At 68.4% G+C, this 57671-nt stretch carries 52 protein-coding genes (2 of these 52 running past the window's edge); 15 read left to right on the top strand and 37 right to left on the bottom strand.

From position 1 onward, the window contains the following. A protein-coding gene (locus OG474_RS27405) for a homogentisate 1,2-dioxygenase (protein ID WP_405056451.1) crosses the window boundary here: on the bottom strand, window positions 1–190 show its 5' end (the start). Its footprint begins 1007 nt before the window's first position; the window shows 190 of its 1197 coding nt (coding positions 1–190); the start codon lies at window positions 188–190; its stop codon lies beyond the left edge, outside the window. Between the two features lie 72 nt (window positions 191–262). Between OG474_RS27405 and OG474_RS27400 the strand changes: the two genes are divergently transcribed. Both OG474_RS27400 and fahA read left to right on the top strand, forming a co-directional pair. Beyond that, complete coding sequence (locus tag OG474_RS27400) at window positions 263–1117, top strand: hypothetical protein (protein WP_405056450.1); 855 nt, start codon at window positions 263–265, stop codon at window positions 1115–1117. After that, entirely contained in the window at window positions 1114–2250 is a 1137-nt protein-coding gene (gene fahA, locus OG474_RS27395) for a fumarylacetoacetase (protein WP_405056449.1), read from the top strand. Before OG474_RS27400 ends, fahA begins: the two co-directional genes overlap by 4 nt. On the opposite strand, the gene OG474_RS27390 is transcribed toward fahA, so the two are convergent. From OG474_RS27390 to OG474_RS27380, 3 genes are read right to left on the bottom strand one after another with little or no spacing between them, the layout of a single operon-like run. Beyond that, window positions 2243–3526 carry a lanthionine synthetase C family protein gene (locus OG474_RS27390; protein WP_405056448.1) on the bottom strand — a complete coding sequence of 428 codons (1284 nt, stop codon included), beginning with the start codon at window positions 3524–3526 and terminating at the stop codon, window positions 2243–2245. The genes fahA and OG474_RS27390 overlap by 8 nt on opposite strands. Continuing rightward, on the bottom strand, window positions 3523–6297 hold the full coding sequence (locus OG474_RS27385) for a lantibiotic dehydratase (protein WP_405056447.1): 2775 nt from the start codon (window positions 6295–6297) through the stop codon (window positions 3523–3525). The genes OG474_RS27390 and OG474_RS27385 overlap by 4 nt, the downstream gene beginning before the upstream one ends. Window positions 6298–6315: 18 nt before the next feature. Beyond that, window positions 6316–6489 (bottom strand): hypothetical protein, encoded by a 174-nt coding sequence (locus OG474_RS27380; protein WP_405056446.1) that lies wholly within the window; start codon window positions 6487–6489, stop codon window positions 6316–6318. Between the two features lie 194 nt (window positions 6490–6683). Between OG474_RS27380 and OG474_RS27375 the strand changes: the two genes are divergently transcribed. Next, complete coding sequence (locus tag OG474_RS27375) at window positions 6684–10436, top strand: endo-alpha-N-acetylgalactosaminidase family protein (RefSeq protein WP_405056445.1); 3753 nt, start codon at window positions 6684–6686, stop codon at window positions 10434–10436. 68 nt (window positions 10437–10504) lie between these two features. Here the strand turns inward: OG474_RS27375 and OG474_RS27370 are convergent, their stop codons facing one another. The 7 genes from OG474_RS27370 to hppD all read right to left on the bottom strand — a co-directional run bounded on the left by OG474_RS27370 (window position 10505) and on the right by hppD (window position 17190). Continuing rightward, window positions 10505–10921: a hypothetical protein gene (locus OG474_RS27370; RefSeq protein WP_405056444.1), complete on the bottom strand. Its 417-nt coding sequence runs from the start codon at window positions 10919–10921 to the stop codon at window positions 10505–10507. Between the two features lie 153 nt (window positions 10922–11074). Continuing rightward, window positions 11075–12316: an ATP-binding protein gene (locus tag OG474_RS27365; protein WP_405056443.1), complete on the bottom strand. Its 1242-nt coding sequence runs from the start codon at window positions 12314–12316 to the stop codon at window positions 11075–11077. Window position 12317: 1 nt separating this feature from the next. Next, window positions 12318–13016: a two-component system response regulator CseB gene (gene cseB, locus OG474_RS27360; RefSeq protein WP_132409936.1), complete on the bottom strand. Its 699-nt coding sequence runs from the start codon at window positions 13014–13016 to the stop codon at window positions 12318–12320. A 6-nt stretch (window positions 13017–13022) separates the two neighbouring features. Further along, complete coding sequence (locus OG474_RS27355; protein WP_405056442.1) at window positions 13023–13622, bottom strand: hypothetical protein; 600 nt, start codon at window positions 13620–13622, stop codon at window positions 13023–13025. 138 nt (window positions 13623–13760) lie between these two features. Further along, complete coding sequence (locus OG474_RS27350) at window positions 13761–15146, bottom strand: FAD-binding oxidoreductase (protein WP_405056441.1); 1386 nt, start codon at window positions 15144–15146, stop codon at window positions 13761–13763. 218 nt (window positions 15147–15364) lie between these two features. After that, window positions 15365–15838 (bottom strand): hypothetical protein, encoded by a 474-nt coding sequence (locus OG474_RS27345; RefSeq protein ID WP_405056440.1) that lies wholly within the window; start codon window positions 15836–15838, stop codon window positions 15365–15367. 149 nt (window positions 15839–15987) lie between these two features. Continuing rightward, the gene (gene hppD, locus OG474_RS27340; protein ID WP_405056439.1) at window positions 15988–17190 is read right to left on the bottom strand and encodes a 4-hydroxyphenylpyruvate dioxygenase; all 1203 of its coding nucleotides are present in this window, start codon (window positions 17188–17190) and stop codon (window positions 15988–15990) included. 267 nt (window positions 17191–17457) lie between these two features. Here hppD and OG474_RS27335 point away from each other — a divergent pair, with 267 nt between their 5' ends. Beyond that, complete coding sequence (locus tag OG474_RS27335; RefSeq protein ID WP_405056438.1) at window positions 17458–17934, top strand: Lrp/AsnC family transcriptional regulator; 477 nt, start codon at window positions 17458–17460, stop codon at window positions 17932–17934. A 722-nt stretch (window positions 17935–18656) separates the two neighbouring features. Here OG474_RS27335 and OG474_RS27330 read toward each other — a convergent pair. Then, the gene (locus OG474_RS27330; protein WP_405056437.1) at window positions 18657–19301 is read right to left on the bottom strand and encodes an IclR family transcriptional regulator; all 645 of its coding nucleotides are present in this window, start codon (window positions 19299–19301) and stop codon (window positions 18657–18659) included. Between the two features lie 107 nt (window positions 19302–19408). Here OG474_RS27330 and OG474_RS27325 point away from each other — a divergent pair, with 107 nt between their 5' ends. Continuing rightward, window positions 19409–20131, top strand: coding sequence for a hypothetical protein (locus tag OG474_RS27325; protein ID WP_405056436.1), 723 nt, complete (start codon window positions 19409–19411; stop codon window positions 20129–20131). On the opposite strand, the gene OG474_RS27320 is transcribed toward OG474_RS27325, so the two are convergent. Beyond that, window positions 20128–21360 carry an MFS transporter gene (locus OG474_RS27320; RefSeq protein ID WP_405056435.1) on the bottom strand — a complete coding sequence of 411 codons (1233 nt, stop codon included), beginning with the start codon at window positions 21358–21360 and terminating at the stop codon, window positions 20128–20130. The genes OG474_RS27325 and OG474_RS27320 overlap by 4 nt on opposite strands. A gap of 81 nt (window positions 21361–21441) precedes the next feature. Then, window positions 21442–22206 carry a phytanoyl-CoA dioxygenase family protein gene (locus tag OG474_RS27315; protein ID WP_405056434.1) on the bottom strand — a complete coding sequence of 255 codons (765 nt, stop codon included), beginning with the start codon at window positions 22204–22206 and terminating at the stop codon, window positions 21442–21444. 119 nt (window positions 22207–22325) lie between these two features. On the opposite strand from OG474_RS27315, the gene OG474_RS27310 reads away from it, so the two are divergent. Together OG474_RS27310 and OG474_RS27305 are read left to right on the top strand one after the other, a co-directional pair. Then, window positions 22326–22967, top strand: a complete 642-nt coding sequence (locus OG474_RS27310; RefSeq protein ID WP_405056433.1) for a helix-turn-helix domain-containing protein — start codon at window positions 22326–22328, stop codon at window positions 22965–22967. Window positions 22968–22981: 14 nt separating this feature from the next. Beyond that, window positions 22982–23527 (top strand): NUDIX hydrolase family protein, encoded by a 546-nt coding sequence (locus OG474_RS27305; RefSeq protein WP_405056432.1) that lies wholly within the window; start codon window positions 22982–22984, stop codon window positions 23525–23527. Between the two features lie 51 nt (window positions 23528–23578). Here the strand turns inward: OG474_RS27305 and OG474_RS27300 are convergent, their stop codons facing one another. Beyond that, entirely contained in the window at window positions 23579–24295 is a 717-nt protein-coding gene (locus OG474_RS27300; RefSeq protein ID WP_405056431.1) for an SDR family NAD(P)-dependent oxidoreductase, read from the bottom strand. A gap of 100 nt (window positions 24296–24395) precedes the next feature. Between OG474_RS27300 and OG474_RS27295 the strand changes: the two genes are divergently transcribed. Both OG474_RS27295 and OG474_RS27290 read left to right on the top strand, forming a co-directional pair. Then, the gene (locus OG474_RS27295) at window positions 24396–25226 is read left to right on the top strand and encodes a helix-turn-helix transcriptional regulator (RefSeq protein WP_405056430.1); all 831 of its coding nucleotides are present in this window, start codon (window positions 24396–24398) and stop codon (window positions 25224–25226) included. A gap of 91 nt (window positions 25227–25317) precedes the next feature. Beyond that, a complete protein-coding gene (locus OG474_RS27290; protein ID WP_405056429.1) occupies window positions 25318–25923 on the top strand; it encodes an RBBP9/YdeN family alpha/beta hydrolase in 606 nt (201 codons plus the stop codon). Between the two features lie 3 nt (window positions 25924–25926). On the opposite strand, the gene OG474_RS27285 is transcribed toward OG474_RS27290, so the two are convergent. The 5 genes from OG474_RS27285 to OG474_RS27265 form a co-directional block, all read right to left on the bottom strand. Continuing rightward, window positions 25927–26601 carry a DUF429 domain-containing protein gene (locus OG474_RS27285; RefSeq protein ID WP_405056428.1) on the bottom strand — a complete coding sequence of 225 codons (675 nt, stop codon included), beginning with the start codon at window positions 26599–26601 and terminating at the stop codon, window positions 25927–25929. Window positions 26602–27640: 1039 nt separating this feature from the next. Beyond that, window positions 27641–28588 (bottom strand): alpha/beta fold hydrolase, encoded by a 948-nt coding sequence (locus OG474_RS27280; protein ID WP_405056427.1) that lies wholly within the window; start codon window positions 28586–28588, stop codon window positions 27641–27643. 72 nt (window positions 28589–28660) lie between these two features. Further along, on the bottom strand, window positions 28661–32011 hold the full coding sequence (locus OG474_RS27275) for a CARDB domain-containing protein (RefSeq protein WP_405056426.1): 3351 nt from the start codon (window positions 32009–32011) through the stop codon (window positions 28661–28663). A gap of 205 nt (window positions 32012–32216) precedes the next feature. Continuing rightward, window positions 32217–34001, bottom strand: a complete 1785-nt coding sequence (locus tag OG474_RS27270; protein ID WP_405064620.1) for a DEAD/DEAH box helicase — start codon at window positions 33999–34001, stop codon at window positions 32217–32219. Window positions 34002–34064: 63 nt separating this feature from the next. Next, window positions 34065–34637, bottom strand: a complete 573-nt coding sequence (locus OG474_RS27265) for a Uma2 family endonuclease (protein WP_405056425.1) — start codon at window positions 34635–34637, stop codon at window positions 34065–34067. A gap of 119 nt (window positions 34638–34756) precedes the next feature. Here OG474_RS27265 and OG474_RS27260 point away from each other — a divergent pair, with 119 nt between their 5' ends. Continuing rightward, window positions 34757–35023 (top strand): DUF3039 domain-containing protein, encoded by a 267-nt coding sequence (locus tag OG474_RS27260; protein ID WP_405056424.1) that lies wholly within the window; start codon window positions 34757–34759, stop codon window positions 35021–35023. Window positions 35024–35034: 11 nt separating this feature from the next. Here OG474_RS27260 and OG474_RS27255 read toward each other — a convergent pair whose 3' ends face one another. From OG474_RS27255 to OG474_RS27245, 3 genes are read right to left on the bottom strand one after another with little or no spacing between them, the layout of a single operon-like run. Continuing rightward, on the bottom strand, window positions 35035–35592 hold the full coding sequence (locus tag OG474_RS27255; protein WP_405056423.1) for a YqgE/AlgH family protein: 558 nt from the start codon (window positions 35590–35592) through the stop codon (window positions 35035–35037). After that, window positions 35589–35987, bottom strand: coding sequence for a VanZ family protein (locus OG474_RS27250; RefSeq protein WP_405056422.1), 399 nt, complete (start codon window positions 35985–35987; stop codon window positions 35589–35591). Before OG474_RS27250 ends, OG474_RS27255 begins: the two co-directional genes overlap by 4 nt. Before the next feature lie 16 nt (window positions 35988–36003). Next, window positions 36004–37434 carry an NAD-dependent malic enzyme gene (locus OG474_RS27245; RefSeq protein ID WP_405056421.1) on the bottom strand — a complete coding sequence of 477 codons (1431 nt, stop codon included), beginning with the start codon at window positions 37432–37434 and terminating at the stop codon, window positions 36004–36006. Between the two features lie 266 nt (window positions 37435–37700). Between OG474_RS27245 and OG474_RS27240 the strand changes: the two genes are divergently transcribed. Next, window positions 37701–38696: a LacI family DNA-binding transcriptional regulator gene (locus tag OG474_RS27240; RefSeq protein WP_405056420.1), complete on the top strand. Its 996-nt coding sequence runs from the start codon at window positions 37701–37703 to the stop codon at window positions 38694–38696. A gap of 244 nt (window positions 38697–38940) precedes the next feature. Here OG474_RS27240 and OG474_RS27235 read toward each other — a convergent pair whose 3' ends face one another. The 6 genes from OG474_RS27235 to OG474_RS27210 form a co-directional block, all read right to left on the bottom strand. Then, window positions 38941–39948, bottom strand: a complete 1008-nt coding sequence (locus OG474_RS27235; protein WP_405056419.1) for a substrate-binding domain-containing protein — start codon at window positions 39946–39948, stop codon at window positions 38941–38943. A 13-nt stretch (window positions 39949–39961) separates the two neighbouring features. Continuing rightward, a complete protein-coding gene (locus OG474_RS27230; RefSeq protein WP_405056418.1) occupies window positions 39962–40987 on the bottom strand; it encodes an ABC transporter permease in 1026 nt (341 codons plus the stop codon). Further along, window positions 40988–42541 carry a sugar ABC transporter ATP-binding protein gene (locus tag OG474_RS27225; RefSeq protein ID WP_405056417.1) on the bottom strand — a complete coding sequence of 518 codons (1554 nt, stop codon included), beginning with the start codon at window positions 42539–42541 and terminating at the stop codon, window positions 40988–40990. Window positions 42542–42823: 282 nt separating this feature from the next. Then, on the bottom strand, window positions 42824–43966 hold the full coding sequence (locus OG474_RS27220; protein WP_405056416.1) for a CaiB/BaiF CoA transferase family protein: 1143 nt from the start codon (window positions 43964–43966) through the stop codon (window positions 42824–42826). 370 nt (window positions 43967–44336) lie between these two features. Then, window positions 44337–45335 carry an alpha/beta fold hydrolase gene (locus OG474_RS27215; RefSeq protein WP_405056415.1) on the bottom strand — a complete coding sequence of 333 codons (999 nt, stop codon included), beginning with the start codon at window positions 45333–45335 and terminating at the stop codon, window positions 44337–44339. Beyond that, window positions 45332–47155, bottom strand: coding sequence for a hypothetical protein (locus OG474_RS27210; protein WP_405056414.1), 1824 nt, complete (start codon window positions 47153–47155; stop codon window positions 45332–45334). Before OG474_RS27210 ends, OG474_RS27215 begins: the two co-directional genes overlap by 4 nt. An 84-nt stretch (window positions 47156–47239) precedes the next feature. Here OG474_RS27210 and OG474_RS27205 point away from each other — a divergent pair, with 84 nt between their 5' ends. Next, window positions 47240–47986: a MerR family transcriptional regulator gene (locus OG474_RS27205; RefSeq protein WP_405056413.1), complete on the top strand. Its 747-nt coding sequence runs from the start codon at window positions 47240–47242 to the stop codon at window positions 47984–47986. 4 nt (window positions 47987–47990) lie between these two features. Here OG474_RS27205 and OG474_RS27200 read toward each other — a convergent pair whose 3' ends face one another. From OG474_RS27200 to OG474_RS27185, 4 genes are all read right to left on the bottom strand, one after another. After that, window positions 47991–48383: a type II toxin-antitoxin system VapC family toxin gene (locus OG474_RS27200; protein WP_405056412.1), complete on the bottom strand. Its 393-nt coding sequence runs from the start codon at window positions 48381–48383 to the stop codon at window positions 47991–47993. Beyond that, window positions 48380–48634: a type II toxin-antitoxin system VapB family antitoxin gene (locus OG474_RS27195; RefSeq protein WP_405056411.1), complete on the bottom strand. Its 255-nt coding sequence runs from the start codon at window positions 48632–48634 to the stop codon at window positions 48380–48382. The genes OG474_RS27200 and OG474_RS27195 overlap by 4 nt, the downstream gene beginning before the upstream one ends. Before the next feature lie 97 nt (window positions 48635–48731). Next, window positions 48732–49325 carry a hypothetical protein gene (locus OG474_RS27190; protein WP_405056410.1) on the bottom strand — a complete coding sequence of 198 codons (594 nt, stop codon included), beginning with the start codon at window positions 49323–49325 and terminating at the stop codon, window positions 48732–48734. A gap of 112 nt (window positions 49326–49437) precedes the next feature. Further along, window positions 49438–50289 (bottom strand): helix-turn-helix domain-containing protein, encoded by an 852-nt coding sequence (locus OG474_RS27185; protein ID WP_405056409.1) that lies wholly within the window; start codon window positions 50287–50289, stop codon window positions 49438–49440. A gap of 129 nt (window positions 50290–50418) precedes the next feature. Between OG474_RS27185 and OG474_RS27180 the strand changes: the two genes are divergently transcribed. Next, window positions 50419–51495, top strand: a complete 1077-nt coding sequence (locus OG474_RS27180; protein ID WP_405056408.1) for an aldo/keto reductase — start codon at window positions 50419–50421, stop codon at window positions 51493–51495. Here the strand turns inward: OG474_RS27180 and OG474_RS27175 are convergent. Genes OG474_RS27175 through OG474_RS27165 form a run of 3 tightly spaced genes read right to left on the bottom strand, consistent with a single transcriptional unit; the run spans window position 51449 to window position 54484 of the window. Next, window positions 51449–51652 (bottom strand): hypothetical protein, encoded by a 204-nt coding sequence (locus OG474_RS27175; RefSeq protein WP_405056407.1) that lies wholly within the window; start codon window positions 51650–51652, stop codon window positions 51449–51451. The genes OG474_RS27180 and OG474_RS27175 overlap by 47 nt on opposite strands. After that, complete coding sequence (locus OG474_RS27170) at window positions 51649–52977, bottom strand: hypothetical protein (protein WP_405056406.1); 1329 nt, start codon at window positions 52975–52977, stop codon at window positions 51649–51651. The genes OG474_RS27175 and OG474_RS27170 overlap by 4 nt, the downstream gene beginning before the upstream one ends. 52 nt (window positions 52978–53029) lie before the next feature. Beyond that, complete coding sequence (locus OG474_RS27165) at window positions 53030–54484, bottom strand: flavin-containing monooxygenase (RefSeq protein WP_405056405.1); 1455 nt, start codon at window positions 54482–54484, stop codon at window positions 53030–53032. Between the two features lie 65 nt (window positions 54485–54549). Here OG474_RS27165 and OG474_RS27160 point away from each other — a divergent pair, with 65 nt between their 5' ends. Both OG474_RS27160 and OG474_RS27155 read left to right on the top strand, forming a co-directional pair. Beyond that, window positions 54550–55191 (top strand): TetR/AcrR family transcriptional regulator, encoded by a 642-nt coding sequence (locus OG474_RS27160; RefSeq protein ID WP_405056404.1) that lies wholly within the window; start codon window positions 54550–54552, stop codon window positions 55189–55191. 249 nt (window positions 55192–55440) lie between these two features. Next, window positions 55441–56844, top strand: a complete 1404-nt coding sequence (locus OG474_RS27155; RefSeq protein ID WP_405056403.1) for a glycosyl hydrolase family 18 protein — start codon at window positions 55441–55443, stop codon at window positions 56842–56844. A gap of 5 nt (window positions 56845–56849) precedes the next feature. On the opposite strand, the gene OG474_RS27150 is transcribed toward OG474_RS27155, so the two are convergent. Further along, window positions 56850–57671 carry the 3' end of a heparinase II/III family protein gene (locus OG474_RS27150; RefSeq protein WP_405056402.1) on the bottom strand. The gene runs 948 nt beyond the window's last position, so 822 of the gene's 1770 nt are visible here — the last part of the coding sequence; its start codon lies beyond the right edge, outside the window — the gene reads right to left on this strand; its stop codon occupies window positions 56850–56852.

The raw sequence follows: 57671 nt of genomic DNA, 5'->3' as shown, positions 1-57671 counted from the left end.
CGAGATCGGGCAGCTCCCACACCTGGGAGTCGACGATCGCCGACGGGACACCGGCGTGGTAGAGCAGCGACGAGTCCGACGAGAACCCCTCCTCGCCCATCAGCTCCTCGTAGTACAACGCGCCGTCGGCGTTCCGGAACTGCGTGTGCCGCTTGGGCGGGATCTGGCCGACCTGCCGGTAGAACGTCATTCTTCAGACTCCCGAGTACGATAATCGAACGCATGCGTCCGCTTACCGAAAGCATCCGTTAGGCTCGGAGCCATGTCAACCGTCCCTGCCCTGTACCGGCACCTGGTCGACGACGCGGCGATGTTCCCACCCGGCGAGCTCCCGCTGACCGAGGCCGTTCCTGCCCATCACGCGCACCGCGCCGCGTCGTACGCCGAGCTCGTCGGCGCGTTCGTGTGTACCGACGAGGACCTGATGAAGGTCGCCGAGGCCGCCGCGCGCGCCGGCGGCGCCCCGCTCCGCGTCTCTGTGGTGATCACCGGCGGCGCCGGCGCGATCGAGCCCGCGGTCCGCTGGGCCGACCGCTCCCCCGATGTCGAGCTGGCCGCCGTCGAGGTCCGGCTCCGCGACGAGGGCGACCTCGCCCGGAACGCGCAGCGCGTCGTCCGCGCCGCCGAGGACTGCATCGACGACCAGGCCGTGTACGTCGAGACCGGGCTGGACGGCGCCTGGGAGCACGCGCTCGGCACGCTCGCCGAGGCCGGCTACGCCGCGAAGCTGCGGACCGGCGGCCTGGACGCGAGCCTCTTCCCGACGGCGGATCAGGTCGCGACCTTCATCACGAAGTGCCTGGATGTCGAGGTCCCGTTCAAGTGCACGGCCGGCCTGCACAACGCGATCCGGCACACGGACCCCGCGACCGGCTTCGAGCACCACGGCTTCCTGAACGTCCTGCTCGCGACCCGCGCCTCACTGGACGGCTCCTCCCAGGACGAACTCGTGCAACTGCTCAGCTGGGACAACGGCCTGGAGCTTGCCGAACGAGCCCGCGAGCTGACCGAGGACCGGGCGGCGAGCACGCGCCGCTGGTTCCATTCGTTCGGCTCCTGCAGCATCGACGAGCCGCGGACCGACCTGAACAACCTGAATCTGCTGGGGGATCTGTGACCACGTTCGGACCTGACACGCTCCCCCTCGGCGCCTTCCGGCACGGCGACGAGGCACCGCGGATCGGCGCCGCGCTCGGCGACCAGATCATCGACCTCACCCCGCTCGGCCTCTCGGACACCTTCGCCCAGCCGACGCTGAACGCCTTCCTCGCACTCGGCCGACCGGCCTGGACCTCGATCCGCGCGTCGCTTCTCGAGCTCGTGCGCACCGGCGCGGTCGAGCCGCACCTGATCCCGCAGTCCGCGGTCACCATGGAACTCCCGTTCGAGGTGGCCGACTACGTCGACTTCTACGCCTCCGAGCACCACGCGACCAACGTCGGCCGGCTGTTCCGTCCCGACGCCGAACCGCTGCTACCGAACTGGAAACACCTTCCCGTCGGCTACCACGGCCGCGCCGGCACAGTGGTTGCCAGCGGCACCGACATCGTCCGGCCGTCCGGTCAGCGCAAGGCCCCGGATGCCACGGCGCCGACGTACGGGCCGTCCTTGCGGCTCGACATCGAGGTCGAGCTCGGCTACGTCGTCGGTACGCCGTCCGCGCTCGGCAGCCAGATCTCCGTGAACGACTTCAAGGATCACGTGTACGGCGTCGTGCTGCTGAACGACTGGTCGGCCCGCGACATCCAGGCCTGGGAGTACGTGCCGCTCGGCCCGTTCCTCGGCAAGTCGTTCGCCACCTCGATCTCACCCTGGGTGGTCCCGCTGGAGGCCCTCGAGCCCGCGGAAGTTGCCCTAGGCACCCAAGAGCCGGCCGTCCTGCCCTACCTGGCCGGCGAGCAGCTGACGAACCTCGACATCACCTTCGAGGTCTACTGGAACGGCGAGCTGGTCAGCCGGCCGCCGTACCGGGAGATGTACTGGTCCCCCGCGCAGATGCTCGCGCACCTGTCGGTGAACGGCGCCGCCGTCCGCACCGGCGACCTCTTCGCGTCCGGAACGGTTTCAGGATCGGCCAAGGACCAGCGTGGCTCGTTCCTCGAGCTCAGCTGGGGCGGCCGCGAGCCGATCACCGTGAAGGGCGAGCAACGCACCTTCCTCGAGGACGGCGACGAGGTCACCATCACCGCCCACGCCGGCCCCATCGCTCTCGGCGAGGTCACCGGAAGGATCACCCCGGCGGTCAGCTGAGCAGGAGGGCCGAGTCCCAGCCGGTCCGCGGCGGAGTGAGGTAGGCAGCGAGGGCGAGGGCGATACCGGCCGCGCCCTCCATCAGTCCGGGCAGGTCGAGCGAGAGGTTCGCGATCGGCTGGTGATAGCGATAGCCGAACGGCAGCGCCGGATCGAACCGCTCGACCAAGTCGGCAGCGATCTCGTCGGCGACCTGCCCGAAGCCCTCTCCGGGATGTGCGCGGTCGAACAGCGTGCACAGGTAGAGCATGCCGGCCCAGCCATGGCAGAGCGCGTCGTCGGTGATTCCCCACTGCGCGCGCGGCCGGCTCAGCAAGGAGCGGAACGCATCCAGTCCAGCAGCTGACCAGTCCGGCCGGTTGAAGGCGGTCGCCGCGAACTCAAGGGCACGCGCGATCGCCGGTGCACCGTAGCACCAGGACGCACGGGCGGGCTGTGGAGCAGCGGCTGCGTCTCGATCGGCGTAGTACACCAGCGGCAGATACGCGGTCCAATAGTGGCCCCAGGCATCTTTCTCTCGCCACTCGAGGAGCCAATCCGCCATAGCCGCGACGGCTTCCGCCTGTCCGTCGACCCGAATGCCCGCCGTCCAGGCCAGCGACAGCAGAGCCAGTGGCCCAGGCGTGCCATGCGCGAGACCGAAGTTCACCTGACCTTGTGCGAACTCCGGTCCGACGACAGTCTTCGTGGTCCCGTCGAACCACCACCCAGGAACCTGGATGCCTTCGACAACGACCGGTTCCCGCAACGAGACCAGACTGGTCAGCACTTCGCGGAGTACGTCGTACTCCGCGCGAGCCAGCAGGTATCGACCGACCCCGCTCAGGCCGCTCACCACATCGACGACACCTGCGCAGGTCGGTACGCCGGCCTGTCGCGTCGCAGCCTGGACGCTGACGAGCCACCGCGCATGCTCGATCATCCGCCCGTCGAGGCGCTCCAACATGCCCATGTAGTCCCCTGGTTCTTGCGCCGCCAGACGCGTCGCGGTCGCCAGCGCACCAAGCCCTTCGAGCGGACCTTCGACGGAACTCCCCCGCGTCGCGGCCACTGTCCGCTGCAGGTAGTCATGGGCGACCTCGCGCTCTCCGAGCTCGGAGAACAGCACCGCCAGCGCGCCGGGACCTCGCGAGAGCGTTGACGGATCCCAGGGCGGACAGCGCAGCTCGGCGATGTCGATCACCTCACCGTTGGCCGTCGTCGCCGCGATCACCGCCTCCGGATCACGCAGGCGATCGGCCAGTTCGGCGACGATCGCGGCCGCGGTGTTCGTCATCGGCAGTGCCTCCTCAGGTCGAGCTTGCGACGCAGCGCCACCCGGAGCAGGCCGTACGCACGGTTCTCGGCGGAACGGTCCATCCCGAGCAGACGATTCGAGTGCAGGTGCAGGACGCTCATCACAGCCTGCCTGTTCTGCTCAACAGCCGCACCGTAAGCACGAGCAGCCGCAGTTCGTTGCTGCCAGCAATCGAGCGTCTGAAAGTCCTTGTGGAATTGGAGAAACTCCGTCCGCTCGGCGACTGGTACGGCGTTGGAAAGGTCGATCGGATAGGTGTCGACGAACCATTGTTCGAGATCGCCGAGACCGCTCAGCAGGTCGAGCTGATTCAGGGCGGTCAGCGACTCGATCGGCACCTGGAGCTGCCCGCGGGCTCGCTGCTGCAACTGGTCGACGACCGCTCGGCTGTCCGCACAGAACAGGTCCTCGGCCGCGGCCAGGACCTCGGGACCGCCGTACCGGACCGTCTCGGGTTCGTACTCGTCCAGGACCATCGTGCGGATCAGGCCGGCGTCGGCCGCATCCCGGGCCCAGTCGTGCAGGATGGCCGGATCACCCTGGTGGAAGCGCAAGCGCAGGTGGGCGTCGGGGTCGGCGTACCGCAGGAAGAACCAGCGGTCGACGTTCATCCGGTCGACGAGCCGGCTGACGGGTCCGGCCAGGAAGGCATCCTGGAGGTCGGCCATCAGATAGACCTTGGCGTAGAGCCACTCCCCGCCCGGCAGATGCCTGATCCGCGGCGCGGTCGCGGTAGTCCACGACGGGTTCGGCGCAACGGCTTCCTGGTCGGCGGTCGAGACGATCGGAACCACGAGTTCGTTGGCATGACCGCCGGTGACGCCGAGCCCAGCGCCGTACTGTGCGGGCGTCTCGCTGATCACTGTCGACGGCTCCTTGCGGATCTGGTCGCGAAACAACCTCCGGTGCAACGGAACGCGCAGATCGAGATCCAGGTGATGGTCGAAGACCGTGACCCGGACGACGTCCGGCACCTGCCACCGATCCCGCCACCGGTCGAGCGCCGCATCCCACTCGCTGGTGCTTTCAGCAAGCGCGGGATCCACACGCCACAAGGCCGGCGCCAGGATCGTGCGACCTGTGCGGACCCTGGGCAGCCGCGGGAGGACCGCCAACCGGCCCCACTGCCACGGCGTCCAGAAACGGCGGCCGGCCAGTCCGACCGCGGCCAGGAAGCGGGCCGCGTTAGGTGCCGCCGTGACGACATTGATCATGTTCGGGCGGACAACCGACAGCTCACGACCGAGTTTCGTCGACAACAGGTAGAGGCGCTCGCCGGTGGTGCCGACCGCAATGTCGCGGACGTCGACCACCGCCGGGTCATCGGGGTCGGCGAAGGTACCGACGGCGAGCAGGTGCGGCAGCAGCCGGGGCTCGCGCAGCACGTTCCCGAAGCGCGGCTCGAACGGCTGGAACTGCAGCTGCACGGGCAGTGGATCTGCCGGCCTGGCGAGCAGCTCGGTCAGCTCGTCCTCGAGTCCGAGCATGGTGGCGAACCGGCCGAGCATCGCGCCCGCGGCGATCGAGCCGCTGGTTGCCGAGAGCAAGAAATCGCCCCGGTCCACCGCCTCGGCCGAGTCGGCGAACAGCTGGGCACACAGGTCGAGCGAGTCCGGCGGCCTATCGTCGGAGGTCCCGGCCAGCCGATCGATCAGCGCCTCATCGAGGACCAGTTCGCCCTGATTGTCGCTGAGGGCCACCGCGAGGATCTGGTCGCGCAGCTCCGCATGGGTGGCCGCAGGCGCGGCCCGGCCGGATCGCTCACCGAAGGGGGCGCGGTAGTCCGCAGGCGGGCCGAGGCCCAGGTGCGGGTCGAGCAGCTCGAGCACCGGAACCACGCGGTCGGTGCCGTAGCGATCGAGGAACTCCAGGTGGTACGCCGCAAGGTCGGGCAGGCCGTCTCCCGGAGGAGACAGCCGCCACAGCACCTCGGCGGCCCGTGCCGCCTCATCGGCGACCTCCTGAGGCAGTTGCAGATCCACGTCCATTCGCAGATCGACCTGCGCTGTTCCCGTCGCCGCCTTCGGCGCATGCTCGGGGAGGAGGATCTCGCGGTCAAGGAGCTGGCGAAGGATCTGATCAGCATGGTCGGGCGTCGCCTCCGGATGCGCCACCAGGAGCTGGTCGCGAAGGGCGCCGTACTGGATCGGACGGCGGGCCGCGGTGCGGATCAGGCGGACGGCCGGAGAGTTGGCGATCGACAACTGGCGGCCAGGGCGTTCGTCGGTGAACTTGCGCAGGTACTGCAGGACGACCCGGTCGCCGCGGACCTCGACGAGATTGTTCGCCACCACGCGCTCAGGAAGCTCGGTACGCCGCTCCTCGTACAGCCAGCCGGAGTCCGGGTGCACCACCCTGGTGTGGTCGGCGCCGATCCGGACCTTCGCCGACGCACCGAATCGCACGGGCGCCACGCCGGCCAGGAGCCCGAAGGGGGTCGGCCGACCCGTCATCCGCAAGAGGTACCGCGTCGAGGCGAGGACAGCTCGCTCCAACTTGCCCCGGTCAGACTCTCCCGGCGTGACTGCGAGCAGCTTGCCGACCGCCGCGGCCAGCGAGGGGCTGGAGAGCTCGATCGCCTCGCGGAGCGTCTCGTCGGCGTACAGACCGGCGAGATACTCGCAGAGCTCGGCGGCGGTGGCTGTGGCCGGGTCGGGAGCGTTCCGCGTAGGTGCTGCGGCGGCAACTGGTGCACCTGCCAACCGCAGCACCGCGAACGCGCCGGGCCGGAACCTGTCCGTCGGCGGCACGTCGTCAGTCGACGATCGTCAGCAGCAGGGGACGCAGGCGGCGATACCGACCGCGTAGGTGTTCCTGGTGCCCGGTGTCAGGCCGCTCTTCTCATCCACCTCACGCGCATCGCCCGGCTGGGCGGGCCGGATCAGAGTCGGGTCGGAGGCGGGAACGACGTCGATGTCCAGCTCGAATGCGGTGGGGCTCATGATGGTGACCCTTCGCTCGGGAACGCGTAGCCGGTCGGCTACGTATCGCGACAGCTAAACACCGACCCGGGAAGCTTTCAACCGTTGCGCAGGTAGACAACGGCAATTTTCTTTCCGAGACCCTAGCGGTCCAGAATGTTCATAACTGTTCGTTTCTCTTGACTTGTTAGCGCTTGCGTGCGAACTTTCTGCGCATGAAACGTTCAGTGGGGTGTGGAGTGCTGGTGTCAGCGCTCGTCGCCGGGGTCCTGGCTGCGCCGGCTGGCGCGCAGGCCGTGGGCGACCTGACGCTGCGGTCGCGGGAATTGACGGTCACGGTGGGAGCCGACTTCCCCCGCGTGATCAAGTACGTCGACAACTCGTCCGGCCAGGCCCTCGCCGGGCGGGCCGAGCCCCTGTCGGCGGTCACGATCGACGGGGTCGCGCGCACCGCGCACCTGTCCGGACCGCCCACGGTCAGCGGCGGCACCGCGTCGTACAAGCTGGCCTTCGACGCGCTGCCCGGGGTCGAGGTCGACGCGAGCCTGAACCTGGCCGGTCGGGTAACGACGTTCCGTATCGACGTGATCCGCGATACCGAGAGCAGTCGCGTCCACACGATCGACATCCCGGACCACGATCTCGTCTCGGTGGCGAGCACGGACACCGGCGCGACGACCGCCTTCACCACGCTCGACCCGGACTCCACCCGGACCGCGGACAAGATCGCGCCGGTCACCGCAACGACTCCGGCTGATGCGGCGGCCGTCGGGGCGACGTACGCGTTCGTGAACACCAGCGGCCTGGCGGCGGGGATCGAGTCGAACTCGGTGTACGACAAGCCGGCCGGACAGTCCGTCGACGACGGCGCCCGGTTCTGGCACCGCGCCCGGAAGGGGACCGACGGCAGCACCCAGGTCGGCGTGTGGAGTGGGCAATGGACCTACCGCGCGGACACCTCGCCGTACACGGAGCCGTTGCCCTGGGCAAAGGTCGTGGTGACGCCGGACGCGAACAAGGACAAGACGGTCGACTGGCAGGACGGCGCGATCGCGTTCCGCTCGATCATGACCGAGCCGCAGGGCGGCGACCAGGTCAAGGACCGGGTGATCACGCACATCCCGTTCAACTTCGCCAGCCAGGCGACGCATCCGTTCCTGCGCACGCTGGACGACGTGAAGCGGATCTCGCTGGCGACCGACGGGCTCGGCCAGATGGCGATCCTCAAAGGCTACGGCTCGGAGGGCCACGACTCGGCGCACCCGGACTACGGCGGCAACTACAACCTTCGCGCGGGTGGGCTCGCGGACCTGAACACGCTGCTGAAGAAGGGCAAGAGCTGGAACGCCGGCTTCGGCGTCCACGTGAACGCGACCGAGTCCTACCCGGAGGCGAACGCGTTCAGCGAGGACCTGGTCGACAAGAGCGCCAAGGGCTGGAACTGGCTGAACCAGAGCTACTACATCAAGCAGCGCCCTGATCTTGCCTCCAGCAACATCGTCAACCGGTTCCAGCAGCTGCGCGACGAGACCGACAAGAACCTGCAAGAGCTCTACATCGACGTCTACTACCAGTCCGGGTGGCTGGCCGACGGCCTGACCCGGCAGCTCGGCACGCAGGGCTGGCAGGTCGCGACCGAGTGGGCCGACCGGCACGAGCGCACCTCGCTGTGGTCGCACTGGGCCAACGACCTCGACTACGGCGGCCCGACCAACAAGGGCCTGAACTCGCAGATCATCCGGTTCGTCCGCAACCACGAGAAGGACGTCTGGAACAACGACCCGATCCTGGGCCAGGCCAGCCTGGTCGAGTTCGAGGGCTGGACCGGCGAGGTCGACTGGAACAAGTTCTACGCCAACATCTGGCAGAAGAACCTGCCGGCCAAGTTCCTCCAGCAGCAGAAGATCACCGACTGGAACAACGGCGAGATCAACTTCACCGACGGCGTCCGTGGCGCGGTCGAGGACGGCAAGCGCAGCCTGTACGTCGGGAACGCGAAGGTGCTCGACGGCGACAAGTACCTGCTCCCGTGGGACGGGAACAAGAAGCTCTACCACTACAACCCGGCCGGCGGCCGCACGACGTGGCAGATCCCGAGCGCCCTGTCGTGGGCGCCGAAGTTCGGCGTCTACAAGCTGACCGACACCGGCCGCGTCCAGGTCGGAACAGTCCCGGTACGGCGTGGCGCCGTCACGCTGGATGCCGTCGCGGGCCAGCCGTACGTGCTCTACCCGATCGCGGCCCCTGCTCCGAAGAAGGCGAACTGGGGTGACGGCACCCACCTGCAGGACCCCGGCTTCAACGCCGGCAACCTCAAGGCGTGGAACGCCGGCGGCGGCGCGACGATCGACACGCTGGCCAGCGGGCAGCACGTTGCCTCGCTCGGCACTCGCACGTCCTCGCTGGGGCAGCGGATCACCGGGCTGACGCGTGGCAAGACCTACAGCGCGTCGGCGTGGATCGAGGTCGAGCCCGGCAAGTCCCGCCCGACCACGATCTCGGTGGACGGTGTCCGGAACACGGTGGTTCGGTCGACGGCCAAGAACCAGGTCGCTTCCGACGACAAACACGAGGCCTACTACCAGCGGGCCCGAGTCGTGTTCACCGCGAAGGGTTCGACGGCCTCGCTGGCTATCGCTGCGGGCGCCGGAACCGCGAAGGTGCGGATCGACGACGTACGGGTGGTGGAGACCACGCGGCCGGCGGCCGGGCTGGTTGACGACTTCGAGAACGTCGACCAGGGCTGGGGTCCGTTCGTGAAGGGTGACGCCGGTGGCGTGACCGATCCGCGGACGGTGCTCGCGCGGAAGCACGCGCCGTACACGCAGGCCGGCTGGAACGGGAAGCTGGTCGACGACGTACTGGACGGCGAGTGGTCGCTCAAGTCGCATGAGGAGAACGAGGGGCTGGTCTATCGGACCGCGCCGTGGACGGTGAACTTCCAGCCGGGGCACAAGTACAAGGTCAGCTTCGACTATGAGAGTGGCCGGGCCGGGCAGTACGCCTGGGTCCACGGGGTGGATCGGCCGGACTCGGTCGAGATCAAGTCAGCTCCGATTGGTGAGCAGCGGACGAAGGCGACGTTCGGGCAGGAGTTTGTGGCCGGATGCGGCGGCGACAATTGGGTCGGGCTGCGCAAACTGACCGATGGCGGCGACCAGACCGACTTCATCATGGACAACTTCGCGGTCACCGATCTCGGTACGACGTCCGAGCCGGCCGACTGCACCTCGGTCGCGGTCACCGGGACCAGCGGTCTGGTCTCCGGGGAGGCGAACACGGTGACGACTTCGTTCACCAACAACGATGTGGTTGCCGCGACCGGCATCACGCTCGGCCTGACCGGCCCGACGGGATGGACCATCGCCGCGACCTCGCCGGCGACGTACGCCTCGGTTGCGGCCGGGGCGACGGTGAAGACGACCTGGGACGTCACTCCCCCGGCCGGTACGCCGGAGGGGAAGTACGTGCTGACGGCAACGGGTGGTCCGGCTGTGACGACCGCGGAGGCGAGTGTGCTGCCGCCGGGGATCGTGCCGCAGTCGCGGATCAAGGTCGCCGACGTGAGCAGCGAGGACACCGGAACCGGTGGCGCGGCGACCGCCGCACTGGACGGAAACCCCAGCACGCTCTGGCATTCCGCGTGGTCCGAGGTGAGCACCCCGGCCACCTTCCCTCATCATCTGACGCTCGACCTCGGGTCGACGTACCAGGTGAACGGGTTGAGCTACCTGCCCCGGCAGTCGGGGACGAACGGGATGTTCAAGGGGTATGAGATCTACGTCTCGGCCGACGGCCAGAACTGGGGCACGCCGGTCGCGAGCGGTCAGTTTCCGAACTCGACGGCCGTGCAGCGGGTCGACTTCGGCACTATCGCCGGGCGGTACGTGAAGTTCGTCGGGACGAGTTCCCTGAACGGTGCGGTCTTCGGCTCGGCCGCCGAGCTCAACGTCTACGGCACCCGATAACCCAACAAAACAAGCGGCTCTCGCCTACTTCCCCGAAGGAAGGCGAGAGCCGCTGGTTTGTTCTCAGATCACTTGGTGATGTTGACCGACACCGCGGCGCTGGCGGTGTTCGCGGAGACGACGCGGAACTTGTTCACGCCGACGCGGCCGCTCTGGACCCACACCGAGTAGGTGGCCTTCGAGGTGACCTTGGTGGTGGCCGGGAAGTTGACCCACTTGTTGTTCTCGAAGCGCTGCACCTGGACGACCGTGTTCTTGGCGATCCCGGTGGTCTTGCCGCTGAAGGAGACCTTCGCCCACGCCTTCGCGGTGGCCTTGTCCGACTTGATCGTGACGGACTTGGCGACGGCGGCCTGGGTGGCGACCGGGTGGGTCGTCGCGGCGTTGGCCTGCAGCGCACCGGCGACACCGAAGCCGGTGGCGGCCAGAGCAACACCCGCGACGGCGGCGGCGGTACGACGGACGAACTGCGAACGGATACGCATGATGTTTTATTTCCCCTCGTTGTCCAGGCCCTCGGTGAGCCTTTCACCAGAAGAGACGCCCTGACTTCGCAAGAGGTTGTGTTACATCTTCGTCTCAGCCGAAAACCCTGTCCCCGCTGGGATCTCCCAGCCAGACCAGCCGAGCGGCAGGTATTAGACGTCCGCCTCCAGCGCGGGCAGGACCAGGCGCGCCAGGGCGCCGCCGTTGGGGGCGGTGCCGAAGGTGAGCTCGGCGCCGAGCACCTTGGCGTGGCCGGCCGCGATGGTCAGCCCGAGGCCGTGGCCGACGCCACGCTCGGCCATCCCGGAGCGGAACCGACGGGGGCCCTCGGCAATCAGCTCCTCCGGATAGCCGTTGCCGTGGTCAACGACCTCGACGACCCGGCCGGTCACCGTGACCTCGATCGGCGGACGGCCGTGCCGCAGCCCGTTGACGATCAGGTTGGCCAGGATGCGCTCGATCCGGCGCGAGTCGGTCGAGACCGTCTCGTCCTTCCCGTTCAGCTGTACAACGACGCTGTCCGGGGCGAGCGACTGCTGCATCCGCAACCGGCCGACCGCGGAGCCGACGAACGCCCCGAGCCCGACCAGCTCCAGATCCGCCTGCTCGACTCCTGAATCGAAGCGGGCGATCTCCAGCAGATCCTCGACCAGGCGCCGCAGCACCTTGGCCCGGTCCCGGACCAGCTCACTCGGGCGGCCGGGCGGGAGCAGCTCGGCAGCCGTGGTGAGGCCGGTGACCGGCGTACGGAGGTCGTGGGCGACATCGGCGGTGAACCGTCGCTCTGCTTCCAACTGACCACGCAGCGAGCTGGCCATCGTGTCCAGCGCCGCGGCCAGCGACGCCACCTCGTCCTTCCCCTTGCCGACCGCCTCGGTCGCCGACGCGTCCAGATCGCCGGCGGCGATCCGGCGGGCCGTCCCGGCGACCGCCACAATCCGCTTGGACAAGCCTCCGGCCAGGATCACGGTGACCAGCGCGACCAGGCCGACCGTACCCAGGCCGCCGATGACGAGGGCCTGCTGAAGCGCCCGCATCGAGTCGTCGGTGGTCTCGTAGTCCTGCACGATCGAGAGGATCTTGCCGTCCTTGACGGTGACCGCCGCCCACATCTTCGCGTTCGGCGACCCGGTCTTGAAGGTTGCCCGCTTCCCCTCCATCACCGCCGACCGCAGCTGTGGCGGCAGCTCCGGGTCGTCCAGCTTCGACCCGAACACCGGGATCTCGGTCTGGTCGTAGCTCTGCGCGGCGAGCTGCACCCGCTCGTCGGCAAAGCTCCGCGTCCGGTCCAGCCGCGCCGACTGGGCCTGTGTGTACACCGCGACACACAGCACCAGAATGGCGAGCGCCGAGACCAGCAGGAAGATGAGCCCGAGTTTTCCTCTCAGGCCCATGTCACGCTCTGAGCTTGTATCCGAATCCGCGGACCGTCTCGATGCGGTCGGCACCGATCTTGGTCCGCAGACGCTGCAGGTGGACGTCGACGAGGCGGCCGTCGCCACCCCACTCGTAGTCCCACACCCGCTGCAGCAGCGTGGACCGGCTGAGCACCACACCCGGGTTGTTCGCGAACTCGATCAGCAGCTTGAGCTCGGTCGGAGTCAGCTGGACGGTCGCGCCACTACGGCGTACCTCCAGTGCTTCGCGATCGAGCTCGAGGTCGCCGAACGACTCCACGCCGGAGCCCGCCGCCGGGGCCGGCCGCTCGGGGTCGGAGACCGCCCGTCGCAACACCGCCCGCAGCCGCGCCACCAGGACCTGGGTGTCGAACGGCTTGGTGACGTAGTCGTCGGCACCGGCCTCGAGCCCGAGGACGACGTCCAGCGCGTCACCGCGCGCGGACACCATCACGATCGGGACCGTGCTCGTCTCCCGGATCCGGCGGCACACCGAGATCCCGTCCAGCCCGGGCAGCATGATGTCCAGCATCACCACATCGGGATGGATCTTCTCGAACCGCTCGATCGCCTCCAGGCCGTCCTCGGCCGTGGTCACGTCGTAGCCGTGCCGCTCGAGGGTCAACTGTGTCGCCTCACGGATCACCGCGTCGTCCTCGACCATGAGGATGCGCGCTGCCGGTTCTTCCGGTACCACCGAGCTTCAGTCTCCCTTTTGTCCCGTCGAGCTCACCCTGGTCATCTCCCGACCGTCCCAACGGTAGACCTCCACCTTGCGCCTGGAGGGGCAACAGGGCTTGTCGTCCGGCTGGAAATCCGCGGATTCGATCACCAGGTCGCCCTGGGGACTAGCGTTGATCGTCGGCTGATCCACCTTCAGGCTCCAGATCCGCCGCGGACCGGCCGGTTCGAGCGCGATCAGGAACGCGCTGAACACGAACTGTTCCACGGTGTGGATGAAGACGACCTGCTGAGGGACACCGTTGTGCATAACATCAACGGTCGGACCCTGCCTGAGGCAACGCGAAATCACCGTACATTTCGTGAGAACCAGCCGCGAGTAGTTGTCGAGGCCCTTGTCGGCGAGCAATTTCGTCCGGACCTCGGTCAGCGGAACCGCCGTCACGGGTGTCGCGCGGACCTTCGGCGAGCTGGTCGCTGACGCCGCAGGCAGCTGCGGACTCACGGATTGACCATCGGCCGGCTCGGCGCCCTCGACCCGCAGGCCGCTGCCGTTCCCGCAGCCGGCGAGCATGCTCAGTGCCGCCACGGCCGCTACGGCAGGGGCGAACAGGCGCTGCATACGCATAGGGCGCCTCCTACCCTGCCTCATCGATGGTTCCCCCGGAGATTCAGACAACTGCCTTCCATAGTGATCGGCCGACGTCACATTGGACGGCCATGGACATCCAATGGCCCCGGCAGTTCCGTTGCGGTTGGGTCACAGCGCCGGCCCTTCGACGACTTTGCCGGGATTCAGCAGATTTCCCGGGTCCAGCGCGGTCTTGATCGCCCGGTGCACGTCGATCGCGACCGGGCCGATCTCCTCGGCCAGCCAGGCACGTTTCAGTACGCCGACGCCGTGCTCGCCGGTGATCGTGCCACCCAGCTCGAGCCCGATCTCCATGATTCGATCGAACGCTTGCTGCGCCCGCTCGGCCTGGCCCAGGTCGGTCGGGTCGAAGACCACCGTCGGATGCATGTTGCCGTCGCCGGCATGCCCGAGGACACCGACGGTGATGTCGAGCTCGATCGCCAGCGCCTCGACCGCGCCGATGAAGTCGGCCAGCCGGGACCGCGGCACGCAGACGTCGTCGATCATCGTCGTGCCGAGCTGATCGAGCGCGATCAGCGCGGCCCGGCGGGCCTCCAGCAGCATCTCGCCCTCGGCCGGGTCATCGGCCTCGATGCACTCGATCGCGCCGTTGTCACGGCAGAGCTTGGCCACCGCGGCGACATCGGCCGCGCCTGCCTCGCCGCCGGCGTCGGACTGGGCGATCAGCATCGCGGCGGCCTCGGTCGGCAGATCCATCCGCTTGTACGAGTTCACGGCCCGGATCGTCGTCCGGTCCATGATCTCCAGCAGGCTCAGCGAAACGCCACTGCGGATAATCTCGACGATCGCCTGGCCGGCCGCGACACCGGTGTCGAACAAGGCCGCCATCGTCCGCGGCCGCGCTGCCTCCGGCCGCAGCGCCAGGGTCGCCTCGGTGATGATGCCGAGCGTCCCCTCGCTGCCGACGATCAGCTTGGTCAGGTCATACCCGGCTACACCCTTGACGGTCTTCCGGCCGGTGCGCAGGATCCGGCCGTCGGCCAGCACAACCTCGAGACCGAGCACGTAGTCCGTGGTCACGCCGTACTTCACGCAGCACAGGCCGCCCGAGTTCGTGGAGAGGTTGCCGCCGATCGAGCAGAACTCCCAGCTGGACGGATCCGGCGGGTAGAACAGCCCCTGCTCGGCCACGGCCCGCGACAGTACGGCGTTGAACACGCCGGGCTGCGTGACGACGTACCGGTCGATGGGCTCGATCTCGAGGATCTTGTCCATCTTCTCCAGCGAGATCACGATGCAGCCGTCGAGTGCGTTCGCCGCACCGGACAGGCCGGATCGCGCTCCCTGCGGGACGATCGGCACTCCTGCCGCGGCAGCGACTCGGACCGCCGCCTGCACCTGCGCGGTCTCCCGCGCCAGCACGACGGCTATCGGCATCCCGGCCGGGCAGAACATGGCCCGGTCGTACCGGTAGCTCTCCATCCGGTCCGGGTCCGTCACCAGCGCCTCAGACGGCAGCACCCGCCGCAGGTCCTCGACCACCTCACTCATGAGCTGAGCCTAGTGCCCCGCGTCGGGATTTGTTTGAGTGATTGCGGTGTCCAGGTGCGTGCATCGAGGTGCCGGAGGAGCGGCCTCGATGCTTTTCCATCGTGGCTGTTCCTCCGGTGCCGCGAGGTGCGTGCCTGGGCGCCGCAAGCGCCAAAGAAATCCCGACGCGGGGCACTTGTGTTCTCGGTGCTGTGACGGGTAGGGACGAGTGTCCCGGATCAGCGTGCCTTGGCGGTGGTGTTCTCCGAGATCTCCTCGTAGCCACCGCCGTAGTTGTGGTACTCCCGGCCGATGGCCGCGAAGCTGATGTTGTTGTTGGTGGCCCGCACCTTCGGCGTGCGACAGGTGCGCTGGCCCTTGACGATCGAACCGTTGCCGCCGCTGCTGTCGCAGTTGAGCACGCGGCCGTTGTTGGAGCCGCCGTACTGCACCAGGAACGCGTTGGCCTTGGCGTTGGCCGGAAGCCGTGACTCCATCACGACCTCCGCCCAGTACTGCGAGCAGTTGTCGCGCATCACGCGGACCGAGCCCCAGCTCGGCGGACGGTGATCACGCAGCATCTGCGCGGACGAGATGGATCGTGCACCTGAGCAGGCAGCGGCTTCGGCTGCCTGGGCCGGCGCTGCGGCGAGCGCGATGGCGCCCACTCCCGCGAGACCGGCAGTGCTGAGCAGAATGCCCAGAGTCTTCATGGCGAAACCCTTCCTGAGCACACGCCCCGACGCGCGCTCAGGAACGCACACTACGCCAACTACTCCTGCCTTGACAGTCAATCCGGTAATCGGACGACGACACGCCGTACTGCGGAGTGTCGCCGCCGCCCGTTGCCGCCGGCAAGCGATCAGAGGTTGCCGCGGCGCTCCTGCTCGCGCTCGATCGCCTCGAACAGCGCCTTGAAGTTGCCCTTGCCGAAGCCCAGCGAACCGTGCCGCTCGATCAACTCGTAGAAGACCGTCGGCCGGTCGCCGAACGGCTTCATGAAGATCTGCAGCAGGTAGCCGTCCTCGTCGCGGTCGACCAGGATCTTGCGCTTCTGCAGCTCCTCGATCGGCGCCCGCACGTGGCCGATCCGCTCCCGCAGCTCCGCGTCCTCGTAGTACGAGTCCGGCGTGGCCAGGAACTCGACGCCGTTGGCCCGCATGATGTCGACGGTGCGCAGGATGTCGTTGGTGGCGAGCGCGATGTGCTGCGCGCCGGCGCCGTCGTAGAACTCCAGGAACTCGTCGATCTGCGACTTCTTCTTCGCGATGGCCGGCTCGTTCAGCGGGAACTTGACCCGGTGGTTGCCGTTGGCCACCACCTTGCTCATCAGCGCCGAGTAGTCGGTGGCGATGTCGTCGCCGACGAACTCCGCCATGTTCACGAAGCCCATCACCCGGTTGTAGAAGGTGACCCACTCGTCCATCAGGCCGAGCTCGACGTTGCCGACCACATGGTCGATCGCCTGGAACAGCCGCTTCGGGTGTCCCTCGGGCCGCTGCACCTGGGTCTCGGCCGCGACGAAGCCGGGCAGGTACGGGCCGTTGTACTTGCTGCGGTCGATCAGCGTGTGCCGGGTGTCGCCGTACGCCGCGATCGCCGCCCGCCGGACGGTGCCGTGCTCGTCGGTGACGTCGTTCGGCTCCTCGAGCACGGTCGCACCCTGCTCACGGGCGTGATTGATGCACTTGTCCACGTCCGGCACCTCGAGCGCGATGTCGGAGACACCGTCGCCGTGCTTGCGGTGGTGGTCGTTGAGCGGGCTGTCCGGCGTCACGCCACCGGTGATGACGAAGCGGCCCGAGCCGGCCTTCAGCACGAACGCCTTGTGGTCCTTGTTGCCGTGCTCCGGACCGGAGTACGCGACCAGGTCCATCCCGAAGGCGAGCTGGTAGTACTTCGCGGTCTGGGTGGCGTTGCCGACCACGAACACCACGGCGTCCAGCGCGGTCACCGGGAACGGGTCGGTGCTCTCGTCGTAGGGCACCAGGCCGACGAGCTGCTTGAGCTGGTCGAGGTCGAGATCGGCGTCGAGCTCTGCGGGGGTGAGGTCGGTGCTGGTCATGGGGCCTCCTGGCCTGGACTGAGGAGTGGAGGGAGCGAAGCGACTGGAGTGACGAGGGAAGGACTGGAGGTTGAGCCCCATGACCGCCGCGCGGAGCGTGGCATCAATGCAGTCATCGGTGGGCTCCTCCAGGGTCGGATCAGTACGCCGAGCCTGGTGGGAGGCATGCAGGTTGCGCAACAGTTTGTTATTTCACTGGTCACTTTGTCGGGTATTCTGGGGCTCCTGCTGGACTATTTGGTCAGGCTGACCATTGCGGGAGGCGACATGTCGGTCGACGCTCTGGACGCCCAGATCCTGGAGCTGTTCGCGGCCGAGCCGCGCGTCGGCGTACTGGAGGCGTCCCGTCGCCTCGGCGTCGCCCGCGGCACCGTCCAGGCGCGCCTCGACCGCCTGCACCGCGACGGCGTCGTCCGCGGCTGGGGCCCCGACATCGACACCACCGCCATCGGCTACCCCGTGACCGCCTTCGCCACCCTCCAGATCGAGCAAGGCTCCGGCCACGCCGGCGTCGCCACCGCGCTGGCCCGCATCCCCGAGGTCCTCGAGGTCCACACCATCACCGGCGCCGAAGACCTCTGGTGCCGCATCGTCGCCCGCTCCAACGCCGACCTCCAACGCGTCATCGACCAGGTAGTCACAGTCCAAGGCATCCAACGCGCCAGCACGGTGATCGCCCTGGCCGAACAAATCCCCCACCGAGTACTCCCCCTCGTCAACGCCGCCACCCGCCCCACCCCCTAAGCCGCTACCCCGGCGGATTTTCGCCACCGCGGCACCCAAATCCACCGACTACCGCCAGCGCCTCCGCCCCTCAAGGTGCCTCGCCCCCGTCAAACAGCGCCCAAGAATCACCGACTCCCACCAACTGCGGCCGATCGGGCTTCCGGGCTTGGTCCGCGCACTATCCGGTCGATTTTCGTCACGGGGTCCCCAAAATCCACCGGATAGCGCGGACTCCTGCAGCCCGGAGCAGCACGGCCACCCGAGACGACGGCTCGTGGCACTGGTCCGCCGGTTTCGCGGACCGCCACCACTGACCAACCTCCACTTCGTCCGCCTCGCCACGCTCAACCGCCACCCGAAATGCCCCCTCGGAGCAAGTTGGTCAGTGGCCCAGGTCCGCCGCGGCTGTTTCGCCGGCTGCTCTTGGCGGTCGGGCGGGGTACGGACCGAAAGGACTCGGCCGGGGGCGTCGGTTTGTGATTGCTCGCCGCGACCGGCCGATCTGAAAGACAACATGGCCGGCCGCCGCCGTGGCTGAGCCAGATGACGAGCCGGTTCCCGCGTCTCCGTCGCCTGGACTTCTGGGCTCCGGTTGCGGTCCGACAGCGCAGGCCGGTTCCCGCGTCTCCCGTTGCTTGTGGTTGCCGGCTGTGGTTGCGGCCGTGGTGCGGTCCGAGAGGGAGGCCGGTGACCGAGGCCGCGGATGTCTACGGTTGACGGACTTCGGTCGCGGGCGGGGGTCAGGCTAGGCGTTTGGCTACTTCTACGGCGGCTCGGGCTACTCGGGGGCCTACGAAATCGCGGTCGAGTTTGCCCAGGACTACGACGCCGATGGAGGCTTCCACGCCTGGTACGCCGAGGACCGGGGAGGAGACGCCTTGGGCGCCGGCCTGGAGTTCGCCGGAGGTGACGACGAAGGGGCGGCCGGCGGGGTCGGGTTTGCGGCGGCCGGCCAGGATCGCCTTGCCCGCGGCGCCCTGGTCGAGGGCGTGCCGGGAACCCATCCGGTAGGAGACGTGGAAGTCGGTCCAGGACGGCTCGATGACGGCGATCGCCAGGGCTTCGTCACCGTCTGCGACCGTGAGGTGGGCGGTGGCACCGGTGTCTTCGGCGAGTGAGCGGAGGACCGGGAGCGCGGCGTCACGCAGCGTGGGCTGCACGCGGCGGCTGTAGTGCAGGACGGCGAGGCCGAGCCGGGCGCGGCCCTCGCTGTCGCGGCGCACCAGCCGGTGCAGCTCGAGGGTGTTCACCAGGCGGTACACGACGGTCCGGCTGACCTTCAGCGCGGCGGCCAGCTCGGTGATCGAGAGACCGTCCGGAGCGTCCGCCAGCAACTCGAGGACGGTGAGTCCCCGGTCGAGCGTCTGAGAGGTCTCTGCGGGCACTCCGTAAGCGTATCCGTTCCCTGGGCGGAGCCGGCTCAGGTCGCCGCGCGCACCCGCCCCGGGCGTGATTGTTCGGGCGCGGCCCGATCGCCCCGTATCTTGCTGCCGTGCGAAATTACTGGGCGCTCCTCCCCGCCGTCGCCGTCATCGTGGGGCTGATCCTGCTCTACGCGATCCCCACGCTGATCAATCCGCAGTGGACCAAGACGGTCCTGAACCTGTTCCGCCAGTACCCGGAGGACGAGCAGACCGCGGTCCTCGGCGCGCAGCAGATCAGGTCGCGGCGGATGCTGGCCGGGCTGCTGGTGGTCGGCGCCCTCGCACTCGTCGGCTTCAACGTCACCCTGAACCGCGAGTCCAACAGCTGCTACACCGCCGCGCACGCGTTCGGCGTGGTCGACGGCAAGGCGGCCGAGGATCCCTGCATCTCGATGATCTTCGGGACGTTCATCGGTGACGGCACCGGGCCGACGTTCGAGGAGAAGCCGCAGCCGGTCACGGCGTACCAGGTGATCGAGAAGAAGAAGCCGACGTACCTGCGCTGGATCCAGAACCCGCCGAAGTACGAGAACGACACGATCCTGCTCGGTACGTCGATCGACTGCGCGATGGATCTGCGGGTCGAGGAGGCCGACGACAAGATCACCGTGCTGCTCGACACCGACGCGCCGTGCCCGCCGGACACCGGCGTGTCGCTGACCGCGGTCAAGCTCAAGCAGCCGCTCGCCAACCGAAAGCTCGTCACGGTCGGCGGCAAGGAGATGCAGCGGATCAACCCGGATGCCGCGTCCTGGCCGAAGGTCCTCGGCAAGCTGGTGACCGGCGGCTAGCTGAGGGCTCGGACCTCGGAGTCGTACTCGCGGAACGGGCGGTTGCGGGCCAGCAGGATGAGCAGGCCGACGATGCAGACCGCGGCGCCGCCGAGCAGGGCGATGGTCGGGGTGGTAAGCGAGGCCGTCGTACCGGCGACGAAGTCTCCGAGGCGCGGCCCGCCGGCCACGACCACGATGAAGACACCCTGCAGCCGGCCGCGCATCGCGTCCGGTGCCGCGGACTGCAGCACGGTGTTGCGGTAGGCCGAGCTGACCATGTCGGCCGCGCCGGACAGCGCGAGAAGCGCGACGCCGAGCCAGATCGTGCGGGCCAGGCCGAAGAGACCGACAGCCGTCGCGTACGCCGTGATCGCGACCACGATCGCGATTCCCTGCCGCCGGATCCGCGTCACCCAGCCGGAGAACAGCACGCCGATCAGCGCGCCGATCGCCGGAGCCGCCTGCAGCAGGCCGACCGTCCGAACGCCGCCGGCGAAGAACGCGCCCGCGACCGCCGGGAACAGCGCTCGCGGCTGGGCGAACACCATCGCCAGGATGTCGGCGAGAAACGTCGCCAGCAGGGCCGGCGCGGCACGCAGGAACGTGAACCCCTCGAGTACGGATCGCAGCCCGGCCCGCCGTACCAGCCCGGTCGGCGGCACCGGAGGCAGGCGGAACAACGCGTAGAGCGCCGCGGTGAAGGTCAGGACATCGACCAGGTACGCCGCTGCGAAGCCGTGCCAGGCGATCAGCGCCGCCCCGAGTAGCGGGCCGGCGGTGAAGCCCAGGTTGAACGCGGCGGTGCTGAGCGTGTTCGCCGCCGGCAGGAGCTCCGGCCGGATCAGCCGCGGGATGATCGCCGCCCGCGCGGGGTTGTTCACCGCGAAACACGCCGACTGGCAGGCGACGACGGCGTACAGGACCCAGGTCTGATTCCAGCCCAGTTGGGACTGCAGGACGAGGATCATCGAGAGCAGCCAGAGCCCGCCCGACGAGATCAGGGCGAGCATCCGGCGGTCGATCGAGTCGGCCATCGCGCCGCCGTACAGGCCGAAGACGACCAGCGGGACGAGCGCGCACAGGCCGACCAGACCGACCGCGAACGTCGAGTGCGTCAGCGCGTACACCTGGATCGACACCGTCACCGCGGTCATCTGCTGACCGAGCTGCGACACCGTCGACCCGATCCACAACCGGCGGAAATCGGCGGACTCCCGCAGCGGTCGGATGTCGGTGAGGAGCGGCACGAACCCTCACTTTATGTCATGACGTGAGTAGGGGGTGTCTCGCCGTGTCGCGCCGTAGGCGTGACGCGGCGAGACACCCCCTCATCCCACTTTTGGGAAGCTTTCGTGGGCGAACGGTTGGCCTGGGGTGAGGCCGAGGCCGTCGCTGACGACGTGGCCGCCGCCGGTGTACGTCGTGTCGGCGTCGATGTAGATCGTCACGTGCGCGATGCGCGGGTCGTCGGTGAGGTTGGGGGTCGCGGAGTGGGCCAGGTAGGCGTTGTGGAAGGTGCAGTCGCCGGCCCGGAGCGGGATCGTCAGGCGCTGCTCCCAGCGCAGATCCGGAGCGACGCGGAACAGGTCGTCGCGGTCGGCCAGGTCCTGGGCACGCAGCCCCTGATGGTGATGCGAGCCGGGGATGAACGTCATACAGCCACGCTCGACCGGTACGTCGACCAGCGCGATCCAGGCCGACAGCGACTGCCGCGAACCGGCATGCGGCCAGTACGGCGCGTCCTGGTGGAACTCGGTCGCCGCGCCGTTGTGCGGCGGTTTGATCAGCAGATGGTCGTGCCAGACGCGCACCGGCACGCCTGCCAGCGCGGTTGCCGCCGCCGCGACGTTGGGGTGCAGGGTCAGCTCCCGCAGTACGTCGTTCTGCTGCCAGACGTTGACGTACTGGTTGAAGATCGCCGAGCTCCCGGCGTAGTCGCTCGCGATCCCGCTCACCGCGATCGCCGCGTCCCGGAATCTGGCCGCCTCCTCGGGGCTGATGACGTTCCGTATCGTCGTTACGCCATCCTTCCGGTAGGCGGAAATGGTCTCTTCGTCGACAATCAGGGTGGGCGTAGGCTCGGTGGTGGTCATCGGGGTGCTCCTGGATTCCGTTGACTGGTAGGTGTTTCCAGCCTCGGTCGTGGCGGTTCGGCGAGCCAGGCACTGGTTGACCAGTCCTTGACTGATCTTGACCTTCTGGGAGCTTCGTTGTGCACAAGATCCTGAGCAGTGAGGTCTTCCCCGATCAGCGGTTGCCGGTCGCCGAGGAGCTGATCGAGCTGACCGCCGACATCGCGCCGCACAGCCACGCGTTCTTCGAGATCGCGGTCGTGGTCGCGGGGACCGGCGTACATGTCTCGGCGGACGGGTCGTTGCCGCTGGCCGCTGGTTCGGTCGTGGTGCTGCGGCCCGGGCAGTGGCACGGGTACTCGGAGTGCGTCGGGCTGGTCGTGCGGAACGCGTACCTCGGCACAGACATTTTCGGATTGCTCTCCGGCTCACTCGTCCCCGGCACCAGCGCGCCCACACCGCACCCCGCCGTCCAGCATGCGATGCGGCTGCTCGAGTCGGACCTCACCACCGCCTGGACCCTCGACCGCCTCGCCACCGCCGTGAACCTCGCCCCCGGCTACCTCGTCCGCCTCTTCGGCCGGACCGCCTCCGTCTCCCCGATGGCCTACCTGCAGCGGATCCGGGCCGAGCGCGCGGCCGGCCTGCTGATCGAGACCGAGCTCCCGATCGCCACCATCGGCACGGCCGTCGGCTGGCCCGACCCCAGCCACGCGACCCGCCGCTTCCGCGCCCATTTCGGTCTGAGTCCAACCCGCTACCGAGAGGCATTTCGGCCCTAGGACAAGATGTCCCTGTGACTTCTGTGCGTACGCCTGACCCGAACCCCGGCTGGCTGTCCGACCTGGCGCTGCAGGAGACCCGTTCCCGGGTCCCGATCCTGTACGTCGAGGCCGTACCGGCCCGCGTCGACGCGACCGGGCACATCGAGCACGTCGGGGTCCTGCTCCGCGGCTCGACGCAGACCAACCAGATCGTCCGGACCCTCGTCTCGGGCCGCGTCTTCCACGGCGAGACGATCCGCGACGCGTTGCAACGCAACATCGAGAAGGACCTCGGCCCGGCCGCGTTCCCGCGGCTCCCGGTCAGCCCGGTGCCCTTCACGGTCGCCGAGTACTTCCCGCTGCCGGGCCTCACCCCGCTGCACGACCCCCGCCAGCACGCCGTCGCGCTGGTCTACGTCGTACCAGTCACCGGCGAGTGCAACCCGCGACAGGATGCCCTCGAGCTCACCTGGCTGACCCCGGAAGAGGCGCTCTCCCCCTCCCTCCTGGCGGACCTGGAGGGCGGCCGAGGCCAGCTCCTCAAGCAGGCCCTCGCCTGGTCCGGCATCCTCAGCTAGCGTCCGAAGAACCGCCGTACGTGGCTGGCGTGTCTTTCGGACGTTAGCGAGTTACCAGGGGAGCTGGCCTTCCTCGGTGTGGACCTGGCCGGTGGGGCCGTCGGCGTCGAGGGTGGCTAGGCGGACGGCGACGGCGGCGCCTTGGGCGGGGGTGCGCGCGGCGCCCCAGCCGCCCATGTCGGTGGCGCAGTTGCCGGGGTCGGCGGCGTTGACGAGGATGCCGGTGCCCCGGAGTTCGTTGGCGAGCATGACGGTGACCATGTTCACCGCCGCCTTGGTCGCGTTGTAGGCGAAGGTCCGCTTGGTCGACATCCGCGACTCCGGGTCGCCGACCAGCGTGAACGACGCCAGCGACGTGGACAGGTTCACCACCCGCGCCTGCTCGGCCTTCCGCAGCAGCGGCAACATCGCCTGCGTCACCGCGAGCAGTCCGACGACGTTCGTCTCGAACCCTTCCCGCAGTACGCCGAACTCGATCTCCGACGCCGCGGCATCCCCGACCGGGATGATCGCCGCGTTGTTGACCAGTACGTCGAGCCGCCCGTGCTCGGCGGCGATCGAGTCCGCGGCGGCCTGCACGGAATCGGGGTCGGTCACCTCGAGCTGGATCGCGGCCGCTCCTTCCAGCTCCCCGGCCGCCTCCTGACCACGGGCGAGGTCCCGCGATCCGACCAGTACCCGGTAGCCGGCCTCGCCGAGCTGCCGCGCGATCTCCTTGCCGATCCCTTTGTTGGCGCCGGTGACGAGCGCAATCCTGTTCTCAGTCATGGCTCCAGGCTGGTGCGGTGGCGGCGGCCGTGGCAGAGCGAGTCGACCCTGGGATCGGCAGTCCCTGTCTCGCGTTCCCGCCGCCTGCAACCATGGAGGGGTGGACCGAGCACAGCTGGCAGAGTTCCTCCGCGTACGACGTGAGCGCCTCACCCCGGCGGATGTCGGGCTACCCGCGGGCCTGCGCCGCCGTACCCCCGGACTCCGTCGCGAGGAGGTCGCCACCCTCGCCACCATGTCCACCGACTACTACACCCGCCTCGAACAGGCCCGCGGCCCACGCCCGTCGCGCCCCGTCCTCACCGGCCTGGCCCGCGCGCTCCGCCTCAACGACGACGAGCGCGCCCACCTCTTCCGCCTCGCCGGCGAACAACCCGGCCCACCCCCAGGACCACCTTCCGACGTCCGCGACGGCGTACTCCGGATGCTCGCCCGCCTCGACATTCCGGGGATCGTCCTCGACGCGAAGTACGACGTACTGGCCTGGAACCGCCAAGCCGCCGCCCTCCTCGCCGACTTCTCCGCCCTCCCACCCAAGGAGCGCAACCTCCTCCGGCAACGCTTCCTGCACGGCCGATCCGACCGCTTCGGCCCCGACTCCACCCGCGAGTTCGCCCGCGAAGCCGCCGCCGACCTCCGCGCCGCCGCCGCGACCTACCCCGACGACCCAGCCATCACCGCCCTGATCGCCGACCTCCTCGCCGGCAGCCAAGAGTTCGCCGATCTCTGGGCCCAGCACGAGGTGTCCCGCCAGCAAACCCTCTGCCAAACCATCCTCCACCCCGAAGTCGGCCGCATAGACGTCACCTGCGAGATCCTCGTAGTCCCCGACCGAGACCAACGAGTAATCCTCTACACCGCCGACCCCGGCTCCCCCTCAGACCAAGCCCTCCGCCTACTGGATGTCATAGGCACCCAATCCCTCACATAGCCCCTCGCGGCCCACTGCATTCCCAGCGATCCGCCGGCGTCCGCCGGGTGGCATTGATCAGGTCCGACCAACTACGGCGGCGAGGACACAGATGACCGCGACTCCTCCGGTACGGCGCTTTCTGCTGCTGCACGGCGTACAGCATCGTCGCCCGCGGGCGCACTGGATGTGGTGGCTGACCGATGCCCTACGCCAGCAGGGCGAACAGGTCCTCTACCCGCAGTTCCCCGCTCCGGAGCAGCCCTCGCTCACCGAATGGACCGATCTGCTCCACGCCGAACTGGCTCAGCTCGGCGATCAGGAGCGCGTCGTGGTCTGCCACTCACTCGGCTGCGCCCTCTGGCTACGCGCCGCCGCGACGCTTCCCGCCGACCTCCGCGTCGACCGCGTACTGCTCGTCTCGCCGCTCGGCCCACAATCCTTCACCGCCGAGAACGCCAACGAGGAATTCCGCACAGATCACATCGACGCCGACTCGCTCGCTACTGCCTCGACCATCCCACCCCACGCAGTCGTCTCGGCAACCGATCCCTACGCACCCGCCGACCCCTCGCTCTGGGCCAAATCCCTCAACCTCACCTGCGACATCCTCCCCACCGGCGGCCACCTCACCCCCGCCGACGGCTACGGCCCCTGGCCCTCAGTCCTCGATTGGTGCCTCCAGCAACAAACCCCCGTGACGACAACCACGGCCTGAAACTCAGGCCCAGATAGTCGCCTGATCCTCGCCCCTCGATCCATCGCGTCCCGGATGCGGAACCGCCTGCCCCGCAGCGAAGCGGGTCGCCGTCCAGCACGCCGCGGCCGCATCCAGTACGTCGTCGACCGCAGCCACCGATCCGACGTACCCAAGGTCCGACGGCACGCTGATGCCCGCCGCCCGCAGCAACGCACGGCGGTCCTCAGCTCCGGACCAGGTCGACTTCGCGTGCGGCAGCGGTCCGCCCGCCATAGTGGCGAAGCACAACTCGGGGTGAACCTCGATCACGTCGCGATCCGTTCGCCGCACCCAGTCGTCGACGTCGAGAATCTTCTCCCGCAGCGCGAACGCCTGCCGACTGATCGCCTTGCCGGTCACCCGAATACTCGCCGTACAGGCTTCGACATAGTCGTCGGTCTCCAACGCCTGCCGGACCGGCGTCCCGAACACCGACGACGCCCGTCGCCCCACGAGCCTCCGCACCACAGCATCGGCCTGCCGAGGGCCCGTAGTCGACAACCCGATCGGGATGTCGATCGCAACCACCGCCAGTTGCCCGTCCGGCTCGGCGGCGACCACAAGCTCTTCGATCGTCACGCCGAAATACGCGCGCAGATCGTCGGCGATCCCGACCCACCCCTTCTTACAAGCGTCCACACCAAGAACTCGAGTCATTCGCTCTCCCTGCTCCGGCTGTCCATCCTCCCTCCACCGCCCTTGGGATGCACCGCAAGGGCGGTGGGTTCGGGGCGCTTCCCGGCCACCGCAGCGACTAACGTCCGAAGCATCGGAGGCGGGCTCTCCGGTCCTTCGGACGTTAGGAAGGCTGACCGGGGTCGGACGGTTGGCGTGTGGTGGTCCGGGGCGCGGCCGGCGGGGTACCCGGTGGTTGGTTGTCGCTGCTGTCGGTCTGCTGGGTCCCCGTCCCGTTGCAACTCGAAGCTGTAGCGGGATGGGCAGGTTCACGGAGTCCTACTGCCAATAGTTGGCAGTAGGACTCCGTGAATCTGTGGCTGGTCGGGGTTTGTGGGTGTTTGCGGGGATCTACTGCCGCTGAGAGGCAGCAGATCCCCGCAGAGGTGGTTGGTGTGCCCCCGATTCGCGCCGCACCGGACAGGCCGGACATGTAGCCGGTGGCTGGTCGCCGCGGCGGCCGATTTGCTGAAGCGCTAGGCGGGCGTCGCCTCTGGTTGAGGGGGATGGCGAGGCCGGTGACCGCGTGCCGGTCGCCTGAGCTTCCGGGCTTCGGTTGCGGTCCCGGAAACGAGGGGATCTCCCCGCAAGTTGACGGTTCTCCCCTCAAATTTTGAGCAGAGAAGGGCCCATTTGAACGGATATCCAGCCAAATTCCGCACGCCAGGCAGACCACCCGAACCCCAGTGCTCAACCACGGCGGCGAGTCACCTGACAGGCCTCCCGATCATCGGGAGCAACCACAGCCCGGAAGCCCAAGCAACCGCAACCGCGGTCACCGACCGCACCATCCCCCTCAACCACAGACCACCCCAGCCACACCGCTTCAGGTAATACCGGCCGCAGCGGCGACCAGCCACCGGGTACGTCGCCGGCCGAATCCGAGCGGAGGGACGGGACGAGCGCCTTCGGGGAGGAGGGGTTCCTGGCCAGCCGAAGACCCCGGCCACCGCGACCGTCCGTAGTCGATCCGCCAGCGCCGCGAGCCAACCGCGAGCGGAGCGAGCGGATATAGCGAGGGCTAGCTGCGAGCGGCGAGCTGCTCGATGGCTGCAGCTACTGGGACCGGGGCTGAGATCAAGGTCAGGTGGCCTTGGTCCGGGAGGATTGTGGGTGGGGGTGCGCCCACTCGGGTGGCGGTCTGTTCGGCGGAGCCGCCTTGGTTGTCGAGGGCACCGAAGAGGACTGCCTTGGCCACGGGGACGTTCTTCAGGAGCGCCAGGCGCTCCGGCTGGACCGCCGGAAAGTCGGGCCCGACCATCTGCCACAGCGCCTTCTCCGCACCGGCCACGCGGAACGGGCGGGTCCAGACTTGGACCTCGTCGTGAGTGAGGGGGGCGCACTTGTCGGCGCAGGCATCGTTGTAGACGCTACGGATCAGAGAGTCGGAGCCCAAGGCCAGCCGGAGGGCGCTGGTTCGGTAGGGGTCGACGATGAGGGTGTTGACGACCGCTCGTGGCGGGCCGCCGCCGGGGATGGGTAGGCCGTCGCCGTCGAGGAACATGATGCCGCCGATCCGCTCCGGATGCTCCAGGGCGGCTTCGGCGACTACGCCGGCGCCCAGGGAGTGTCCGACCAGGACGGGCTTGGTGAGTTTCATGGCGTCCAGGAAGCCGAGCAGCTGGGCGGCGAGGTGCTCGATCGTGTACGGCGCTTTGCGCTCGCTGTAGCCGTAGCCCGTGATGTCGTAGGCGTAGACCCGATGCGTACGGGCGAGGATCGGGACAAGCGCCGACCACGACTCGACAGCCTCGGCCGCGCCGTGGACGAGCACGATCGGGGATCCCGTCGTACCCCAGGCGTCGTACCGGGTCTGCAGGTCGGCGGTCTGGACGAACTTGAGGCCGGGCGGCGGTTCGGCGCGTTCCCGGGTGGCGAAGTTGTAGGTCAAGGACGCTCCGGTGACCACGAGCCAGATGACCACCAGTACGACGAAGATTCGCCGCAGTACCCGCACGAGCCGTTTCACGGAGTCAAGTTTGTCGGACGGCCCCAAAGACCTCGCACTCCGGGGCAGCGGAGTGCGAGGCCTGGGCCCGGGTTACTGCCCGGTGAAGGTGAAGCTGGAGCCGGGTTCCTTGGTGATGTCACCGTCACGGGAGTTCGTGACGGTGACGTTGGTCAGGGTGGCGCTGCCGCGCGCGCCGCCCATCGCGAGGATGCCGGAGCCGTTGTTCGACTTGTCGATCCGGAGGTTGGTGAGCTGCACGTTCGGCATCTCACCGCCGCCGGTCTTGAACTGGATCCCGTCGTACGTCGAGTCGTAGATCTCGGTGTCGCGGATCGTGACGCCCGGGATCGGCAGGTTCGACGGGAACAGGGTGATCGCGCCGAACTCCTGGTCCTCGTTCCAGAAGACACCACCGCAGCGGTAGAGCGCGTTGTTGGCGATCAGCGTCGTGCCGGAGAACGGCAGCGGGTCGTGGTCGGTCGCCAGCATGATGCCGGGGTAGTTCATGGTGTCGTAGATCAGGTTGTTCTCGATCTTGTTGCCGTACCCGCCGTAGATCGCGATGCCGTTCGCACGCCAGGGCAGCTGCACGGTGTTGTTGGTGAACGAGTTGTCGTGACCGACGTCGACCGACTGGTCCTTGACGTACTTGCTCGCCCAGACCGCCAGCGAGTCGTCGCCGGTGGTGCGGAAGGACGAGTTGAACACCTTCGAGTTGCGGGTGCCGTTGGCGAAGTTGATGCCGTCGGCATAGGTGTCACGGACCCGCATCCCGGAGAACTCGAGCCCGTCGGCCGGGCCCCAGAGCTCGGGGATGTTGTCGTAGTCGCGGCCGACCCAGACCCCGACGTTCGCGTGCTCGATCCAGACGTTGGTGATCTTCGTGCCGGTGCCGAAGCGGCCGTTCAGGGCGACGCCGCCTTCGGCGTTGCCGTCACCGCCGCGGATCCGGCCGGAGCCGAAGATCGCGATGTCCGAGAGTTGCACGTTCTTGTCGATGTCGAAGCCGAAGTTGCCTTCGTGCGGGTGGTTGATGCCGCCCGCGTTCTGCGGCTCGATGGTCGAGTAGAGCTGCGAGTACCACATGCCCGCACCGCGGATCGTGGTGTTGCTGATCCCGACCTGGTTGAACTGACCGCGGTTCAGCGGGTCGTCGGTGAGGATCTTCTTCTCCTGGCGCCACTGGCCTTCCGGGATCCAGACGCAGCTGATGACGCCGTTCTGGTCGTCGGTGACCGCGCGCTGGATGGCGTCGGCGTCGTCGATCCCGTCGCCCGGCACCGCGCCGTACTGGGTGATCGAGGTGCAGCCGGCCGGCTGCGAGAGCGCCGGTGCGACCTGCTCGAGGTCGACCGAGTCGACGATGTAGTACGACGCCGAGTCGCCGGAGTCGCGCTGCAACTTGAACTTCGTTCCGGCCGGGTACGACGTACCGAGCAGGGCGTGCGATTCGTCGAAGAGCCGGCGGGCGTCGCCGCCCGGGGTGTTGGTCAGCGCCTCGGGGCCGTCGCTGGTGCCGTAGAGCCAGCTGTAGTGCGAGGACAGGTTCAGCTTCTGCTTGAACGTGCCGTTGACGTACAGGCTGAGCGTGGCGTCGATGCCCTGGCCGTTGGCCGAGTCCGGGATCGAGTTGCGGACCACGATCGAATTGGTCTGCACGGTCGAGGTGAACTCGACGTACTGACCGGTCGAGTTGAGCCGGACCGACGAGCGGCCGGACGACTCGGTGGCGAAGTTGGTGTGACCGAAGGTGCGCAGCGGATCCGTGGTCAGGAGCGCCCCCGTGTACGCCGCTGCCTCCGCCTCGTACGAGGTGTACGGTACGGCGGCGCCGCGGCCGACCACGATCGCCTTGGTGAAGGTGTTGTTGTTCTCGTTGGTCTCGGCGACCGCACTGGTCGAGTCGGCGGTGCCGATCACGTTGGCGCCGCCGTTGGCGGCGGTCCAGGTGCCCGAGATGGCGACGTTCGCGGTCGCTCCGGCGGCGATCGTGCCGGTGGCGCCGGTGAGGGTCGTCGAGCCGATGACCACGCGGGTCGTGCTGGCTCCGGCGGCCGTCGTACCGCGGTTGTTCACGGCGACGGTGAAGGAGACGGCCGCGCCCGGTGCCGGGTTCGACGGGTTGGTGGTGATGCCGGTGATCAGGAGGTCCGGGCCGGGGGCCTGGGCGACCTGGAGCTGGCTGGTGGCCTGCAGCGTGTTGTTGGTTTCACTCTGCTCGGTGACCGCGTTGCCGGCGTCGGCGACCGCGGCGACCGTGTAGCTGCCTTGCGCCTTGGTTCCGGCGTTCGCCGTGACCGTGGCGGAGGCTCCGGCGGCGAGTGCGCCGACGGACGCCGTACCGGCGACGGAGCCGCCGATCAGGAAGTTCAGGCTGCTGGCCGGAGCGGCCGCCGTGCCGTTGTTCTTGACCGTGGCCGAGAGCGTGATCGGCGTGGTCTCGGACGGAGCTGCCGGGGACCAGTCGACCGCGGTGACGACCAGGTCCGGGTTCGGAGCCGCAGCGCCGAAGACCTGGAACTCCGCGACCTGACCACCCGGGGCGCCAGTGTTGGAGAAGACCTGCAGCCGTACGTCGGCGTACCGGCCGGTGACCGGGATCGTGATCGCGTTGCCGCCGCTGTTCGGGCTGAACTGGTAGTCGGCGCGTGCCTTGATCGAGGTGAACGCGGTCGCCGACTGCTCACGGCCGAGGACCTCGATGCTCTGAGTGCGGGCACCCCAGGCCGAGTCCGGGTTGAGCTTGACCACGACCGAGCTGAGGTCGGCGTTGGAGCCGAGCTTCGCGGTCAGCGTCGACGGGAAGCCGTTCGACTCCCAGTACGTCGCTACGTTGCCGTCGTTGGCGTTCGTGGCCACGAAGTTGAAGACCGCGCTGGAGGCCTCGATCGGCTTGTTCGCGGCGAGGTCGGTACCGACCGGAGGTTCGACAGGCCCGCCACCAGGTCCGGCCAGGTCGAACTCGGACAGTTGCGCGGCCGGCCAGCCCGTGTTCGCGGTGATGTTCAGCCGGACGTAGCGCGCGGCGGTCGTCGCGAGGTCGATCGTGACGACGTTGGTGCCGGTGAAGTTGTACGCCGTACCGGTGACGATCGTGCCGAACGTCGTACCGTTCGTGCTGCCCTGGATCGAGAGGGTCTGGGTGCGTGCGCCCCAGCCGTTGGGCAGTTTCAGCGTGATCTGGTTGACGTCCGTGGTGGAGCCCAGGTCGGCCTGGATCCACTGCGGGAAGGCGTTGTTGCTGCTCTCCCAGTACGTGTTCTGGTTGCCGTCGCCGGCGTTGGTGCTGGGGAATCCCCCGTTTGAGCTACTGGATGACAAGGTCTTCCCGAGGTTCGCGGTCACGGCCGCGGTCGCGGCGGGCACCAGACCCACTGCGACCACCACCGCCACCAGAACCCCGATCAGGATCCGGCGGACAGGACTTCTCTTCCCTTGCACAGTTCTTCTGCCTTGCATAGGTGGGGCTCCTCCGTCAGAGGGCGGATAGACGGACAGCACCGTGCACTCTGAAATTTTCAATACCTTGCCAATTTCTTGCGCGACGGTAGTCGCATGTTGCATGACCCTCCGCGGAAGGTCAACAGCTCGGCGCACGCGAAAACGCCCCACCCGGCACTGCGGGTGGGGCGTTCTCAGAGGCTGGTCAGGCGCGGCGCTGGGTGGCCCAGTCGCGGATCAGCTCGATGCGCTCCTTCAGCTGGGTGGAGGAGGCTTGCGCGGCGGCGGGACCGCCGAGTTTGCGGCGAAGGTCGTTGTGGATGACGCCGTGCGGCTGGCCGGTGCGGTGGTGCCAGGCGGCGACCAGACCGTTGAGCTCACGCCTTAGAAGCGCGATCTGCTCGTGGGTGGCGAGCTCGGTCGGGGTCGGGTCCTCGCGCTCGTCGGAGCCTCGTTGGGACTTCTTCTGAGCGGCGATCGACTTCGCCTGCCGCTTACGCAGCAGGTCGCGCACCTGGTCGGGCTCCAGCAGACCAGGCAGGCCGAGGAAGTCCAGCTCCTCGTCGGAGGCCTGGTCCCCACCGGTGCCGTAGTCGCCGCCGTCGAACACGACCCGGTCGAAGCTCGCGTCCGAGCCGAGCGCCTCGAACTTCGCGTCCAGCTCGTCGCTGGCGCCCTCGGCCTCGTTCGCCTTCTTCAGCAGGTCGTCCTCGAGGGCGAAGATGTCGCCGTCCTCGTTGTTGTTCTTGCGGCCGAGGACGTGGTCGCGCTCGACCTCCATCTCGGCGGCGAAACTCAGCAGCCGGGTCACCGACGGCACGAACACCGACGCCGTCTCACCCCGCTTCCGTGCTCGCACGAACCGGCCGACGGCCTGCGCGAAGAACAGCGGGGTCGAGGTCGGCGTCGCATAGACCCCGACGGCCAGCCGCGGCACGTCGACACCTTCGGACACCATCCGGACCGCGACCATCCACCGCGACTCGTCCTCGGAGAACTTCGAGATCTTCTTGCTCGCGGCCTTCTCGTCGGACAGTACGACGGTCGGCGCCTGGCCGGTGATCTCCCGCAGGGTCTTGGCGTAGGCCCGCGCCGAGTTCTGGTCGCCGGAGATCACCAGCCCGCCTGCATCCGGCATATGCCGCCGCACCTCGGTCAGCCGCTTGTCCGCAGCCCCCAGTACGGCGCCCATCCACTCGCCGGTGGGGTCGAGCGCCGTCCGCAGCGCCTGCGCGGTCAGGTCCTTGGTCAGCGGCTCACCCAGCCGCGCCGCGACCTCGTCGCCGGCCTTCGTCCGCCACCGCATCTCACCGGAGTACGACATGAAGATCACCGGCCGTACGACGTGGTCGCGCAGCGCGTGACCGTAGCCGTACGTGTAGTCCGCCTTGCTGCGGGCGTGACCGTCCGCACCGTGCTCATACGTGACGAAGGGGATCGGGTTGTCGTCGCTCCGGAACGGTGTACCGGTCAGGCACAACCGGCGCGCGGCCGGCTCGAACGCCTCCCGCACTCCTTCGCCCCAGCTGAGCGCGTCGCCGCCGTGGTGCACCTCGTCCAGGATCACCAGCGTCTTGAACCGCTCGGTCCGGACCCGGAAGGCCAGCGGATTCACCGCGACTCCGGCATAGGTCACCGCGACCCCGGTGAAGTCCTGGTTCGTCTTGCCGCGCCGCCCGGCGAACGCCGGATCGATCGCGATCCCGGCCTTGTCCGCCGCGTCCGCCCACTGCACCTTCAGGTGCTCGGTCGGCGTCACCACCGTGATCCGCTCGATCTGCCGCCGGTGCAGCAGCTCGGCCGCGACGGTCAGCGCGAACGTCGTCTTACCGGCTCCCGGCGTCGCGACCGCCAGGAAGTCCCTCGGATTGGTCTCCATGTACTGCGTGAGCGCCTCCGCCTGCCAGGCCCGCAGCTTGCTCGCGGTACCCCAAGCAGCACGGTCCGGATAGGCGGGAGGAAGCACGCCCGATCCACCAGGCACGTGCATTTCCACAGGCGGAACTCCCCCGATCGACGACACTAGCAAGCCGTACAGGAACGTTACCCGAGATCACCGACAGAACAGATTCGCCGGGATCACAGTCACCTCGAACGGGCTCGTCAGATGCGCGGATTCGTCGCCGGTTACCTTCGCGACCTGCACGTATGCCCCGTCCCGCAGTTCCCACGCAATGAGACTCGGCGTGTCGGGATCCACCACCCAGTACGCCGCACAGCCGGCGTCCTGGTACGTCGACCACTTCACCATCAGGTCGAACCGCCGCGTGCTCGGCGACAGCACCTCGACCGCCAGCAACGGCGCGACGGGCAGATCCCGCTCGCTGAAATCGTCTCGCCGGGCGACCAGCAGATCCGGCTGCAGGACAGTAGCCGGCCCGAGGACAACATCCACCGGAGCGAAGAACGCCTCCAGATCCTCCGGGCAGGCCGCATAGAGCAGGCGATAGATCGCCCCGACCGCCCGCTGATGCTGCGGCACCGGCGCGGGGCTCACGAGGAGGTTCCCGTCGATGAGCTCGTACCGGCGGCCGTCATCGGGCATCAGGTCGAGGTCGGCCCTGGTCAGCGGTGTTGCCGGATGGCCGGCCGCCGGAAACGGGCTGGGCATGGTCATGAGACTCATAGTGCCTCCTTGAGTTGGTCACACCAAGAATGTGCAGTGATCTGCCGCGGGTTGCCCCGACGAGTTCTCCGGCTGTGGATAAGTGCCGTTGCGCTGGTGGAGCGGCTTACACTCGGGGCATGAGCACGCAGTTGAGCCCAGGCGCGGACACGGTCGTTGACAATCGGACGCAGCCGTTGGAGGGCGGGGATCATGAGCGGTTCTCGCACTATGTCCCGAAGGACAAGCTGACCGAGGCGATGGTGATGGGGACGCCTGTGGTCGCCCTGTGCGGCAAGGTGTGGGTGCCCAGCCGCGACCCGCAGAAGTTTCCGGTCTGCCCGGAGTGCAAGGAGATCTGGGAGTCGCTGAACCCCGGTGACGGCGACGGCAGCGGCGGCGAGTAGTCCCGCTCGGTTCAGTTGTGCGTCGGATCGTCCGGATAGGTGGCCAGGTAGGCCAGCTGGTCGGTCTGGCGGCGGAGGACCCGGCGCCAGAGCGTGTCCGGGTCGAGGCTGAAGACGTCGTCGGGTTCGGAGTCGACGACGTACCAGGCCCCTTCGGTGATCTCACCTTCGAGCTGCCCCGACGACCAACCGGCGTAGCCGGCGAAGATCCGCATCCGCTGGATCGCGCCGGCCAGCAGCTCCGGCGGTACGTCGAGATCGATCAGCCCGATCCGGCCGAAGCACTCGCGCCAGCCGGGCGGGTCGTCGGACTCGATCACCTCGGCGACCGCGAGCGCGCAATCGGTGCCGACCGGGCCGCCGATGAAGAGCACGCCGGCGTCGTCCACCGCGTTCGACCAGTCCGGCAGGACCCGGTCGACGGTCAGGTCGGCCGCGCGGTTCACGACCACTCCGAGCGCGCCGTCGTCGTCGTGATCGAGCACCACAATGACCGATCGGCGAAACGGCGGCTCGTCGAGCAACGGGGTCGCCACCAGCAGTGATCCGGCGAGGGTCGAGGCCGTCATACCCCCATCATGTCGTGTCCGCCGCTCCATCGCCCACGGACCACCCGGAAACCCACCCAGGCGCCGGCCGCGACCCCGAGCAGATCGGCCAGCGCGTCGTACGGATCGCCGTCGCGGTGCGGCAGCAGATAGTGCTGGACGAACTCGCTCCCGATCGCGTTCACGACGAGCGCCGCGAGCAACCACCGGGCCGGTACGCCGACCTTCAGGCCGGTGAACGCGACCGCCGCGAACAGGCCGAAGTGCGCGACCTTGTCGATCCCGGGAATCGCGATCCCGGGACCGGGCTCACCCGGCGCGTAGACGCCGTACAGCTGCAGGACGCAGGCCACGACGAAGGCGGCCCGCCAGACCCACACCGCGGTCCGCGAGCCGCTCGCCACCATCGAGGTCATCAAAGGCTCGAGGTCGTCAAAGGCCGGGAGAGTCGTCCGGGAAGATCTCCGCCGCGGGTGCCTTGCCCCCGGCCGCGTCCCGTACGGCGTGCGCCACCCGCGTGTGCACCTCGGGGTGGAAGACGCTCGGCACGATGTACGTCGCGTTCAGCTCCTCGTCGGTGACGACCCCGGCCAGCGCCTTCGCGGCGGCCAGCTCCATCTCGATCGACACCTTCGACGACTGCGCGTCGAGCAGACCGCGGAAGACACCCGGGAAGACCAGCACGTTGTTGATCTGGTTCGGGTAGTCGCTGCGGCCGGTCGCGACCACGGCCGCGTGCTCGCCGGCCTCGCTCGGGTCGACCTCGGGGGTCGGGTTCGCGAGCGCGAACACGATCGACTTCTCGTTCATGGTGGCGATGTCCGCGCCGGTCAGGATGTTCGGTGCCGAGACGCCGATGAAGACGTCCGCACCGGCCAGCGCGCCCTTCAGGTCGCCGCTGTACTGCGCCGCGTTCGTGTTCTCCGCGATCCAGCGCAGCTCCGGCGACAGGCTCTCGCGCCCGGTGTGGATGATGCCGCCGATGTCGGCGACACAGGTGTCCTTGACCCCGGCCGCGATCAGCAGCTTCAGGATCGCCGTACCGGCGGCACCAGCGCCGGAGAGCACGATCTTGACCTCGCTGATGTCCTTGCCGACCACCCGCAGCGCGTTGTAGAGCGCGCCCAGTACGACGATCGCCGTACCGTGCTGGTCGTCGTGGAAGACCGGGATGTCGAGCTCCTCGCGCAGCCGGGCCTCGATCTCGAAGCAGCGCGGCGCGGAGATGTCCTCCAGGTTGATCCCGGCGAAGCCCGGCGCGATCGCCTTCACGATCTGGACGATGGCGTCCGGGTCCTGGGTGTCCAGGCAGAGCGGCCAGGCGTCGATCCCGGCGAACCGCTTGAACAGCGCCGCCTTGCCCTCCATCACCGGCAGCGCGGCCTTCGGGCCGATGTTGCCGAGGCCGAGCACCGCCGAGCCGTCGGTGACGACGGCGACCGTGTTCCGCTTGATGGTCAGCCGGCGGGCGTCGTCGGGGTTCGCCGCGATCGCCAGGCAGACCCGCGCCACGCCCGGCGTGTAGATCATCGAGAGGTCGTCACGGTTGCGGATGGGGTGCTTGGCCTCCATCGAGATCTTCCCGCCGAGGTGCATCAGGAAGGTCCGGTCCGAGACGCGGCCGATCTCGACGCCCGGTACGGCGCGCATCGCCTCGACCAGGCGGCCGGCGTGCTCGGTGTCGGCGGCGGCACACGTCACGTCGATCCGGAGCCGCTCATGGCCGGACGCGGTCACGTCGAGCGCGGTGACCAGACCGCCGGCCTGCTCGACCGCGGTCGTCAGCTTGCTCACTGTCGAGCCGCCCGCGGGCACCTCGAGGCGAACGGTGATGGAGTACGAAACACTCGGCAAGGCAGTCACGCCGGTGATCCTCTCATGTCACTGGTAAGGCTCAGGGGTTCCGTACGTAAAGTGCATGACAGAGCTCTGGGAAATCCATTACCCGCCGGTTAGTGTCCTGGGGTGGAAGGTCGGCGAGTGCTGAAGGTGTCCAGGTTCGTGCATCGCAAGGCGGAGGGGCGTCCTCGATGCGGGGTTCATCGTGGGCGTCCCTCCAACGCGGCGAGGTGCGTGCCTGGGCGCCTTCAGTGCCGCCGAATTTTCACCCCAGGGCACTAGGTCCTGGCATGTCGACGATCAGCGATGTTGCGGCGCGGGCCGGGGTGTCGACGGCGACCGTGTCGCGGGCGCTGAACGGGAAGGCGACCGTCGACCCGGAGCTGGCCGCCCGGGTCCGGCAGGCGGCGGCCGAGCTCGGCTACCAGCCCAACGGCCCGGCCCGGAACCTGCGCCGCCAGGAAGCGGCCGTGGTCGCGCTGATCATCTCCGACGTGGAGAACCCGTTCTTCACCGCGATCGCCCGCGGTGTCGAGGACGTCGCCCACGAGGTCGGCTACTCGGTCGTGCTGTGCAACTCCGACGAGAGCGCCGAGAAGGAGAACCGCTACATCGACATCGCGATCCAGGAGCGGGTCGCCGGCGTCATCCTCTCCCCCAGCGGCCCCGCGGCAGGCGTGGCCAAACTGGCAGCCCGCGGTACGGCGTACGTGGCGGTGGACCGTCCGCTGCCGGATCACGACAGTGACGTGGTGCTCGTCGACACCCGCCTCGCGGCCGCCCAGGCGACCGCGCACTTGATTGCCCAAGGCTACGAGCGGATCGGGTGCGTGACCGGTCCCGCCGGGGTCCGGACCGCCGACGACCGGCTGGCCGGTTACCGCGACGCGCTGAAGGCGGCCCGGCGCCGCACGACCACCCGTCTGGTCCGGCGCTCGGAGTACAAGTCAGCCGGCGCCCACCGCGCGGCCGTCGACCTACTGACGCAGCCCGAACCGCCGGACGCCCTGCTGGTCGCCAACAACGCCATGGTCGTCGGCGTCCTGCAGGCCCTCAACGAGCTGGGCCGGCGCCCCGGCCGCGACGTCGGCGTGGTCGCGTTCGACGACGCCCCCTGGGCCGAGCTCCTGGACCCACCGCTCACAGTCGTCGCCCAACCGGCGTACGAGATCGGCACCGAGGCAGCCCGCCTCCTCCTGGCCCGCATCGCCGACCACACCCGCCCGCCCACCGTCACCACCCTCGGCGCCCGCCTCATCGACCGAGCCAGCTCCCACCGCACCTAACCCTCCCCAAACCAGTTCGGGGAGCCCTGCACCCCCAAACCAGCACCCCAAACCACCCCAAACCGATTCGGGGAGCCCCACACCCCCAAACCAGCACCCCAAACCACCCCAAAGCGGTTTGGGGAGCCCTGCACCCCCAAACCAGCACCGCAAACCACCCCAAAGCGGTTTGGGGAGCCCTGCACCCCAAATCAGGTCGCAAGACCACCCCAAAGCGGTTTGGGGAAAGATTGACGCGGGGCGGTCAGCCGGTGGGGTTTTCTTCGGCGTAGATCTTGGCGGCGTTGTCCTTGTCGATCAGGCGGGTGGGGAGGATCTGGGACTTGTCGATGGTCCCGCAGTCGACCAGGAGCTTCTTGGCGGCGGCGATGGCTTCCTTGCCGTTGGTTGGGTAGGTGAAGGTGGCGCTGAGGCGGCCCTGCTCGACGGCCTTGATGCCGCCGGACGGGATCGGCAGCGCGTCGATGCCGATGAACTTCATCTCCTTCTCCCGGCCGACCGACTTCGCGGCCAGGTACGCGCCCTCGGCCATCGGGTCGTTGTGCGCGTAGACCACGTCGATCTTCGGGTTCGCCTTGAGCAGCGCGTCCATCTGCGCCTGCCCCTTCTCGCGCAGCCAGTCGCCGCTGCCGGACGCGATGACCTTGATCTTCGCGTTGGCCTTGATCCCGGCCGCGAACCCGTCGTGCCGCTCGGTCTGCGGGGTGGCGCCGGCCAGCCCCTTCAGCTCCACGACGTTCCCGCCGTTCGGCAGCAGCTTCTCGGCGACGTACTTGCCGGCCTCGGTGCCGATCTGCACGTTGTCGCCACCGATGAAGCCGGTGTACGCGTCACCGTCGACCTTGCGGTCCAGCACCAGCACCGGGATGCCCTTGTCGAAGGCCTTCTTCACGACGGCGGTCAGCGGGGTCGCCTCGTTCGGGCTGATGATCAGCAGGTCGATCTGCTGGGTGATGTAGTTCTCGACGTCCGCGACCTGCTTGGCGTTGTCCTGGGCCGCATCGGCGAACTTCACGTCGAACTGCGGCACGTCCTTGGCCGCGGCCTTGATGTCGTCGTCCATCCGCTGCCGGTACGGCTCGGCCACGTTCGCCTGGCTCATCCCGATCACATACTTGCCGTCGGCCCCCTTACAGGACTTCGACGAACCGGCCGACGGGCTGTCCGACGTCCGGTCGCTGGTGGTGCCACAACCCGCGAGCACCAGAGCGGCGACCGCCGTGGCGGCCAGCGGAATCTTCACAGAACGCATGGGACAACCTTCCTCACGAAGCGGGCCGGAGTCGTTGCAGCGCGGCGGCGGCAACGATCACGAGACCCTTGATCAACAGCTGGATGTTCGAGTCGATGTTGTTCAGGGCCAGGACGTTGTTCAGTACGCCGAGCAGCAGCGCACCCGCGACCGTCCCGGCGACCGAGCCCCGGCCACCGGCCAGGCTGGTGCCGCCGATCACCACAGCGGCGATCGCGTCCAGCTCGTACCCGATGCCGTCGTTCGGGCTGCCCTGGTTGAGCTGGACCGCGTGCACGATGCCGGCCAGCGAGGCCAGCAGGCCGCAGATCGCGAAGACCGCGATCTTGACCCGGACCACCGGTACGCCGGACAACCGGGCGGCCTTCTCGTTGCCACCAACGGCGTACAGGTGTCTGGAGAACGCGCTGACCCGCAGGAAGACCACGGCCGCGATCGCGACCACCGCGAAGATCAGCACCGGGATCGGGACCAGTCCCCCGAAGGTCCGCTCACCGAGCAGCGCGAACGACGCCGGTGCCTCGTGCGGACCATCGCCGTACGCGATCGCGACGCCCTGACCACCGGACCAGATCCGGGCCAGACCGCGCGCTATCTGCAGACCGGCCAGCGTGACGATGAAGGACTGGATGCCGATCATCGCGGTCGCGACGCCCTGGAGCGCTCCGAAGATCAGGCCGATCACGAGAACCAGCAGGACCGACGGCAGGAACCCCCAGTCGTTCTCGACCATCAGTACGGCGGAGCCGACCGCCGCGAGCCCGAGGACCGCGCCGACCGAGAGGTCGATCCCGCCGATCAGGATCACGAACGTCATACCGACCGCGATGATCCCGATCTCGGAGACCGCCCGGACCACGTTGGCCAGATTGTCCGCGCTGACGAACAGGATCGCGCCGTTCTTGCGGGGCGAGAAGATGATCGCCGCGACGAACACCGCCAGCAGCCCGAACACACTCTGGAATCGGAAGAGCGTCGCGACCACGGACGCCTTCCCGACCGGCGTCCCCGGTACCGCCTTGTCCTGTACGCCGCTCACTTACGCTCCTCCAACTTCGTCGAACACCGCGCCCTGTCCCATCGCCGCAGCGAGCAAATCGCCTTCGCCCGAGTCCGCCGTACTGAACGACGCCACGTCCCGCCCATCACGCAGTACGACGACGCGGTCGCAGACGCCGATGAGCTCGGGGAGCTCGGACGACGCGAGCAGTACGCCGAGGCCCTGGCCCGCGAGTTCGCCGAGCAGCCGGTAGATCTCGGCCTTGGCGCCGACGTCGACACCGCGGGTCGGTTCGTCGAGCAGCAGCAGTTTCGGTTCGGTGAGCAGCATCCGGCCGAAGACGACCTTCTGCTGATTACCGCCGGACAGCGTCCCGACCTCGTCCTGCAGCCGGCCGAACTTGAGCCGCAGCCGATCGGCCATCTTCATCGACGCCGCCCGCTCCATCCGGCGCGCGATCACGCCGAGCCGCCCGTACGCCGGGAGGCTCGACAGCACGGTGTTCGCCAGGATCGAGTGGAACAGCACGAGGCCCGACGCCCGCCGGTCTTCCGGGACGAGGCCGATGCCGTGGGCAAGCGCCTGCCGCGGACTACGGGGGCGAATCTCCTTACCCTGCAGGAGAATTCGGCCGGACCGCGTTCCGGTGGGAGCGACGCCGTACAGGGTCTCGAGGAGTTCGGTCCGGCCGGCGCCGAGGAGGCCGGCCAGGCCGACGATCTCGCCGGCGCGGACGGTCAGCGAGATGCCGTCCGGATCGCGGCGGCCCGGTCGCGGGCGTCGTGCGGTCAGTTTGAGGTCGTCGACCCGGAGCAGCTCGTCGCCGGTCTCGGCGTCCGGGGTGGTGAACATCGTCTGCACCGGACGACCGACCATCGCCTCGACGACCTCCGCCGTACTGAGGGTGCGCGGGTCGAAGCTGGTGACGATCTCGCCGTTGCGCAGGACGGTCGCGCGGTCCGCGACCTGGGCGATCTCCTCCATCCGGTGCGAGATGTAGACGATGCCGACACCGGCGCGGCGGAGTTCGCGGATGACGTCGAAGAGGCGCTCGACCTCGGTGGTGGTGAGCGCCGAGGTCGGCTCGTCCATGATCAGCACCCGGGCGTCCAGCGAGATCGCCTTCGCGATCGTGACCAGCTGCTGCTCACCGACCCGCAGCTCGCCGACCGGGCGGCGCGGGTCGATCCGGACGCCGCTGCGCTCGAGCAGGGCGCGGGCCTCGCGGTCCATCCGGCGGCGGTCGACGGTTCGCAGTGGGGTGCGCAGTTCGCGGCCGAGGAAGATGTTGTCGGCGACCGAGAGCCCGGGTACGAGGTCGAGCTCCTGGTGGATCATCGCGATCCCGGCCGCCTGCGCGTCGGTCGGGCCGCCGAACGACATCTCGGTGCCGTCGATCTCGATCCGCCCGTCGAAGTCGGTTACGTCGCCGGACAGGATCTTCATCAGCGTCGACTTCCCGGCGCCGTTCTCCCCGAGCAGCGCGTGCACCTCTCCCGCGCCGAGGGTGAAATCCACTTCCCGGCACGCCTGCACGCCGCCGTACCGCTTCCCGATCCGCAGCATCCGGACCAGAGCCGATGGCCCGCTCATGACACCTCCGCCGTCCGGTCAGTAATCGATTTCCCGGACGCTATGCCGCTGCCTCGCAGCCCGTCAACCCCTCACCGACCGGCACGCCCGAACCGTGACCCAGCTTCGCCGGATCGGGTGTGCCGGGGCACCCTTTCGACGTCGGTGGAAAGGGTGCATCGGTCTCGGCGGAAAGGTGCGGACCGCTGGCACTCACCAACTGCCTCAGCGACCTCTGACCAAGCCGGTGCTGAGCGTGAACTCGCCCGGCCTCCGAGAGTTGGTGAGTGGGGGCGGTCCGCCCTACTCCGCCAGCCACTCCCGGACGGAGTCGTTGTGCTCGCCGAGACGCGGCGGGGCGATGTTCTTCTCGCGGGCGCCCGCGTACGGCTGGTTGTCGAAGCGGAGGGCCGGGCCGGGAAGCTGGATCGTGCCGAGCGTCGGGTGGTCGACGTCGATCAGCAGTCCCTGCGAGAGCGTCTGCTCCCACTCGTAGACCTGCTGGATGTCACGCACCTTGCCGGCCGGAATCCCGTGCTCGGCCAGCGTTTCCAGCCACGTGTCGGCCGGCGACCGCACGAAGGCCGACTCGATCACGCCGATCAGCTCATCGCGGTTCCCGACCCGATCCGCGTTGGTCGCGAACCGCGGGTCCGCCGGATCCAGCCCGACGATCGGTGCGAACGTCCGCCACTGCCCTTCGCTCCCGACTGCCACCTGCACGCTGTCGTCCGCCGTCCGGAACATCCCGTACGGCGCGATCTGCGCATGGTGATTGCCGATCCGCCCGGGCACCTGCTTGGCGACCGTCCATTTCGTCCCGTGGAACGCATGCACCCCGACCATCGCGGCCAGCAGGCTCGTCCGAACCACGCGGCCCTTCCCCGTCACCGAGCGCTCGTGCAACGCGGCCAGCGCGCCATAAGCGCCGTACATGCCGGCCAGTAGGTCCGCGATCGGGACGCCGACCTTCGTCGGTTCGTCCGCACCGGTGACGCTCATCAGACCGCCCTCGCCCTGCGCGATCTGGTCGTACCCGGCCCGGCCGCCCTCCGGCCCGTCGTGCCCGAAGCCGGTGATCGACAGCACGATCAGCCCCGGGTTCAGCTCGTGCAACCGCTCGACCGAGAACCCGAGCCGATCCAGCACGCCCGGCCGGAAGTTCTCCAGCAGGATGTCGGCCTTCTGCACCAGCTTGGTCAGGAACTCCTTGCCCTCGGCCGACTTCAGGTCCGCGGTCACCGACTCCTTGTTCCGGTTCGCGGACAGGAAGTACGTCGACTCGCCCTCGACGAACGGCGGCCCCCAGCCGCGGCTGTCGTCCCCGCCGACCGGCGTCTCGACCTTGATCACCCGGGCCCCCAGGTCCCCGAGCATCATGCCCGCATGCGGCCCGGCCAACGCCCGGGTCAGATCCACCACGACGACGTCCGACAGCAGCTGCATACCGAAGACCCTAAAGCCCCCGCCACCCCCATGGCCCGAAATGAGACTGACCCCTCAGCCCCTAACGTCCGAAGGAACCGCACACGCGGTCTCCGGATCGTCGGACGTTACGACCGCGCCCCCTTAACGTCCGAAGGAACCGCACACGCGGTCTCCGGATCGTCGGACGTTGCGACCGCGCCCCCTTAACGTCCGAAGGAACCGCACACGCGGTCTCCGGATCGTCGGACGTTACGACCGCGCCCCCTTAACGTCCGACGGAACCGCACACGCGGTCTCCGGATCTTCGGACGTTACGACCGCGCCCCCTTAACGTCCGAAGGAACCGCACACGTGGTCTCCGGATCTTCGGACGTTAGGGGCGGTTGGGTCAGGGGAAGAGTTTGCGGGCCAGGGAGGCTAGGCGGTGGGTTACGTCGCGGGGGCGTTCCTGGGGGAGCATGTGGCCGGCGCCGGGGTACATCCAGACTCGGGCGCTCGGGATCTCGGCGGCGATCCGGTTCGCGTGCCTCGGCGGCAGCAGGCGGTCGCGCGTACCGTGCATGACCTCGACCGGAATCTGGTCGAGCACCTTCAGCGCGTGGGCCCGGTCGTGCTGCAGGATCGCCTCGAAGAAGCCGCTGTACGACGGCCCCGGCAGCAGCGCGAGTCCCTGCTGGAAAATGGCGATCTCGGCCGGGTCGACCTTTTTACCGAACACGACCTGCCGAAGTGCCGGCCGCTGAAGCAGCGCGGCAACGTTGGCCCGGGCCGCACGAGCAGCACGCGCACCACCCGCAGCTCGCCCAGCAGCTTCTGCCGCCTCGGTCACCGCAGCGGCCAGACGCTCGGCCCGACGGTCCACCCGCGAACCGACCACCTGCGCGACACGCGGCGCGAACCGCACGGCCGCCGGCTCGAACCGGACCGGGATCCCGAAAGCACCCCGGGCCGCCTGCCCGGACGACGTACTGACCAACGCCGCAGCCTTGATCCGCGAACCGAACAGCTCCGGCCGCTTGTCCGCCAGCTCCATCAGCGTCATGCCACCCATCGAGTGCCCGGCATACACGACCGGTCCGTCGCCGACGACCTCATCCAGCACCGTGACCAGATCAGCCGCCAACTGCTCGATCCGCAGCGACCCCGGCGGCGCGGCATCCGACCGGCCATGACCGCGGTGGTCATACGTCACCACCCGTACGGCGGTTGACCCGAGAATGCGCGGCAGCCCGTCGACCTGGTTGTGCCAGGCGCGGGTCGAACACGTCCACCCGTGCACCAACAGCACCGTGACCGGCGCGTCGGCCGGTCCGGTGATCTCGACGTTCAGATGAATCCCGTCGGTGGTGGTGACCCCCGACTGTTGCCGGTCCGCCTGGATCGTCACGCAGTCTCCCGTTCTCGGTCGCCGGCGGCCAGGTGCGCCGCGCGCAGCCGCCCGCCGCGGGCGCCGCGCCCGACCAGCCAGGCGATACCGGCGAGCTCCAGTAGGCCGACCACACCCAGCAGGGCGTAGCCGCCGTTCCACATCCATCGTGGCACGTCGGTGCGCTCTTCGCGACGCAACGTCAACTGTTCGTTGACGAAGGCAACGGTCTGACCGTCGGACACCTGGATCGCGGGCTTCTCGATCGCCGCGTCCTCGGGCGCGTAGACCCACATCGCAGTCAGGTCGCGCTGTCCGGTGTGCAGCCGGATCATCGACTTCCACTTGCCGTACATCGGCAGTGCGTCCTCGGACCGGTAGGTGCCATCGGCAATCTTCTTCATCGGGTGCAGCACCCGGCCGCCACCCTGCCAGGCAAGCGCCTCGAACCAGCGCGCATCCTCGGCCGCGGTCGCCGGGCTGAGCTTGACCGTGACGTACGCGGTCGGCTCGGCCCCCGTGGCGACCCGCTCCAGCGACACTGTCCCGGTCACGCCCGGCTCGGCCGACCGCGGCACGCAGAAGAAGATCGTCGCGACGACCGCCACCAACCCGATCGCGCCGAACTGATGGCTCCGCCGAATGACCTCCGGCCGGGTGTTCCGTACGTCGGTCGCCCGCTTCTCGCCCGCGACTTCGGCGTACCGGGTGGCTAGCCAGGCGCCGATCAGACCGGCACCGGCCCCGACCACGACGCCGTACCCGAGGGCCGACGGGAGGATCGACGACGGCCAGGCGATCGGCATCCAGACCTGACTCCACGCGTACTCGGCGGTCACGCCGACGGTCCCGATCAGGGCGCCGGCGACCAGACCGAGGCGGAAGCGATTCTTGTTGCCGAGGGCAAGTGCCACGGCCTCGACCAGGATCGCCTCGACGATCAGCAGCGGGAAGTGCCCGAGGATCTCGCCGAGCGGCTGGTTGACCGCCCACGCGATGCCGCCGCGGATGATCAGGTAGATCGCGAGCGCGCCGAAGGTGATGCCGGGACCGCGGCGGGCGCGCAGGATCGTGAAGCCCATCGCCGCGCCGAAGGCGATCAGCAGCGGGTGCAGGATCAGCGGGAACTGCGGTACGCCGTAGTTGAACTCGGTGCTGAACAGGTCCCAGGCGATCAGCAGCGCGCCGACGGAAGCGACCTCCTGGAAGAGGCGGCGCTTGTTCATCCCCATCAGCTGCTCGACCTCGGCGACCGCGAGCAGGCGGGCGAAGATCGAGAAGACCACGCCGCCGATCATCAGCAGGTGGGTCGGGCCCCAGAGCGTGACATCCTCGCCGAAGAGCCGGTGCCAGGTGTCGTCGAGGGGGAAGCCGACCAGCGCGAAGGTGCCGCAGACCAGGATCAGCGCCGCGCTGCACGGGATCCGCCAGCTCTTGGTGAGCTTGATCGTGCGGGCCGGCAGCGGCTTCCCGGCGAGTGCGATCGGCAGCACGCCGGTCACGATCACGCCGAGGATGCCGAAGAAGATCGGGTAGTGCGCGGGTGTCCCGAACGGGCCGGTGTCGCGGCCCTTGTCGATGTGCACCGCGATGTCCCACCAGACGCCGAAGGCGCAGGCGAGCAGCGAGACGACATGGATGTACGGCGACAGCGCGGCCCATCGGGGGACTCCGTCCAGCCTCCCGATGGTGTCCGCGAGCCTGCCGACGAGCGTGACGCGCCCGGTCCGTTCCCGCCAGAGGAAGACGGCCATCGCGACGTACAGCAGTCCCACCACGCCGGTCACGATCGCGATCTGATCGAACGTCGCCGTACCGGTGGTGGCCAAGGGGATCGCCATTCGTCGCTCCTTCGGGACAATAAGTATGCGCCATGGCAGATGTTACATATCCTATGTAACGTGCGATCTGGAAGACTGTCAAGGGTGGAAGCAGACGAGGAGCTCACCGTCGACCAGTTGGCCGCCAAGGTCGGCATGACGGTGCGTAATGTGCGGGCCTACGCCGGGCGTGGATTGATCCCGCCGCCGCGGCTGGCCGGCCGCACGGGCTACTACGGTGCCGACCATGTGGCGCGCCTCACCCTGGTCCGCGAACTGCTCGACAAGGGCTACACGCTGGCCGCCGTCGAGCGGATGCTGAGCGACCTGCCCGACGGCGCGATGGCGCTCGGCGTCTTCGAGACCCTGGTGAACCCCTGGACCCCGACCGAGCCCGAGGTCATCACCGAACAGCAGCTCGCCGACCGCGCCGGCATCCCGCACGACGCCGCCACGATCGACAAGCTGATCGAGCTCGGCATCGCCGAGCGCGAGGAGGGCGACCGCCTCCGGATCCCGAACCCGGACCTGCTCCGCACCGGCCTCGAGGTGATCAAACTCGGCGTCCCCCTGGACGCCATCTTCGTGATGCTCCCCAAGCTCTTCCAGCACGCCGACGCAGTCGCCAAGGTGTACGTCGAACTCTTCCGCAGCACCGTCTGGCGCCAGTTCGCCGACGCCGGCCTGCCCCCCGACGGCTGGCCCGAGATCCAACGCACCCTCGAAGGCATCATCCCCCTCGCCGGCCAGGCCCTCGTCGCTGCCTTCCGCGAAGCCATGGGCCGCGAAATAGAACTGGTCGCCTACGAAGAACTAGGCGTCCCCCCAAAGGAACTCCCCTCCACCGGCTGAGCGCTCAGAAGACCGATTTCAGGTCTGTCTGGCTGAAGTCGTTGCCCTTGAAAAGCAACGGCTCGCCAGACTCCTGGGCAAGCGCATAGGCGAAGCAGTCTCCGAAGTTCAGTCCGGCGGGGTGACCGCTGCCTTTGCCGAAGTCCCGGTAGGCCTCGCGCGCGATGCGCGCCTGCGCCTCGGTCACCGGCTCGATCTGAATCTCGGCAGCGCCGACCAGCTCGTCGAACCGGCGACTCACCACCGGATTCCGCTGGCTGTCGATCACTACAGCCGCCTCCAAGAAGGTCGCCGCCGACATGCGCCGCGACGTCGCAGTCTCGATCGCCTCGGCGAACTCGGCCGCATCCGGCTCGGCGCGCAGGATCGCGATCAGCGCGGAGGTATCAATGATCACTTGGGCAACCCGTTCTCGTCGTACAGCAGATCGCCGTGCTCGACGGCCAGCGCCTCATCCGACATCCGGTGCGCCGCGTCGGCGCCGATTGCCAGCAGCCTGTCGGCAAGTCCGGCGCCTCGCAGGCGACGGACCCTGGCCAACCGCTCCCGTACAGCAGTGTCAACGGCCGCCGTCTGAGACTCACCAGTCAGGCGCGCCAGCTCGCGGACGATCTCGTGGGTGTTCTCGTTCTTGATGTTCAGGCTCACATTGCGACCTTTCTACCCTGTATACTCTACCAGTCTACCTAGACTATCAAAAGCAAGCCCCGGAGCCTGGTGGGCTGCCCGGGGCTTGGGGTTATGGTCAGTCGCCGTTGTAGAGGCTGTAGGTGGTGCGGGCCAGGACGGTGCCGAGGAACTTGGCGTTCTTCGGGGAGCCGGCGACGGTGATCTCGTTGGTGGCCTGGTCGTAGCCGTAGGTGCCGAGGTAGCGGGTGGCGACCCAGCGGGTGGTCTTGCCGCTCTTGTAGGTGTAGACGATGGTGCTCGCGGTGAGCGGGCCCATGCCGGTGTTCGACTTCAGGGTCTTCGTCGCCATGCTGACGATGTGCAGGCCCTTGGTGCCCTTGAGCGCCTTCTGCTTGAGCTTCATCTGTACGGCGGTGGTGTGGTCACCGCCACCGATGGTGTTGTTGAACTTGACGAACTGGTTGCCCTGGCCAAGGAACTTGAAGTCGTACGGCGTCGGCTGGACGAGGCGCCAGGTGCTCGGCACCTCCGCACTCGCCAGACAGCCCGTCGAGCTGTAACAGTCGAAGTAGCGGGTCTTGAACTTCACCGCCGACGACGCCGCCTGCTGGGTAGAAGTCGTTGCCGCGTTGCTCTGCAGGGCCGAGCCCCCGAGCAACATCCCGCCGGCCGCGATCGTTGCCGCGACACCACTGATGATCTTTCGCATTGGTCCACTCCCCCGAGTTGTTGGTTCCGTACTTATTGATGCCGTCGGGGAGACAGACGGCTGCACCACATCCGCGGTTGGCTCACCTCCGCGGGTCGGCACCTTCGGGCAATCAGCCGGCCAAGGCACGGTCGCCTTGGGCAACCATCGCGGCGATTCGGTCCAACGCCTGCTGCGATGCCGCGTCGACGGCCCGGTAGACGATCAGCCGCTGCGCGGTATCACCGAGCGGCGTCAATACGTCGTACTCGACCGTGAGCCGGCCGACATCGGGGTGATTGAGGTGTTTGCGGCCGGTGCTCTTCACCTTGACGTCACGCCGTTCCCACAGCGTGGCGAACTCGCGGCTCTCGGCGCACAGCATCCGCACCAGCTCGGCCAGCTCCTCGTCGTCGCTGTGTGCCGCCCACGCCGCGCGCAGGTCCGCGATGCCCTCGCGGATCACCCGCTCCCGGTCGGTGTAGTACTTGAAGAAGGCCGGCTCGAGCGTGCACAGGATCATCGCGTTGCGCCGCTCCGGCGGGACGTCGGCGAAGTTCAGCATCAGCAGCTCGAGCTCCGGGTTCCACGCGCGGACGTCGAAGCGGTGGTTGATCAGCATCGCCGGCAGCGGCGACACCGCCTGGACCAGCGCCGCCAGCGAACTCGAGTCGGGCTGCGACTGACGCCGTACCGGGGTCCACTGCCGGGTCAGATCGAACACATAGGCATGCTCGTCATCGGTCAACCGCAAAGCCCGCGCCAGCGCTTCGAGCACCTCGCCCGACGGCCGCAGCCCGCGACCCTGCTCCAGCCGGATCACGTAGTCCACGCTCACCCCGGCGAGCTCCGCGACCTCCTCGCGCCGCAATCCCGGCGTACGACGCGCGCGGCCCGGCCGGCTCAGCCCCACCTCGGCAGGCGCGAGCCGCTCCCGGCAGCCGCGGAGGAAGACGGCCAGTTCCTGAGCCACGTCAACGGTCATGCCGACAACCATACGAAGGTAGGCCCATCTTTTCGGAGACTAGGAAGGCCAGTCCCAGGATGAACCTTCCCTTACACCTAGTGACGGTCGAGACGAAGGTGGTGACACCACACGGAAAGAAGGACTTCAGTGAGCACCACACTTGACACCTACCGGCTGCTCGGCCGGTCCGGTCTGCGCGTCTCGCCGCTGTCGCTGGGCACGATGACGTTCGGCGAGGACTGGGGCTGGGGCACCGACAAGGCCGAGGCGCAGCGGATCCTGGACACGTACGCCGACCGCGGCGGCAACTTCGTCGACACCGCGAGCATGTACACCAACGGCACCTCCGAGCAGCTGCTCGGCCAGCTCACGCAGGACCGCCGGGACCAGTTCGTGCTCGCCACCAAGTACACGATGATCACCAACCCGACCGACCCGAACGCCGGCGGCAACCACCGCAAGAGCATGGTCCGCTCGGTCGAGCGCAGCCTGCGCAATCTGCAGACCGACTACATCGACCTGCTCTACCTGCACGCGTGGGACTTCACCACGCCGGTCGAGGAGATCCTGCGCGCGATGGACGACCTGGTCCGCCAGGGCAAGGTCCTGTACGTCGGCATCTCGGACGCGCCGGCGTGGCAGGTATCGCGGATGCAGGCGATCGCCGACCTGCGCGGCTGGAGCCCGCTCGTCGCCCTGCAGGTCGAGTACAGCCTGGTCGAGCGGACCGTCGAGCGCGACCTGATCCCGATGGCTCGCGAGCTAGGGCTCGGCGTCCTCCCGTGGTCCCCGCTCGCCAGTGGCGTGCTGACCGGAAAGTACACGCGGGCCGACCTCGACCATGACGGCGGTACGGCGGGCGCGGCGGGCACGCGGAAGAACGTGGCCGCGTCGGGTAACGCACTGACCGAACGCGCGCTGGATATCGCCGACGTGGTCAAGGTGGTTGCCGAGCGCAACGGCTGGACGCCGGCGCAGGTGGCGCTCGCGTGGACGCTGCAGAACCCCGGAGTCACCTCACCGATCATCGGCGCCCGCACCCTGAATCAGTTCGAGCAGAACCTGACCGCGCTCGACGTGGAGTTCAGCGCGCAGGACCTGGCCGAGCTGGAAGCGGTCAGCGCGATCGAGCTCGGTTTCCCGCACGAGATGCTGAGCCGGCCGATGACGCAGAGCGTTACCCGGGCCGGCTTGAAGATCGAGTCTGCTCCGGTTCCTCGCTGACAGCCGGCGGGAGGTCGCCGAGGTCGGCATCCCAGTCGTCCTCGGCGTCCCCCGAGGCCTCGTTCCGCCGCGCGATCCGAACGAAGGCGATGATCAGCAGGATCGGCCCGAGCACCATCGCGGTCTCGGGCACCCCGCCCATGTGCAGCGGAATCATGAGGCCGTCACCAACGCGATCCCGCCGGCGGTGAAGGCGACCATCGCGGCCAGCATCGGGTACTGCGCCTGCCGCAGTTGCCGCCGACGGAACAGACTTGCCGCGCGATCGTGCGCGGACACCACCCCGAGTACGTGTCCGAGCACGATCGCACCGATCTGTACGCCGGCGATCACCCCGGTACCCAGGAACGCGTAGTCGATCCGCATTCCGCTGGTGCCGAGCAGGTCCCACCCACGGCCGAACGGATCGGTCGCGAGCAGCACGCCTTCCTGACCTTGGAACATCGCGAACGAGAAGTAGTGCGCGACCGCATACCCGATCGCGATCGGAACCAGCGAGTGCACGAAGGCACCCGGCAGCCCGGCTTCCCCGACCGCGCCCGGCCGGACATCCGCCGTACCGGTGGTCCGGGCGGCGAAGACGAACAGCGCGGTCACGATCCCGACCGCCACCACCAGCCCGGCGGTGTAGACCAGCAGGTGCTGGCCATGGCTCAGCTCGCCGGTCCGGCTGGTCCAGGCCGACCAGCGCGAGATCCCGTCGAACGCCGTCGACCCGAGCAGCAGGCAGAGCAGCGCGACGATCCCCCGCCGCCGCGGCATCGTGGCCAACCCGGCGAGCGGGTTGCGGATCACCAGCCGCCCGTCGTCGCCCCGGCCGAGCGGACTCAACCGCGCCAGGACCTCGGCGTACACCTCGAAGGAGTCGCCGATGGCGAACCAGGCCGGGCCGTAGATGATGCCGGCGGCAACATTCACCACCGTGTAGACCGTGACGAAGGCAGCGACCACGATCGGTTCGGACGCGTCCGGGTAGACGAGCTCCAGCCACAGGAATCCGGCCAGCCCTGCGACCGCCGGCCAATACGCGATCCCGTCCGGAAGACGCCGGTACGACGTACGCCGTACCAGGCTCGCGATCGCGCCTGAGAGCGTGCGCAGCGGGTTGGCGAGCCGCCAGATCGGACCGAAGACCAGGGACAGCGGGATGATGCCGACCCAGATCCACACGTAGAGCCAGGTCGGCGCCGGATTCTCCGCGGGAGAGTCACTGCCGAACCAGGCAGCGCCGATCAGCAGGGCGAGAGCGACCAGCCCGGCCAGTTTGAGCAGGCCACGCACGAGCTTGCCATCGACCAGACGGGTGAGCGCGGCGAGCGCCGTACCGCCGGTCTGCTCGAAGCGCGGGCGGGACCAGAACGCCGCGAGCGCGAAGAACGAGACGGCCACCGCGGCGCCGGCCGAGTAGATCGCCAGCCAGAGCGGGACCGGCAGGTCTCCGCGACCGCCGATGCCGTGCATCGGTACCAGCAGCTCCAGCACGGCGGCGCCCTCCGATCAGCTATCTGACTGATCGAATGTAACACGCACGATGTCACATAGCGAGGGTCTGGTAATCGTCCGCGTCGAAGTGCCGGGTGAGCTGCCGGAACCGGAAGGTGAAGGTCGGCCAGAGCGTGGTGTTGCGGCCCTGGGCGTCGAGGTACCAGCTCATGCAGCCGCCACGGGTCCAGATGGTGTTCTTCATCGAGGACCGGACGCCGTCGACGAACGCGTGCTGGACCTCCGGGCGGACCTCGACCTCGCGCAGGCCCTGCGCGTCGATCGTCTTCAGCGCGTCCAGGATGTAGGCGATCTGGGACTCGATCATGAAGACCATCGAGCTGTGGCCGAGGCCGGTGTTCGGGCCGATCAGCAGGAAGAAGTTCGGGAAGCCGGCGACCGCCGTACCGAGGTGGGCTTCCATACCGTCCGACCAGGCCTCGCGCAGGGACAGACCGTCGCGGCCGTGCACCATGTCCATCACCGGGAGGTCGGTGACGCGGAAGCCGGTGCCGTAGATGATCGTGTCGACCTCGTGCTTCACGCCCTGGTCGGTGACGATGCCGGTCGGGGTGACCTCGGCGATCCCGTCGGTGACGACGTCGACATTCGGACGGGCGAGGGCCGGGTAGTACTCGTCGGAGAGCAGCACTCGCTTGCAGCCCAAGGTGAAATCGGGCGTCAGCTTCGCGCGGAGCTTCGGGTCGCGGATCTGGTGCTCGAGGTGCTTCTCGGCGACCTTCTGCGCCTGCTTCATGATCGCGGGCAGCTTGGCGAAACCGAGCACCATCGACTCACGCGCCCAGTAGATCGCGGTCCGAGCCGCCTTCTGCACAAGGGGAAAGCGACGGAAGACCGCCTTCTCCGTCGCGGTGATCCTGCGGTCCGGCCGCGGCATCACCCACGGCGGCGTCCGCTGGAAGAGGTGCAGCTCCTCGACCTCCGGCTGGATCGCCGGCACGAACTGGATCGACGAGGCGCCGGTCCCGATGACGGCGACCTTGCGGCCGGCGAGGTCGAGATCGTGGTTCCAGCGGGCGGAGTGGAAGACCTCGCCCTCGAAGTCCTCGATCCCGGGGAGCTTCGGATCCGCCGGCTCGGCGAGCGGGCCCATCCCGGAGAGCATGAACTGGGCGACGAACTCACCCTGGTCGGTGCGGATCCGCCACTGGCCGTCCTCCCAGTTCGCCGACTCGACCGTGTGACCGAACCTGATGTGGCGGCGGACGTCGTACCGATCGGTGACGTCGCGGAGGTATTGCTCGATCTCGGGCTGCGGGGAGAAGGTCGACGACCACTCCGGATTCGGCGCGAACGAGAACGAGTAGAGATGGGACGGTACGTCGCAGCGGCAGCCCGGGTAGGTGTTGTCGCGCCAGGTGCCACCGACGTCGTTCGCCCGCTCCAGTACGACGAAGTCGTCGTACCCGGCCTGCTTGAGGCGGACCGCCATCCCGATCCCGGCGAACCCGGTACCGATGACCACGATCCGATGCTTGTTCTCCATGCGCCGGCCTCCTCGAGAGCGAACTTACTCCCAGTAAGTTACTCGGAGTCAGTTAAGCTACGCAAGTGACGTCGACCACTGCGCAGCCGACCCCGAAACGCCGGCGCGACCGCGCCGCCCGGGAACGCGAGATCCTCGCCGCCGCCGAGCGGATCTTCGGCGAACGCGGCTACCAGGGCACCTCGATGGACGATGTCGCCGCCGCGGTCGGAGTCTCGAAGCCGCTGATCTACCAGTACTACGGCTCCAAGGACGGTCTCTTCCTCGCCTGCCTGGCCCGCCTGCGCGCACAGCTCCTCGAAACCGTTTCGGACGCCGTGCTGGCGGCCACCGATGTCGAGGACGCCCTGTACGCCGGCTTCGTCGCGTGGTTCCAGTTCCTCGACGACCACCCACAGGCGTGGTCGGTGCTGATCGACGAAGGCATGCTCGCCACCACCCCCACCGCAGGCCCGATGGCCGCCGCCACGGACGAGGTCCGGGCCGCCTTCATCGAGCTCATCTCGGCGATGGTCCGGCTCAATCTCCCGCCGACCCGTGAGGTCGATCCCGACGAGATCGAAATCCTCGCCCAATCGATCTCCGGCGCCACCGAACGGCTGGCCATCTGGCGTACCCGGATTACCGATCCGCCGACGCCGCAAAAGGTCGCCCAAACCCTCAAAGACCTGCTCTGGCAAGGTCTGAAAACCCTCAGTACGACCTGACCCGGCAAACGCTGTCCGGGGCCGTCGGCATCCCGGTACCGCTTTCCCAGCGGGGTTTTCCGGGAGTACCGAGAATGCGCATTCTCGGTTGCCGTGACGTCTTGACGCGACTCAGTTGACGCAGGAAACTAACGGCACTTCGGTCAGATCTTTTCTTATCTTCACCTTCGCAACAACGCCCCCAGAAGGTGCCGGTCGACCGTGCGCTGGCTGCTGCCTGGGGGTCCCCTCCGAAAGGAAACCGCCCCCATGAAGTTTTCCCGAAGTCGAATTGCGATTGCCGCACTCGCCTTGGTCACCGGCACCGCCGGACTGATCGGAACCACCGCCTCCACGCCGAAGGCCGAGGCCGCCCCGGCCGCCGCCAACGCCACCAACGCCGCGGCGGCACTGCCCGCCGGGTTCAAGAGCGTCGGGTACATGCCGTCCTGGTCCGGCAGCGTGACGGCGATCCAGTACAGCAAGCTCACCCACATCAACTACGCGTTCGCGCTGCCGAACTCCAACGGGACGCTGCAGGCGATCGAGAACACCTCGAAGCTGTCGCAGCTGGTCAGCCTCGGGCACCAGAACGGCGTCAAGGTGTCGCTGGCCATCGGCGGCTGGAACGACGGCAACGACTCCGCGTTCGAGGCGCTGGCGGGCAACTCAGGTGCCCGCACGACCTTTGTGAACAGCGTGATGGGTGTCATCAACCAGTACGGCCTGGACGGCGTCGACATCGACTGGGAGTACCCGGACCCGGGCACCTCCGGCAACAACTACACCGCGCTGATGCAGCAGCTGAGCAACACGTTGCACGCCAACGGCAAGCTGCTCACCGCGGCCGTCGTCTCCGAGGGTGGCACGGCGAACGGCGTACAGCCCGCTGTCTTCGGGTACGTCGACTGGCTGAACATCATGGCCTACGACGGCGGCAGCCCGCACGCCAACTACGACTGGTCGATCGCCTCGGCGAACTTCTGGAAGAACCGCGGCCTGCCGAAGGCCAAGACCGTTCTGGGCGTCCCGTTCTACAGCCGCCCGGGCTACCTGACCTACGCGCAGATCGTCGCGCAGAACCCCGCCAACGCCCAGGTCGACTGCATCAACAGCGGCGGACAGCAGTGCTACAACGGCATTCCGACCATCAAGCGCAAGACGCAGTGGGCGGTCGCGAACGCCGGCGGCATCATGAACTGGGAGCTGTCCCAGGACGTCACCGGCAGCCTGTCGCTGGTGAGCGCGATCTTCGACGCGGCCGGTGGCACCACCACCCCGCCGACCGGTACGACCGGTCAGATCAAGGGCATCGCCGGCAAGTGCGTCTCGGTTGCCGGGAACAACAGTGCCAACAGCACCGCCGTACAGCTGGGGACCTGTGGCAACAACACCGGCCAGACCTGGACGGTCAGCACCGACGGCACGATCCGTTCGCTCGGCAAGTGCCTGGACGTGGCCGCAGCCGGAACCGCCAACGGCACCGTCACCCAGCTCTACGACTGCAACGGCACCGGGGCCCAGTCCTGGGCGGCCCAGAGCAACGGCAACCTCCGCAACCCTTCGTCCGGACGCTGCCTGGACGCCACCGGTCAGAGCTCGGCCGACGGCACCCGGCTGCAGATCTGGGACTGCGCGGGAAGCGCCAACCAGCTCTGGACCCTGCCTGCATAACTCGGTCAGGGTAAGCGGGTCAGCCGCCCCTCCGGCGTGATCTTGACGCTGACCCGCTGGGCGCCGACGACGAGATCCAGTACGACGTCGGCGCCGTCCGGCCGAATGGTGTAGCTGACCTGCTCGGCCGTCTTGCCCGGCACGATCGCGGAGAGGATCCGCGCGTTCCGCCCGCTGTGCGTGAACTTGACGACCGGCGCGGGGAACACCGTGAAGATGTCCTTGAAGTACCAGCCCTGCGGCGGGTTCTGGCTCCCCTGCTCCACTGTCGTCGTCCCCGACTCCCCGTCGATCGGGATGTGCAACAGGTGGGTCCGGAACGGGTCGCCCGGCTTGGCGGCAACGGCCGTGGTCGGCGATTGCACCGAGACCTGCTGCCCCGGAGGCAAGTGCCACAACGTCTCGTACCGCTGCTCGCTCCCCGACCGACCGCGATCCAGCGTGATCATCAGGTCGGGATCCTTGAGCACCAGCACGTCTCGCGTCCGGTCGACACCCTCGGCGGGCTCGTCGGACAGCTCGAAGGAGTCGGAGTCCGCCGTACTGTCCGACCTGTCCAGCCGGGCGGCCGACTTCTTCGCCTGGGCGGTCGGAACGGTCATCGCGTTGTGCGCGTTCGGCCCCTTGGCCCACTCCTGCCGTGGCTCCGCCTGATGACCGCCGTACCCGGGGTCGATCAGGATGTCGTGGCCCTTCCAGTTGTAGGTGACCGCCGTGTGATCGTCGTGACCGTGCGCTCGGCGCGCGACACCGAAACGGATCGAGTACGTCGATTCCTCGGCGAACGGCCGCTGCTCACCCCAGCCGGTGCGCCCGAAGACGTAGCC

The sequence above is a fragment of the Kribbella sp. NBC_01505 genome (genome assembly GCF_045040285.1).
Taxonomy (GTDB): domain Bacteria; phylum Actinomycetota; class Actinomycetes; order Propionibacteriales; family Kribbellaceae; genus Kribbella.
This window is presented reverse-complemented; position numbering and strand designations above follow the sequence as displayed.

What these genes read in the sequence shown, in the direction of transcription:
- OG474_RS27400 (WP_405056450.1), top strand. Translation starts at nt 263, where the DNA reads ATGTCAACCGTCCCTGCCCTGTACCGGCACCTGGTCGACGACGCGGCG.
- OG474_RS27390 (WP_405056448.1), bottom strand. Translation starts at nt 3,526, where the DNA reads ATGACGAACACCGCGGCCGCGATCGTCGCCGAACTGGCCGATCGCCTG.
- OG474_RS27380 (WP_405056446.1), bottom strand. Translation starts at nt 6,489, where the DNA reads ATGAGCCCCACCGCATTCGAGCTGGACATCGACGTCGTTCCCGCCTCC.
- OG474_RS27375 (WP_405056445.1), top strand. Translation starts at nt 6,684, where the DNA reads ATGAAACGTTCAGTGGGGTGTGGAGTGCTGGTGTCAGCGCTCGTCGCC.
- OG474_RS27370 (WP_405056444.1), bottom strand. Translation starts at nt 10,921, where the DNA reads ATGCGTATCCGTTCGCAGTTCGTCCGTCGTACCGCCGCCGCCGTCGCG.
- OG474_RS27365 (WP_405056443.1), bottom strand. Translation starts at nt 12,316, where the DNA reads ATGGGCCTGAGAGGAAAACTCGGGCTCATCTTCCTGCTGGTCTCGGCG.
- OG474_RS27355 (WP_405056442.1), bottom strand. Translation starts at nt 13,622, where the DNA reads ATGCAGCGCCTGTTCGCCCCTGCCGTAGCGGCCGTGGCGGCACTGAGC.
- OG474_RS27350 (WP_405056441.1), bottom strand. Translation starts at nt 15,146, where the DNA reads ATGAGTGAGGTGGTCGAGGACCTGCGGCGGGTGCTGCCGTCTGAGGCG.
- OG474_RS27345 (WP_405056440.1), bottom strand. Translation starts at nt 15,838, where the DNA reads ATGAAGACTCTGGGCATTCTGCTCAGCACTGCCGGTCTCGCGGGAGTG.
- hppD (WP_405056439.1), bottom strand. Translation starts at nt 17,190, where the DNA reads ATGACCAGCACCGACCTCACCCCCGCAGAGCTCGACGCCGATCTCGAC.
- OG474_RS27335 (WP_405056438.1), top strand. Translation starts at nt 17,458, where the DNA reads ATGTCGGTCGACGCTCTGGACGCCCAGATCCTGGAGCTGTTCGCGGCC.
- OG474_RS27315 (WP_405056434.1), bottom strand. Translation starts at nt 22,206, where the DNA reads ATGACCACCACCGAGCCTACGCCCACCCTGATTGTCGACGAAGAGACC.
- OG474_RS27300 (WP_405056431.1), bottom strand. Translation starts at nt 24,295, where the DNA reads ATGACTGAGAACAGGATTGCGCTCGTCACCGGCGCCAACAAAGGGATC.
- OG474_RS27290 (WP_405056429.1), top strand. Translation starts at nt 25,318, where the DNA reads ATGACCGCGACTCCTCCGGTACGGCGCTTTCTGCTGCTGCACGGCGTA.
- OG474_RS27285 (WP_405056428.1), bottom strand. Translation starts at nt 26,601, where the DNA reads ATGACTCGAGTTCTTGGTGTGGACGCTTGTAAGAAGGGGTGGGTCGGG.
- OG474_RS27270 (WP_405064620.1), bottom strand. Translation starts at nt 34,001, where the DNA reads ATGCACGTGCCTGGTGGATCGGGCGTGCTTCCTCCCGCCTATCCGGAC.
- OG474_RS27265 (WP_405056425.1), bottom strand. Translation starts at nt 34,637, where the DNA reads ATGAGTCTCATGACCATGCCCAGCCCGTTTCCGGCGGCCGGCCATCCG.
- OG474_RS27260 (WP_405056424.1), top strand. Translation starts at nt 34,757, where the DNA reads ATGAGCACGCAGTTGAGCCCAGGCGCGGACACGGTCGTTGACAATCGG.
- OG474_RS27255 (WP_405056423.1), bottom strand. Translation starts at nt 35,592, where the DNA reads ATGACGGCCTCGACCCTCGCCGGATCACTGCTGGTGGCGACCCCGTTG.
- OG474_RS27250 (WP_405056422.1), bottom strand. Translation starts at nt 35,987, where the DNA reads ATGACCTCGATGGTGGCGAGCGGCTCGCGGACCGCGGTGTGGGTCTGG.
- OG474_RS27240 (WP_405056420.1), top strand. Translation starts at nt 37,701, where the DNA reads ATGTCGACGATCAGCGATGTTGCGGCGCGGGCCGGGGTGTCGACGGCG.
- OG474_RS27235 (WP_405056419.1), bottom strand. Translation starts at nt 39,948, where the DNA reads ATGCGTTCTGTGAAGATTCCGCTGGCCGCCACGGCGGTCGCCGCTCTG.
- OG474_RS27225 (WP_405056417.1), bottom strand. Translation starts at nt 42,541, where the DNA reads ATGAGCGGGCCATCGGCTCTGGTCCGGATGCTGCGGATCGGGAAGCGG.
- OG474_RS27220 (WP_405056416.1), bottom strand. Translation starts at nt 43,966, where the DNA reads ATGCAGCTGCTGTCGGACGTCGTCGTGGTGGATCTGACCCGGGCGTTG.
- OG474_RS27210 (WP_405056414.1), bottom strand. Translation starts at nt 47,155, where the DNA reads ATGGCGATCCCCTTGGCCACCACCGGTACGGCGACGTTCGATCAGATC.
- OG474_RS27190 (WP_405056410.1), bottom strand. Translation starts at nt 49,325, where the DNA reads ATGCGAAAGATCATCAGTGGTGTCGCGGCAACGATCGCGGCCGGCGGG.
- OG474_RS27185 (WP_405056409.1), bottom strand. Translation starts at nt 50,289, where the DNA reads ATGACCGTTGACGTGGCTCAGGAACTGGCCGTCTTCCTCCGCGGCTGC.
- OG474_RS27175 (WP_405056407.1), bottom strand. Translation starts at nt 51,652, where the DNA reads ATGATTCCGCTGCACATGGGCGGGGTGCCCGAGACCGCGATGGTGCTC.
- OG474_RS27165 (WP_405056405.1), bottom strand. Translation starts at nt 54,484, where the DNA reads ATGGAGAACAAGCATCGGATCGTGGTCATCGGTACCGGGTTCGCCGGG.
- OG474_RS27155 (WP_405056403.1), top strand. Translation starts at nt 55,441, where the DNA reads ATGAAGTTTTCCCGAAGTCGAATTGCGATTGCCGCACTCGCCTTGGTC.